The organism is Bradyrhizobium ivorense (genome assembly GCF_900696085.1).
GTDB lineage: Bacteria > Pseudomonadota > Alphaproteobacteria > Rhizobiales > Xanthobacteraceae > Bradyrhizobium > Bradyrhizobium ivorense.
Window position 1 is genome coordinate 1 of the sequence record NZ_CAADFC020000016.1, and the last position, 56,008, is coordinate 56,008.

The following is a 56,008-nucleotide window of genomic DNA, read 5'->3' on the forward strand; positions in this document are numbered from 1 at the left end:
TTCGATCCGATCACGACGCTCGCCAGCACCAGCGCGCTGTGCAGCCTCACGTCCGCCGATCCGCTGGCGCGGACGCCGTCGCAGTGCCTGCTGCGCGGCATGCCGGGCACCTACACCCGCCTGACGGCGGAGGCGCAGTGGCGCAAGTCGTTCACCGACCCGTTCGGCCAGATCTGGACGCCGTTCGCCAGCGTGCGCGCCGACGCCATCAACGCCGATATTTCGAATCAGCCGGGCGTTTCCAACTTCCTGCCGGTCGGCGACACCCAGACGGTGCGCTTCATGCCGACCGTCGGCCTCGAATACCGCTATCCCTTCATCAACGTGCAGCCGTGGGGCACGACCACCGTCGAGCCGATCGCCCAGGTCATCATCCGGCCCAACGAGCCCAACGCCGGCAGGCTGCCGAACGAGGACGCGCAGAGCCTGGTGTTCGACACCAGCAACCTGTTTGCGGTCGAGAAGTTCTCCGGCTACGACCGCGTCGAGGGCGGCAGCCGCGCCAATGTCGGCGTGCAGGCGACGACGCAGTTCGATCGCGGCGGCAGCATCAAGGCGATGTTCGGCCAGTCCTACCAGCTGTTCGGGCTGAACTCGTTCGCGGTTGCCGACGTCACCAACACCGGCGTCGACTCCGGCCTGCAGAACCCGCGCTCGGACTATGTCGCAAGTCTCGCCTATTCGCCCAACAGGACCTTCACGTTCAGCGTGCGCTCGCGCATGGATGAGGCGACCTGGAACGTCAACCGGTTCGAGGCTCAAGGGACCGCCAACTTCGATCGCTGGTCGGTCAGCATGATGTACGGCAACTATGCGGCCCAGCCGGAACTCGGATACCTGACGCGCCGCGAGGGCATTCTCACCAGCGGGTCGGTCAAGGTGGCGTCGAACTGGGTGCTCCAAGGCGCCGCGCGCTGGGACCTTGAAGCGAACAAGATCAACCAGTATGTGGTCGGCGCAGGCTACGTGGACGACTGTTTCGTGCTGGCTGCCAACTATGTCACGTCCTATACTTACGTGGCCGGGACCGCGCCGCCCACGCTTAGCCATGCTTTCATGTTCCAGATTGGCCTGCGGACCATCGCGCAGTCGTCGCTGACGAACAGCGCGACCGGCGTCCAGTAGCGCGGAGCCTGCGATGCCCGCGGCTCCGGGCTTGAATAGGGTTTAGACCGCTGAAATGATCATGACGACCGCTTGGCTGCCAACTCGCCGCACGTCGCTCCTGCCGAGTTCGCTGCTCGCCCTCGTCCTCCTGCTCGGAGGCGGCGTCCCGCTCTACGCCCAGACCATTGCCGTGATGGTCAACGGCGAACCGATCACCAATTTCGACATCGAGCAGCGCGTCAAGTTGAATACGCTCTCCGGCGCCAAGGCTCCGGATCGAAAAGCCATTCTCGACGAGCTGATCGACGAGAAGGTGAAGATCAAGGAAGCCAAGAAATTCGGCGTCGATCCCTCCGCCAGCGACGTCGATCAGTCGTTCAACGGAATGGCGCAGCGGATGCGGCTGTCGGGCGACCAGCTCACCAAGGTGCTGGAGAGCAAAGGCATCCGGCCGGACACGCTGAGGCAGCGCATCAAGGCCGACATGGTCTGGAGCAACCTGGTACGCGGCCGCTTCAAGGAGAGCCTGCAGGTCGGCGAGAAGGATGTCGCGGCCGCGGTCAAGGAGGCCGGCGGGTCCGCCGAAGCCGAAGCCTTCGAGTACCGGATGCAGCCGGTAGTCCTGATCGTGCCGCGCGGCGCGCCGCAGTCCGAATACGACGCACGGCGCAAGGAGGCCGAGAGCCTGCGCGAACGCGTGACCAGTTGCGAGGAAGCCAACTCCTACTTCAAGTCGATGCGCAACGCCGCGATCCGCGAAATCGTCGTCAAGACCTCGGCCGACCTGCCGCAGGCGCTGCGCGACATCCTCGACAAGACCGCGATCGGCCATCTCACCGCGCCCGAGGTCACCAAGCAGGGCGTCGAAATGGTCGCCCTGTGCGGCCGCAAGGCGACCACCGTGGACACGCCCAAGAAGCGTGAGGTGCGCGACAAGATGTACGTGCAGAAGTACGAGGCGAAGTCGAAGGCCTATCTGGCGGAAGTCCGCAAGGCCGCGATGATCGAATACCCAGGCGGGAAATAATCGACTATCGTTCCCGCATGGCAAGACCTCTCGCGCTGACATCCGGCGAGCCCGCAGGCATCGGACCCGACATCACCCTCGCCGCCTGGCTGCGCCGCAGCGAACTCGATCTGCCGCCGTTCTATCTACTCGGCGACCGCGCCGCGCTTGCCGAGCGCGCCAGGACGCTCGGGCTCGCGGTCGAGTTCGCCGATGTCGGCCCCGACGAGGCAGCCTCGGCGTTTTCGCGCGCCCTGCCCGTCGTTGCGACCGGCAAGGCGGCGACGGCGCGGCCGGGCGCGCCTGATGACACCAGCGCCGCCGCTGCGCTCGCCTCGATCCGCCAGGCGGTCGCCGACGTCAGGTCCGGCAGGGCCGCCGCCGTGGTCACCAATCCAATCGCCAAGAACGTGCTGTACCGCGCCGGCTTCCGCCATCCCGGTCACACCGAATTTCTCGCCGAGCTTGCGGCCTCAGGCGGAGCGACGCCGCAGCCGGTGATGATGCTGTGGTCGCCGGCGCTCGCGGTGGTGCCGGTGACGATCCATGTTTCGGTGCGCGAGGCGCTGGCGCAACTGTCGACCGATCTGATCGTGTCGACCGCGCGCATCGTGGTCGCGGACATGACGGCGCATTTCGGCCTCAAGGCGCCGCGGCTGGCGATCGCGGGCCTCAACCCGCATGCCGGCGAGGACGGCACGCTCGGCATGGAGGACATCGAGATCATCGCGCCGGCGGTCGAGATCCTGCGCCGCGACGGCGTCGACGCCAGAGGCCCGCTGCCGCCGGACACCATGTTCCACGCCGCCGCGCGCAAGACCTATGACTGCGCGATCTGTCCGCTTCACGACCAGGCGCTGATCCCGATCAAGACCGTGGCGTTCGAGGACGCGGTCAATGTCACGCTCGGGCTGCCCTTCATCCGGACCTCGCCGGATCATGGCACCGCGTTCGACATCGCCGGCACCGGCAAGGCCAATCCCTCGAGTCTCGTCGCCGCGCTGCGGCTCGCCGCGCGCATGGCATCGAGCTCATGATGCGATTGCAGGAAATCGCATCATGAGCTCGACTCTTCTCTTGAGCATGATCTTCTCGGAAAACCGGTTTCCACTTTTCCGGATCATGCTCTCGTGAGCGCGATCGACGATCTGCCGCCGCTGCGCGACATCATTCGCGAACATCAGCTGTCGGCGCGCAAGTCGCTCGGCCAGAATTTCCTGCTCGATCTCAACCTCACCGCGCGGATCGCCCGCGCCGCCGGCCCGCTCGAGGACGCGACCGTGATCGAGGTCGGCCCCGGCCCCGGCGGGTTGACGCGCGCGCTGCTGGCGCTCGGCGCCAAACGCGTGATTGCGATCGAGCGCGACGAGCGGGCGATTGCCGCGCTCGACTACATCGTGAAACGCTATCCCGGCCGCATCGAGATCGTGCATGGCGATGCGCAGCGTTTCGATCCTCACCCGTTGCTTGATGGCGGCAAGGCCAAGATCGTCGCCAATTTGCCCTACAACATCGCGACCCAGCTGCTGGTCGATTGGCTGTCGATCGAGCCGTGGCCGCCCTGGTACGACACGATGGTGCTGATGTTTCAGCGCGAGGTCGCCGAGCGCATCACGGCCCATGAGGACGAGGAGGCTTATGGCCGGCTCGCGGTGCTCGCCAATTGGCGGGCCGAGACCAAAATCCTGTTCGACATTTCGCCCGCGGCCTTCGTGCCGCCGCCGCAGGTCACCTCGTCGGTGGTGCGGCTGATCCCGCGCGCCGCGCCCGAGCCTTGTGACCGCCGCATGCTCGAGCAGGTCGCCGCGGCCGCGTTCGGCCAGCGCCGCAAGATGCTGCGCCAGAGCCTGAAATCGCTGTCCGCCGATCCTGCCAGGCTTGCCGCCGCCGCCCGGATCGATGCGACGCGGCGCGCCGAAACCATTCCGGTGACGGGCTTTGTTGCCATGGCCCGTGAATTGGCCGATATACGGTCGACAAAATAGAAAACACCAGGAGAAACGTAATGGCGCGCATGGTTCGCCAATCCCTCGTCAAGTTCGATGCGCCGCTGTGCGAGACCATCGTCGACACACCCAAACCGCAGGGCCGCGAGGTGCTCGTCCGCATCGAACGCTGCGGGCTGTGCCATTCCGATCTCCACATCCAGGACGGCTACGCCGATCTCGGCGGCGGCAATAAGCTCGACACCACCCGCGGCATGACCCTGCCCTTCACGCTCGGCCATGAGATCGCCGGCGTCGTCGACGAGGTCGGCCCCGATGCGCCGACGGGCCTGATCGGGACCAGGAAGGCCGTCTTCCCGTGGATCGGTTGCGGCCAGTGCCGCGACTGCCTCGCCGGCGATGAAAACCTCTGCGTCAAGCAGCGCTTCCTCGGTGTCTCCATTGACGGCGGCTTTGCCACCCACGTGCTGGTGCCCGACGTAAAATACCTGCTCGACTATGATCCGCTGCCGGTCAATCAGGCCGCGACGCTGATGTGCTCCGGCGTCACCGCCTATGGCGCGCTGAAGCGCCTGGTCGACCGTCCGCGCCAGCGCAATTTGCTGCTGATCGGCCTCGGCGGCGTCGGCATGATGGGCCTGTCGTTCGCGCAGGCGATGTTCAAGCAGAACATCGCGGTCGCCGATCTCAGCCCCGCGGCGCGCGAGACCGCGCTCAAGAACGGCGCCGCGGTCGCCTACGATCCGGCCGAGCCCGACGTGGTCAAGCGCATGCTGAAGGAGAGCGACGGCGGCTTTGACGGCGTGGTCGATTTTGCCGGCAATGAGAAGTCGATGGCGTTCGCGGTCTCGACGGTGGCGCGCGGCGGCAAGGTCGTGGTGTCCGGCCTGATGGGCGGCCAGTTCACGCTGCCGATGGTGCAGTGGGTCTACAAGCGCATGACCATCGAGGGCTTCATGGTCGGCACGCTGGCCGAGGGCCAGGAGTTGATGGCACTCGCACGCGCCGGCAAGATCAAGCCGACGCCGATGAAGGAAGAGCCGATGGCCGACGTCCAGAAATGGATCGATGAGTTGCGCGCCGGCAAGGTGGTCGGCCGCATCGTCCTGAAGAACTAGCCGCGGGTCACGTCGCACACACTGTGTGCGGCAGTGTGACGTGCGCAATTGGTCGCGCCTCCCGGCATCTGACACCTGCTTTTTTCTGCTCGGACTCGCTGGTATTCTACCGGCGAGGCTGAGAGGTACCGGGGCATGCGCGCTTCTGCGCAACGCAGGAGCCTGGCCGTGGCGGCGCTGCTTGCGCTGCTGTTGCCGGCGTTGATTGGCGCGGCTCACGCGGCCGCGGAAAAGCGCATTGCGCTGGTGATCGGCAACTCCGCCTACCAGAACGTCACCCGGCTCGATAATCCCCGCAACGACGCCGTCCTGATGGCCGAGACGCTGGCCGGCCTCGGCTTCACCCTGATCGGCGGACGCGCCCAGCTCGATCTCGACAAGCCGTCGATGGATATCGCGGTCCAGAGTTTTGGCCGCCAGGTCCAGGGCGCCGACGTCGCGCTGTTCTACTACGCCGGCCACGGCGTGCAGGTCGCCGGCTCGAACTACCTGGTGCCGATCGGCGCCAACGCCACCCGCGAGGCCGACGTCGATTTCCAGATGCTGGATGTCAACCTCGTGCTCAGGCAGATGCAGGGTGCCGGAACGCGGCTCAACATGGTGATCCTCGACGCCTGCCGCAACAACCCGTTCGGCGGCCGCGGACTGCGCGCCGCCGACGGCGGCCTCGCCCAGATGCGCGCGCCCGAGGGCACGCTGATCTCCTACGCGACGCAGCCGGGCAATGTCGCGCAGGACGGCACCGACGGTCACAGCCCCTACACAAAGGCGCTGGCGGCGACGATCAAGCAGGCCGGCCTCGACATCTTCCAGACCTTCAACCAGGTCGGGCTCGCGGTGAAACGCGCCACCGGCGGCTCGCAGCAGCCCTGGGTGTCGTCCTCGCCGATCGACGGTACCTTCTACTTCGTGCCGCCGAACGCACCGGCCGCGCCGCAGGTCGCCGTCGCGCCGCCGCCGGATCCGCAATTGCCGAGCACGCTGCGGCCCGATCCCGACCGCGTCCCGATCAACAACGCGGCGCTGCTGCGCGAGCTGAGCGACCGGCTCTACGAGCACAATTTCGATCCCGATCCGTCCGACAGCAAGAACGGCATGCGCGCCGCGATCAGCAAATTCCAGGAGAAGGTCGCGATGACGCCGACCGGCGAGGCCACCGAGGGCGTGCTGACGCGGCTGCGCAAGATGGAGGACCTCAGCCCCTGGGGCTCGATCGTCTACGGTCCCGACATCGACAAATTCGGCATCTCCTGGAAGCATTCGTCGCGCCGCGCCGCGGTCGAGGACGCGCGCAGCAAATGCGGCGGCGCCAAATGCACCCTCGAACTTTCCTTTTACGGCTCGCGCTGCGGCGCGTTCGCGGCCTCGAGCAAGTCCTGGTCGCTGATCCAGCGCGACACGCTCGATCGCGCCAAGACCGCCGCGCTTGACGAATGCGGCCGAGCCGGGAAATCCTGCCGCATTATCGATGCCGTCTGCGCCAACGGCTTTGGACATTGAATTTTGCTCGCGATAACATTGGACACAGCCAACAATGCAAAACATGGTTCGACACGGATTTAGGACTGCCCTGTTTTCCAGCCTGCTGCTTTCCGCCCTCGGTTCAACGGTCGCGCTGGCGCAATCCGGCAGCAGCGGCGGCAGCGTCGGCAATGACGAGAAATCGCTCTCCGGCTCGCGCGAGACGCCGCGCGCGATCGAATCCAGCCGCCCGGCGCGGCGCAGCCGGCACGAGGCGGAAGAGCCGCGTCGCGCCGCGCGCAAGAGCGGCGGCGGTGGCAGTGTCGACGGTGCCTGGGTCGTGACCTCGGTGGGCTGCGGCGGCACCTCCACCGGCGCGGTCGTGATCACCAGCGGCCGGATCATCGGCGAAGGCCTCACAGGATCCGTCAGCGCCAGTGGCGCGGCGCGGTCGGTGTTCCAGGCCAACGGCTTGACCTCGATCGGTTCGGGTCGCGTGTCCGGCCGCAGCGGCGCGGGAACGTTTCGCCGCTCCGACGGCTGCAGCGGAACCTGGTCTGCGATCAAGCAATAACGACAGCCAATTTTGGCCGCCGGCGTGCCGCAATTGCGGCGCGCCGCGAGCCCCAATTAAGCCCTATGCCTTCCGGATTTGCGGCGCATTGCGACCCAACTCTTTACCGAGATTGAGGTCACCAGCGTTTGCGTAAAGAAATTACCGGGGGACGCATATGTCACAACGTTCAGCAAAATTTGCTGCGGCGCTCGTCGCCAGCATCCTGGCCGGCGCCAATTTTACCGCCGTGGCGCAGAATGCCGCCAAGCCTTCCGACGCCAAGCCTTCCGACGCCAAGCCGACCGACATCAAGCCGGCAGCCGCCCAGACGGCCGACAATTGCCTTTCCGCGCCCAAGGGAAGCGCCCCTGCGGGCAGCCACTGGCGCTACCATCTCGACCGCAAGACCAAGAGCAAGTGCTGGTATCTCGGCGAGGCCAAGGATAGCGCCGCCAAGGATAGCGCAGCCAAGACCGCAACCGCGCAGCAGCAGCCCGCACCGGCGCCCACGCCGGACGCTGTGGCTGCCGATGCCGCGCCGCCGCAGGCTCAGCCGCAACCGCAGCCGGCAATGAGCAAGTCGATTGCCGATGCGCATGCCGAGTGGCCCTCGCCGCAGGCCACGACGGCCGTGCCGGCCCCCGCCGCCCCCAACGCGCAGACCAGTGGCCCGGCTGCCACCTCCGACGTGCCGGCGGCGCCCGGCGACGCCAACGGCCAGTCCTCGTCGGTCAACACGCGATGGCTGGATTCGTCGAGCATGGCTGGCAGCAATGGAACGCGCCGCTCGGCACCCCAGCCGCAGGTCGTCGCCCAATCCGACGCACAGCAGCAGCAGGCGGCCCCCGCACCGGCCGCCCCCGTGGCCGCCGAAGCGCCCCCGGAGAAAACCTCGTCATCCACGCAGATGCTGCTGATCGTGATGATCGGCGCACTGGCGCTGGCGGGGCTGGTGACCGCCCTGGTCTTCCGGCAGACCCGCACCCGCACGCCGCCCTACGACACCACCGACGAGTGGCGCGCCCCGTGGGATTCCACCGAGCCTGCGCCGCCGATGGGCATGACCTGGGAACGCCCCTTGCGCCTGTCGGAAATGCCGCCGCGCCGTGCCGAGCCGCCGATTGCCCGTCGCGAGACTCCGCGCGATCTGGACCGGACCTCGGACCGTGACCAGGACCAGACATTGGCGGACAGCCAGCAAATCGCCGCGATGCTGCAGCGGCTGGCGCGCAGCACCGCAACGAACTGAGGCGTTACGTCTCGAGCTGGCGCTGCAGGCCGCGCACAAACTCGGTGAGCCCGGTGCGGCGCTCGCGCTTGAGCCGCTCGGCCTTCAGGATCGACTGCACCTCGGCAAAGGCGTCGTCGACGTTCTGGTTGACGACGATGTAGTCGTACTCGGCCCAGTGGCTGAGCTCATGGGTGGCGCGATTCATCCGCCCGCGAATCACCTCCTCGGAATCCTGCGCGCGGGTGTGCAGCCGCTTCTCGAGGTCGGCCGCCGATGGCGGCAGGATGAAGACGCTGACCACGTCGGCGCGCGCCTTCTCGCGCAACTGCTGGGTGCCCTGCCAGTCGATGTCGAACAGCACGTCCTGCCCGGCCGCCAGCGCAGCCTCGACCGGCGCCCGCGGCGTGCCGTAGCGGTTGTCGAACACGGTTGCCCATTCCAACAGGTCGCCCTGCTTGGCCATCTGCTCGAACTTCGCCTTGGCGACGAAGAAGTAGTCGCGGCCCTCGACCTCGCCCGGCCGCTTCGCCCGCGTGGTCGCCGACACCGACATTTTCAGCCCCGGCATGCGGTCGATCAGCATGCGCGACAGCGTGGTCTTGCCGGCGCCCGAGGGCGACGACAGGACGAACATCAGTCCGCGCCGCTCAACGCCGTCAAAACCCTGCGCCGTCATGGTTCATTCACTCCAGGTTCTGAACCTGCTCGCGGAATTGCTCGACCACGTTCTTCATCGCGAGCCCGGTATTGGTCAGTTCGACGTCGTTGGATTTCGAGCAGCAGGTGTTGACCTCGCGGTTGAACTCCTGGGCGAGGAAGTCGAGCCGCCGCCCCACCGGGCCGCCCTTGCCGATCATCTCGCGCGCCTGCGCGATGTGCGAGGCGATGCGGTCGAGCTCCTCGCGGATGTCGGCCTTGGTGGCGATCAGGATCGCCTCCTGGCTGAGTCGGTCGGCATCGAAGCGGTCGGAGGTCTCGAGCAGCGCCGCGATCTGCTCGGCAAGCCGCGCCTTGATCGCCTCGGGCTTGCGGCCGGGTGCCGCCTCCGCGCGCCGGGCGAGCCCCTCGATCTCGTCCATCCGCTGCATCAGAATCTGGCCGAGCGCATCGCCCTCGCGGCGGCGCATCTCGACGAGACTGTCGAGCGCCTGTTCGAACGCCTTGGCCGCCGCCTCGCGCGCCGCCTTGTCCTCGTCCTCGTTGCTCTCGGGCTCGACCACTTCGATGACGCCCTTGATGCCGAGCAGGCCGTCGATGCTCGGCGCCACCGCGTCGATGCGCTGCGCGAGCGTGCCGGCGACCTTCACCACGGCGGCCAGGACGTCCTCGTTGATGCGGATGGTCTGCGCCGCATCGGCGCGCTTGACGCTGAGATTGGCGTAGACCGTGCCGCGCGAGAGCAGCTCGCCGGCGCGCTTCTTGGCGAACGCCTCCAGCTCGTCCCAGCCGGACGGCAGCCGCAACCGCAGGTCATAGCCCTTGGCATTGACCGATTTCAGCTCCCACTCGAACGTGTAGGGACCGCTCGCGCCATGGCTTCGGGCAAAGCCAGTCATGCTCGACAGCGCCATCGCGTAAAATTCTCCAGCAGAAGGATATGGACTCAACCGGGCCGACGGGACTCGTCCGGAGTCGCCTGCGACCTTAAAACGGATTCCGTGAAGGTGGAATTACGTTCCCACCCTCGCTGTTTGAGCATGATCTGTTCGGAAAACCGCTTCACACTTTTCCGGATCATGCTCTAGCGCTGCACCACCGGCGGCGAAGTGGTCTGCTGCGCCGCGCCCTGACGGCCGCCGCGCGGCGGCTTCTTCTGATTGGTCGGCTTCGGCGGCGTCGCCGCCGTAGGATTGGTGTCGGCCGATCCGGGCACTGCTGCCGCCGGCGGCGGATCATCCGCCGGCTCGACGGTGTCGTTCTGGATCTGCTTTTCCGACGCGCGCAGCTTGGCGACGTTCTTGGCGTGCTGATCGTAGGTTTCGGTGAAGGCGTGGCCGCCGGTTCCGTCGGCGACGAAGAACAGGTCGCGCGTGCGCGCCGGGTTGGCGGTCGCCTCCAGCGAGGCGCGGCCGGGATTGGCGATCGGCCCGGGCGGCAGGCCTTCAATCACATAGGTGTTGTAGGGCGAGGGCTGCGTGATCTCGCTGCGCTTGATCGGCCGTCCCAGCGTGCCCTTGCCGCCGACCAGGCCGTAGATGATCGTCGGATCCGACTGCAGCTTCATCTTCTGGCGCAGGCGGTTGACGAACACGGCGGCGACGCGGCTGCGCTCGTCGGCGCGGCCGGTTTCCTTCTCGACGATCGAGGCCAGCGTCACCAGCTGGTCCGGCGATCGCAGCGGCGTGTCCGGATTGCGGCGCTCCCAGATTTCGGCGAGCACGCGCTTCTGCGCCTGCTGCATGCGCTGGATCACCTGGTCGCGCGTGGTGCCGCGCGGGAATTTGTAGGTCTCCGGCAGCAGCGTTCCCTCGCGCGGGATCTCGCGCACCGAGCCGGAGAAGATGTCGTTGTCGGAAAGCCGCGTCACGATCTGCTCGGAGGTCAGGCCTTCCGGAATGGTGACGGCGTGCTGCACCACCTTGCCTTCGACCATCGTCGCGATGACGTCGCGCAGGCTCGCATTCTTCTGGAACGAATATTCGCCGGGCTTGAGATCCGAGCTGGCCTTCAGCGCGAACACGCTGCCGATGAAGACCCAGGGATTGACGTTGATGACGCCCTCGCGCGACAGCGCGTCGGCGATGTCGCGCTTGGTGGCGCGGGCCGGGATGTTGACGATCTTGTCTTCCTGGAGCGGCCCCGGCGCTTCCAACGTCTGCTTGCCGTAGTAATACACAGCTCCCGCGCCGATCATCAGGATGATCAGCAGCGTGAAGATGGCGTTGCCGACGATCACGAAAGGATTGCGGGCACGGTCCGAACGTTTCGGCGGCGGCGGAACCTGTTCAGGCTCCAGCGCGGCACGCGGGCTCCTCGGTGAAATGGGCGGCCTCTCACTCATCGATGCAAACCAATCCTGCCGGTTTCAATCGTGGCCGGACAAACCCCTGCCCTGCCAATAGCATACGCCCGCTCTTAGGAGTCGCCGCCGAATACGGCAAAACGGTGGACTAGGTCTAAAGCACTACTAATTGGTCACGCGCTGCACGATCACGGAGGCGTTGGTGCCCCCGAAACCGAACGAATTCGACAACGCCACATTCACATCGCGCTTGCGCGAGGTGTGCGGCACAAGATCGATTGCCGTTTGCACCGACGGGTTATCGAGATTGATGGTCGGCGGCACCACATTATCGCGAATCGCGAGAATCGCGAAGATCGCCTCGATCGCACCGGCCGCACCGAGCAGATGTCCGGTCGCCGACTTGGTCGACGACATCGACACCTTCGAGGCGGCGTTGCCGAGCAGACGCTCGACCGCGGCAAGCTCGATCTCGTCGCCGACCTGCGTCGAGGTGCCGTGTGCGTTGATGTAGTCGAGGTCGGAGGCGGTGAGGCCGGCGCGCTTCAGCGCCATGCTCATACTGCGGAAGCCGCCATTGCCGTCCGGCGGCGGCGAGGTGATGTGAAAGGCGTCGCCCGACAGGCCATAGCCGGTCACCTCGGCGTAGATCTTGGCGCCGCGCCGCTTGGCGTGCTCGTATTCCTCCAGCACGACGACGCCGGCGCCCTCGCCCATCACGAAGCCGTCGCGATCCTTGTCGTAGGGCCGCGAAGCCTTTTCCGGCGTGTCGTTGAAGCCGGTGGACAGCGCGCGCGCCGCACAGAAGCCGGCGATGCCGATCCGCGAGATCGGCGATTCGGCGCCGCCCGCCACCATCACTTCGGCATCGCCAAGCGCGATCAGCCGCGCGGCGTCGCCGACTGCATGCGCACCGGTGGAGCACGCCGTGACGACGGAATGATTGGGCCCCTTGAGGCCATGCTCGATCGAGACATAGCCGGACGCCAAGTTGATCAGGCGGCCCGGAATGAAGAACGGCGAGACCCGGCGCGGTCCGCGCTCCTTCAACAGGATCGCGGTTTCGGCGATGCCGGTAAGGCCGCCGATGCCGGAGCCGATCATCGTGCCGGTCGCAAACTGGTCATCATCGGACTGCGGATGCCAGTCGGCATCGTCGAGCGCCTGCTTGGCCGCGCACATCGCGAACAGGATGAACTCGTCGACCTTGCGCTGGTCCTTCGGCTCCATCCACTGATCGGGATTGAAGGTGCCGTTCGAGCCGTCGCCGCGCGGGATGAAGCAGGCGACCTGGCTCGGCAGGTCGGACACGTCGAACGTGTCGATCTTCTTGCCGCCGCTCTGTCCGGCGAGAATGCGCGTCCAAGTTGCGTCTACCCCGCAGCCGAGTGGCGTAACCATGCCCAGCCCCGTGACGACAACTCGCCTCATATCAAAGTCTCCGGCCCGCAGTCAGCGGGCAATAATAAGAAACCGGGGGACCGTTCGACCACAGTCCGTCCGGCTCCGTCAATTTGACGCGAATGGCGTCAGCTCTTCGCGTTCTTCTCGAGAAACTTGGTCGCGTCGCCGACGGTCAGAATCGTTTCCGCCGCATCGTCGGGAATCTCGCAACCGAACTCTTCTTCAAAAGCCATCACGAGCTCGACTGTGTCGAGGCTGTCGGCGCCGAGGTCATCGATGAAGCTGGCGCTATCGACCACCTTGTCGGGCTCGACACCAAGGTGTTCGACCACAATCTTCTTAACCCGCTCGCCAATCTCACTCATCGTTCAACCTCGTTGTTCCATTGGACCCGACCCCAAGACGATACGAGCCATCGTGGTCGTCTCGATTCCTCAATCGCGCATAGTCTTGATTCGGCCCGGTCGTAGCCGACTAAGCCCCGGCGAACGGCAGGCGTCGCCACGCCAATATACAGGGTTTCAAAATCCTGCAATGGCGTTCTTAAGCCCATCCGTGGGGGTTCAGCTATCATACTTCCAAAGCCTTGACTACACGCCTGAACTGGCTCCGGAAAACGGCTTTTCGCCGCATTGCAAGAGCCAGTAAGCAGCTCAGATCATGGCCATTCCGCCATTGACGTGAATCGTCTGTCCGGTGACGTACCCGGCCTCGTTGGAGGCCAGATAGACCGCCGCCGCCGCGATATCCTCGGGCGTTCCGAGCCGCGCCGCAGGAACCTTCGCCAGGATGGATTCGCGCTGCTTGTCGTTGAGCGCGTCGGTCATCGGCGTCTTGATGAAGCCCGGCGCGATGCAATTGGCGGTCACGCCCCGCTTGGCATATTCGGCGCCGAGCGTCTTGATCAGGCCGATGATGCCGGCCTTCGATGCGGTGTAGTTGCCCTGCCCCGGATTACCGGTGACGCCGACGATCGACGTGATGGCGATGATGCGGCCGAAGCGCTTGCGCATCATCAGCTTGGTCGCGGCGCGCGCGAGGCGGAACGTTGCGGTGAGGTTGACGGCGATGACGTCGTCCCAATCCTCGTCGCGCAGCTGCACGAACAGATTGTCGCGGGTGATGCCGGCATTGGCGACGAGAATGTCGACCTGCCCCATCGCCGCTTCCGCCGCGGGCACCAGCGCCTCGACGTCGTCCTTGCTGGAAAGATTGCACGGCAGCACATGCACGCGCTCGCCGAGCTTGGCGGCAAAGCCGTCCAGCACCTCGCGCCGCGTGCCCGAAATCGCCACCGTTGCACCTTGGGCATGCAGCGCCTGCGCGATCGCGCCGCCGATGCCTCCGGTCGCGCCGGTGACCAGCGCCGTCCTGCCTGTCAGATCAAACATCGAACTCTCCTTCCGGCTGCTTACGCCGAAGCGGCCAGCGCTTCCTTGGCCGCAGCAATATCGTTGGGGCCGCCGACCGACACGCCGACCGCGCCGTCCGCGATGCGCTTGACCAGCCCGCTCAGCACCTTGCCGGCGCCGATCTCGAAGAACCGGGTCACGCCCTGCCCTGCCATATAGGCAACCGACTCGCGCCAGCGAACGGTGCCGGTGACCTGCTCGATCAGACGGCGGCGGATCTCGTCGGGATCTGAGATAGCGGACGCCAGCACATTGGCGACCAGTGGCGACGCCGGCGCCTTGATGGTGACGCCGGACAGCGCCTCGGCCATCGCATCGGCCGCCGGCTGCATCAGCTTGCAGTGGAACGGCGCCGACACCGGCAGCAGCATCGCGCGCTTGGCGCCTTTGGCTTTCGCGATCTCGACGGCGCGATCGACCGCGGCCTTGTCGCCGGACACCACGACCTGCCCGCCGCCATTGTCGTTGGCGGCCTGGCACACCTCGCCCTGCGCCGCCTCGCTGGCGACCGCCACCGCGGTCTCGTAGTCGAGGCCGAGCAGCGCCGCCATCGCACCGGCGCCGACCGGCACGGCCTTCTGCATCGCACGGCCGCGGGTGCGCAGCAGCCGCGCCGCGTCGCTGACGCTCAGGCTGCCGGCCGCGGCCAGCGCCGAATACTCGCCGAGCGAGTGGCCGGCGACGAACGCCGCGTCACGGCCGGCCGAGAAGCCGGCCTCGCTCTCCAGCACGCGCATGGTCGCGATCGAGACCGCCATCAGGGCCGGCTGGGCATTTTCGGTGAGCTGCAGCGTCTCGCCCGGGCCGTCCCAGATGATCGCGGTCAGCTTCTCGCCGAGCGCCGCATCGACCTCGTCGAACACCGCCTTCGCCGCCGGAAAGGCCTCGGCCAGGGCCTTGCCCATGCCGACCGCCTGCGAGCCCTGCCCGGGAAACGTGAATGCTGCCGTCATCGGCGGCTCCCTACCTTGTTGAGCGTGATCTGCCCGCAAGCGCCGCGCGCTTGGCGGGAGGGGCAACGGTACCCGCCTCGCGCAGTCGCGCCCCCGGCGGATCCGGATCATGCCCTGGACCGGGGCCGTAAGACACTGATGAAGGCTATGTCAAGCCGCGCCGGCGGAACCCCTGGGGATGCCGGGCCGGGCCGGAGAGAGAACCTGGGCTAGAACCCGCCGGCATTCTGGTCGGCATTAACCTTGGCGCCGGCCCGGCTCCGGCGCGCACTGTTGACGAGTTGCCCCGGCCGGTCCTCGCGGTCCGGCCGCGCGGTGGCCAGCCGCAGCACGGCGGAATAGCCCGGCTGCACCTCCATCCGGTCGGCATAGCGGCTCCGGCTGAGGATGCGGTGGACGCGCGGCAGGTTGTAGCAGGGCACATAGAACAGCAAATGATGCTCGAGATGGTAGTTCACGTAATAGGGCGCGATGAACAGCCGCTCGAGGAAGTTGGCGCGCGTGGTGCGGGTGTTGCGCAGCGGATCGGACGAGTCCGGCACCACCGCATGTTCGGCGATGTTGCGGATGCGGGTGATCACCATCATCCAGGTCAGCAGCGGCACCAGCCACAACAGCGGATAGGCCCACCACACGCCGGCCGCTGCGAGGCCCGCGAACAGCACGGCGTTGGCCACGCATTGCGGTCCGAGCTTTGCCCAGAAATGTTCGGCGCGCCGCGACAGCGGCCATTCGCTCGGCCCGAGCGCGTTGAGCAGTTGCGCCCTGCGCTGCTGGTAGCCGGTCTGTCCGGTGATATCGCGGAAGAATTTGCGGCGATAGCTCAGCCGCGTGATCGGGAACGGTGCCGACAGCACGAGGTCGGGATCGTCCTCCTGCTGCGTCCGCGCATGATGCTGCAGATGATAGCGGCGATAGCTGCGGGTCTCGGCGAAGGTCGGATAGGCGCAGAACCACTGGCTCAGAAACAGGTTGGTCTTTTCGTCCGCCGACAGGCAGCCATGCGCGCCGTCATGCATCAGGATCGCCAGTCCGAGCTGGCGCGAGCCGATGATCGCGACCGCGAGCAGATAAGTCAGCGGATTGGGCCACCACGCCACCAGCGCGATCGCGCCCAGGATCAGCGCCCAGGCATGCGCAATCAGCGCGATGCCCTTCCAGGTCATGCGTTGGCGGACCGCAATCAGTTCATCGTCGGTGAGGAAATCGCGAGCACGCATGCGCAGTGCGGTCATGAGCCTGTCTCCCCGTCTGTGGCGGATGAAATGTTGCGATCAGCGACCACGCGCAGGCGCGTCGCGTCATTGGCCGCTGTTGCCGTTGCCTGCTCGCCAAGCGCGCGCAGCAACTCGCCGCACATTTCCCCGGCTGCGCGGCCCATCGCAAAACCTTCGACGATCACGCCGATCGCGACCGCCCAGAACCGCCGCGAGCTCTCCTCGGGCGCGCGCAGTGTGCGCCAGCCGTGGCGCTCGACCTGAGCGGCATAGGCGCGCGTGCCCTCGCCGTGCAGCCGCTCGATGGTGCGCTCGACCAGCGGTGCGAGATCCTGCCGGCGCCGCGTCAGCGTCAGCGCCTCGGCGAAGAACGCAACCGAATCCGTGGCCGTCACCGTCTCGGCCAGCGCATGCGTGTAGTCGCGCGGCGTGTGCGCCTTGAGCGCGGCCTGCTCGGTCGCGCGGGCGAGATAAAGCATGTCGCGGCAGGCGGCTTCGACGAACAGCGCCTCCTTGGTGCGGAAGTAATAGGTGATCTGGCTCGGGAAGGCGTCGGCAGCGGCGGCGATGTCGGAGATCGACGTGCCGGAGAGCCCGCGCTCCTTGAACAGCCGGCTTGCGGCGTCGAGCAGAAGAGAGCGCATCTTACGCCCCGCCGACCGCGTCGCGCGGACGGTGTGCTTTGGATCGGGCGCTGGCATCCCGGTTGCGGTCTCCGAACCCATGATCGTCCTCCCCTGATATTTGTATGATATACAAACAAAGAAATCAACCGCGAAATGCGCCAAGGTAACCGTCCGGCCCCATATCCTCGCGAAATAGCCAGGCCGAGAACCCTTGCCTTCGCAGCCAAAATCCGTATAACGCGCCCCATTCGTGGGCTCCGGCCGGGAGCTGAACGGACGGTCTCAGCAAATTCACCCGTTGATTTTGATGTGGCAGGGCCAGTCGGCCCGTCGTCCCGTGCTCCCGCCTTCTGAGCAGCTCGAGTCCTTTCCGAAGGTCTCGAAGGGCTTGTCGCCGGAAACCGCGCCAACACAGGAAAGGACACCCATGCCTCTTTACGAGCATGTCTTCCTCGCGCGTCAGGACGCGAGCACCCAGCAGGTGGAAGAACTGACCGCCCAGATGACGGGTATCGTCGAACAGGGCGGCGGCAAGGTCACCAAGACCGAGAATTGGGGCGTGCGCTCCCTCACCTACCGCATGAACAAGAACCGCAAGGCGCATTTCGTGCTGCTGAACATCGACGCGCCGTCGGCCGTCGTCAGCGAAATCGAGCGCCAGGAGCGGATCAACGAAGACGTCATCCGCTATCTGACCGTGCGCGTCGAAGAGCACGAGGAAGGCCCGTCGGCGATGATGCGCAAGGCCGACCGTGACCGCGAGCGTGACGACCGCGGCGGTGGCTTCCGCGGCGACCGCGAAGGCGGCTTCCGTGGCGACCGTGATCGCGATGGCGGCGGCTTCCGCGGCGATCGTGGCCCGCGCCGTCCGCGCGACGAAGACGCAGCGACCGAGGAGTAAAGAATCATGGCTGACGCTGGTGCCCGCCGTCCGTTTTTCCGTCGCCGCAAGTCCTGCCCGTTCACGGGCGCGAATGCGCCGAAGATCGACTACAAGGATTCCAAGCTGCTGATGCGTTACGTCTCCGAGCGCGGCAAGATCGTGCCGAGCCGCATCACGGCCGTGTCCGCCAAGAAGCAGCGTGAACTCGCCCGCGCCATCAAGCGCGCCCGGTTCCTCGGCCTCTTGCCCTACGTTATCCGGTAAGCTTTCTGCGGCCGGCGGCGCGCGTCGCCGGCCGTTCATCTTCATAAGGCTTCCGGGTCGTCCGGTTGCCGATGGTTGGGGTTCTCCTGGCAGATTCTTCTGGCAGAACCCCTAACCGCTCAAGGGGGCGGGACAGCTGATGATCGCGTTGCTCATGATTGCAGTTGCTGCCGGCGCCGCGTCGGCGCTGATGTTCGCCTCGATCATCTCGGGCGCGCTGGTCTCGCTGCTGTTGTTCTATCTCGCACCGCTGCCGCTGATGGTCACTGCGCTTGGCTGGGGACCGCTCGCCGCCGCCGTCGGCGGCATCGCCGCGTCCGCGACCCTTGGCGCGATCTTCGGAATTCCCTATTCGATCGCCTTCGCCGTGATGGTCGCCCTGCCCGGCTGGTGGCTCGGCCATCTCGCGCTGCTCGGACGGCCGGTCGACCCCATGCCTGCCGGCAACACCGCAGCGCAGGTGCCGCCGGCGATCGAATGGTATCCGGTCGGTCGCATCCTGGTCTGGATCGCGGTCTTCGCCTTCATCACCACCACCGGCGCGCTGCTGACGCTCGGCGCCGATGCCGAGACGATTACCGCCGCGCTGCGCCGCGGACTGATCAAGGTCCTCAGTGCCAGCTCACAGCCGATCGGCGATGTCGAGCGGTTCGCCGACATGCTGGTGATCGTCGCACCGATCGCGGCGACCATCATCGCGATGGTCACGCTGACGCTGAACCTGTGGCTCGCCGCCAAGGTCACGCTGACGTCGGGCCGGCTCAACCGGCCGTGGCCGGAGCTGCGCGCGACCGTGCTGCCGCCGATGACGCTGGTCGCGCTGCTGGTGGCGATCGCGCTCAGCTTCGTGGGCGGCATCGTCGCCATCCTGGCGCAGATCGTCACCACCGCGCTGATGATCGCCTACGCGCTGATCGGCTTCGCCGTCCTGCACACGCTAACGCTGTCGATGGCGAGCCGGGGCTTCTTGCTGGCCGGCGCCTACACCGTCGTCGCCGCGTTCGGCTGGCCGATCATCGCGATGGTCGCGCTCGGGATTGCCGACGCCCTGTTCGGACTGCGGCAGCGCTTCCTGCAAACCAGGCCGCCGCCGCTGCCGGCGTCCTGACATCAGATCAACCAGTGAAACTTGATACTTAGCATCTAAAGGAGAACGAAAATGGAAGTCATTCTGCTGGAGCGTGTCGCCAAGCTTGGCCAGATGGGCGAAGTGGTGCGCGTCCGTGACGGGTTCGCCCGCAATTTCCTCTTGAAGCGCGGCAAGGCGCTGCGCGCCACCGAAGCCAACCGCGCCAAGTATGACGGCATGAAAGCCGAGCTCGAGGCCAACAACATCAAGGCCAAGGGTGAGGCCGCCAAGGTCGCCGAGAAGATCGACGGCCGCGACATCGTCATCATCCGCCAGGCCTCCGAATCCGGCCAGCTGTTCGGCTCGGTGTCGGTGCGCGACATTGTCGCTGCGCTGGCCGCCGACGGCGTTACCGTCTCGCGCCCGCAGGTCTGGCTCGACACCCCGATCAAGGCGATCGGCCAGCAGAAGGTCACGATCGCCGTGCACCCCGAGGTCGAGGCCAACGTCACCGTGACGGTGGCGCGCTCCGCCGACGAGGCCGAGCGGATCAAGCGCGGCGAGGACATCTCGACCCGCCAGGAAGACCAGGACGCCGCCGCCGAGGCGCTGGCCGCCGCCGGCGAGTTCTTCGATCCGGAAGCCCAGCACGGCGACGAGGCCGAGCCGGCCCCGGCCGCCGAAGAGAAGTAAGCGCCTCTTCATCGCTCCAACTCAAGCCCGGCCGATCAGGCCGGGCGTTTGATTCGTGCCGCCTGCGTGTCGTCGAGCATCGCGATCGACGCCAGCGCGGTCGCCGTGTGCTTCTCCTTGCCATCGATCACGCAGAACACGTCGGCCGCGACCACCGCGACCTGACGTCCCGGCTTGATCACGCGCGCCCGGCAGATCAGGCGATCGCCCGATGCCGGCGACAGCAGGTTCAACTTGTATTCCGCGGTCAGCGCCGGCTGGCCGCGCGAGGTCGCCGCCGCAATCGTGGTGGCGTTGTCGACCAGGAACGCGGTCACCCCGCCGTGAAACAGGCCGTGCTGCTGCAACAGCTCGGGCCGCCGGTCGACCGCGAGCGTGCAGGCGCCGCGCGACAGCTCGGCCAATTCCGCGCCGACATGGCCCATGAACCCCTGGCGGCCGACATTGTCGCGGATCCGTGTCGCGATCGGCGCAAAGTCCGGATCGGTCTCGCTCATGAGGTCCCTCCTGCCTGGTCCTGCGCACCGGGTGCAACCACCGCGCGGATCGCGCAGGCGATCAGCGTCTCCATTTGCTCGCGCGGATCGCTGCGGTCGCGGCCCGACAGATAGGCGCGGCAGAAGATCTGCGCCGGCCCGATGATCTGGCTGAAGAACAAGACCGCGCTCATCGGCAGCAATTCGCCGCGGGCGAGCAGCGGCGCACGCCAGCGCTCGATGCCCTCGGCGAGCCGCGAGTTCTGGGCACGCTGCTCGCCGCGCACCTCCTCGCCCCACTCGCTACGCGAAATCTCGAACAGGAAGCGCGCCTCGCGCCTGAAGGTCACGACCCAATCGAGATGGGCGCGGATCAGCCGCGCCACGCCCTCGCGCGCGCCGCAGCCCTCGTCGACGGAGGTGATGATCGCGGCGTGGTAGCTCTGCAGGATTTCCAGGAACAGGGTGCCGGCAAGCTCCTTCTTCGAGGCGAAAAAGTGGAAGAAGCTGCCGTTGGAGGCGCGGGCGCGGGAGCGGATCTCAGCCACCGTCGCGCCCTCAAAGCCGTCGCGGTCGAACACCGCGAGCCCCGCTGCCAGCAGATCGTCCCGCGCTGTGGTCACTGGCCTCCTCCTGACTAGATGTCTACTCTAGAGTTTTGCTCTAGTATTGGTCAAGCGTCGGTGCCGGCTGAGATCGCTGGCCATTAGCGAGTTACCTCGAGGTCGGGGGCTGCGGCGGTCCGACCGGCCCGGTGACCGCCGGGGGCGGCGGAGGCGGCGGCGCGGTGGCGGTGACCGGCGGCGGCGACGGGGCCGCAGCCGGCTCAGGCGCCTGCGCGGCCGAAGGCGCCTGGGTGACCGGGGGAACCGGATCGGAGCGCAGCGGGGCCGACTCGCTGCCGACGCTCTCCTTGGGCGCATCGACCTTGGCGCTGTCGGACTGGTCGACGGGCTTCGCCGGCTTCTCGGCCTCGCGCTTGTCCTCGCCCTTGGCGGACGTGTTGGCGGTCTGGCTCTTCGAATCGTCCTTGTTCGATTCGCTCTTATTGGATTCGTTCTTATTGGAGTCGTTCTTGGGCGCCTCGCTCTTGGCGCCCTCGTTCTTGGCGCCCTCGTCGGCCTTCGGCTCCTCGCTGGGCTTGCCGCGACGCCCGAGCTTCTGGCGCGACGGCCTGCCCTCGCCCGCGGCCGGCGTCTCGGGGCTGGCACCCTCAGGGGACGCCTCGCTCGGGCGCGCCATGCGCTTGCCGCGGCGACCGGGATGCTCGCCCTGCTGCGGCGTCAATCCATCGGCATCGGGTCTTGCAGCTTCTTGCGGCGCAGCGCCCTGATGCTGCCGGCGGCTCGGACGCTCCACCGGCTGCTCCGGCGACTGGTTGGCCTCCTGGCGGCCATCCCGCGCCCCCTTGGCTCCCTTGGCAGAGTCCCTGGTGTGATCCTTGGCCTGGTAGCGCGGGTCATTGGCGCCGTTCGAGATCAGGAAGGACGCCAGCACGCCGGCCATGTCGCTCGACGTCGTGTAGTGCTGGCGCAGGAAACTCGGCAGCGAGCCGGCCGGCACCGACTTCAGGAGGCCGCGCGGGCTCTTGTGGCACACCGCGCAGGTGCCGGCGAAGATCTGGGACGGGCTTTTGCCGGCTTCGAGGTTTTGTGCATGCGCCGATCCGCCCATCAGGCCAATCAGAAGCGTCACCGTCGCCAGACTGAGGGCTCGGCTCAACATTCCCTTACGTCTCCAGATATCGGAAAAGTCGCCGCCCGCGCATAAGTCCGGCGGCGGCGGTGACCTTTTAGCTGATTGTGGCGCGAATGGAAGCGCATCCGTGACGCTTGCACTGAATTGTCACATTTCGGAATATCGGCTTTGACCCCAGCGCAATAGTGCATTCCAATTCCCTGCTTATGTTGCGTTTTGGGGACACATTGAAGCTCTCCAGCTTCGGTGGTGTCGGGTTGCAGCTTGCCGCTCCGTTGGTGTTTCGATGGACCGATTGTTGCGATACTTCCTTGGGCGCTTTATCCGTCGCGGTTCGATCACGTTCACGACCGCGAGCGGTGCGACATTTGCCTGCGGTGACGGCACCGGCATACCGGTTGCCGCGCGTTTCGCCACCAGGGCAGCCGAGGCCCGCATTCTGCTCGATCCCGAGCTCTACCTCGGCGAAGCCTTCATGGACGGAACGTTCGTGGTGGAACAGGGCAGCATCGCCGATGTGCTCGCGGTGCTGATGGGTCAGGGCCCGTTCTTGCCGGACTTCGCCAAATTGCAGGGATGGCTGCGCTTTCTTGGACGGCGCGCCCAGCAGCTCAACGTGCGCGGCCGTTCCAGGAGCAACGTCGCCCGCCACTACGATCTCGACGGTCGCCTCTACTCGCTGTTCCTCGACGCCGACAAGCAATACAGCTGCGCCTATTTCGAGACGCCGGATACCAGCCTGGACGATGCCCAGCTCGCCAAGAAGCGCCATCTCGCCGCAAAACTGCTGATCAAGCCCGGCCACCGCGTCCTCGACATCGGTTCCGGCTGGGGCGGACTTGGGCTCTACCTCGCCGAGATGACCGGCGCCGACGTCACCGGTGTGACCCTGTCGACCGAGCAGTTGCAGATTTCCAACGCCCGCGCCGCCGAGCGGAACCTGACGCGGTCGGCGCGCTTCCTGTTGCAGGATTACCGCGACATCCCCGGCCCGTTCGACCGCATCGTCTCGGTCGGGATGTTCGAGCATGTCGGGGTGGCGTTCTACGAAACCTTCTTCAAGCGCTGCGCCGAGCTGCTCAGCGACGATGGCGTCATGATGCTGCATTCGATCGGCCGCTCGACCGGCCCGGACGTCACCAGCCCCTGGATCAGGAAGTACATCTTTCCCGGCGGCTACATCCCGGCGCTGTCCGAGGTCATGCCGGCGATCGAGAAGGCCGGCCTCTTGATCTGCGACATGGAGATTCTGCGGCTGCACTACGCCGAGACGCTGAAGGCCTGGCGCGACCGCTTCATGGCGCGGCGCGAGGAGGCCGTCCGGCTCTACGACGAGGCCTTCGCCCGGATGTGGGAGTTCTATCTGGCGGCGTCGGAGATGTCGTTCCGGATGCAGAACATGATGAACTTCCAGCTGCAGCTCACCAAGCGCCAGGGTGTCGTGCCGATCACCCGCGACTATATCGGCGGTGAGGAAGCCCGGCTGCGGCGCAAGGAAGCCAACGCCGCCAAGCCCCGGCTCCAGCTCGCCGGCGAGTAATCCCGATCGATATCTGAACCTGGCTAGTTGCGCAGGTTGTAGGCCGACCCGCAATGGGCGAAGCTGGCTGCAGGACGCGCCAGATGGGCCGACGTAGCGGCGACCAGCCAGGGATCGCAGGGAATCTCGCGGACCTCGGGAGAGGCCGCCTGCTCCATGGCATCGATCAGGTCCACGAGCCAGCGCCGGTCGAGGCCACTGGCCCGGCCGAGCTGATATCGCGATGTCTGAAACTCTCCTGCCATCTGCGCCGTATCTTCCCTGAGCGGAGACAACCCGGAAACCGTCCGGTCGTTCCCGTGACCATGCCGCAAAGAAAATGCGGCGCGTGTGACCTGCTTCACAGAGGTCCGTTCCAGTCTGTCGTAGTGGTCCGGAATGACCCGAGAAACGCACCCGACGATGTTGGACCCACAACGCGATATCGCGACCGACTACGCCCTGATTGCAACCGGTGTGGTGGCTGCCCTCATCGCCCTTGCCTTCCTCATTCTGGTCTGAGGAACCGACGCCAACAACCGCCGCACCATTGGATGGGTCCACCGGCCCTGCAAAAGGTTCAGGCTGCGTCGAAGTTTTGCCAACGCCATCGCTGACCGGCCGACACCGCGCCGGATTTCGGACACAACCCGTCAAGCGGAATGCATCCGGCCGTCCCGGATTCACACACCGCGTTGTGTGAATCGTGCATAAGGCAGATCCGTCCTTTCGATTCGTGACGAGCTGGCGCTTGATCGCCGCCCCGCACCCGAAAATCGCAGTAACGACGAAATCAGAAGAATAAGCTCGTCCATGGCCTTGATTGATTCGAACGTCCACAAGCTCGCCCCCGACACCGGAAGCCCGGCCTATCGGAGCGCACCGCACAACATCGAAGCGGAGCAGAGCCTCCTGGGCGCGATCCTGGTCAATAATGACGCGTTCTACCGGGTCTCCGACTTCCTCGAGCCAAAGCACTTCTTCGAGACCATCCACCAAACGATCTACGAGACCGCGGCCTCGCTGATCCGGATGGGCAAGGTCGCCACCCCCGTGACATTGAAGACCTTCCTGCCGGCCGATACCGATCTCGGCGGCATGACGGTTGGCCAATACCTCGCGCGGCTCGCCGCCGAAGCGACCACCATCATCAACGCGCAGGATTACGGGCGCACCGTCTACGACCTCAGCCTGCGCCGCGACCTGATCCGGATCGGCGAAGACATCGTCAACGTCGCCTTCGACGCGCCGGTGGATTTTGCGCCGCGCGCGCAGATCGAGGATGCCGAGCGGCAGCTCTATTCGCTGGCCGAGACCGGCCGCTACGACGGCGGCTTCCAGCGCTTCGCGCAGGCGCTGACGATTGCGGTCGACATGGCGGCGAAGGCGTTCCAGCGCGACGGCAAGCTGTCGGGTATCTCGACCGGCCTGCGCGACCTCGACACCAAGATGGGCGGCCTGCAGCCGTCCGACCTCATCATCCTCGCCGGCCGTCCCGGCATGGGCAAGACCTCGCTCGCCACCAACATCGCCTACAACATCGCCAAGGCCTATGTGCCCGAGGTGCAGGCAGACGGCACCACCAAGGCGGTCAACGGCGGCGCGGTCGGCTTCTTCTCCTGCGAAATGAGCGGCGAACAGCTCGCCACCCGTATTCTCGCCGAACGCACCGGCATCCCCTCGAGCTCGATCCGCCGCGGCGGTATCTCGGAACTGGATTTCGAGAAAATCCGCGACTGCTCGATCGAGCTGCAATCGCTGCCGTTCTATGTCGACGAAACCGGTGGTCTCTCGATCTCGCAGCTCACCGCGCGCGCCCGCCGGCTGAAGCGCCAGAAGGGCCTCGATCTGATCGTGATCGACTACATCCAGCTCTTGCAGGGCTCCGGCAAGCGCGGCACCGACAACCGCGTCCAGGAAATCACCGAGATCACCACCAACCTGAAGGCGCTGGCCAAGGAGCTGAACGTTCCGATCATCGCCTTGTCGCAGCTGTCGCGTCAGGTCGAAAACCGCGACGACAAGCGGCCGCAGCTCTCGGACCTGCGCGAATCCGGTTCGATCGAGCAGGACGCCGACGTCGTGCTGTTCGTGTATCGCGAGGAATACTACCTCCAGAACAAGGAGCCGCGGCCTGGCACCCCCGAGCACGCGACCTGGCAGGCCGAAATGGAGCGGGCGCTCGGCAAGGCCGAAGTCATCATCGGCAAGCAGCGCCACGGCCCGACCGGCACCGTCGACCTGCACTTCGAAGCGAGCGTCACCCGGTTCGGCGATCTCGCGCCCGATGGTCAGGTTCCCGATCGCGGTTACTAATGAGGGGGCACGGTTGAACGGCGCAAGCGCGCCGCGTACAACTGCAGCATGGCTAACAACACCGACGTGAAATCGCAGCTGACGCCCGAGGCCAATCTGCTGGCGGCGCATCCGGGCGCCACCGGCATCTTGACCGTCGACCTCGACGCCATCATCGCCAACTGGCGCAAGCTGGAGAAGACCGCGGTACCGGCCGAATGCGCCGCCGTGGTCAAGGCCAACGCCTATGGCTGCGGCGCCGCCGAGGTTTCGCGGGCGCTCGCCAGAGCCGGCTGCAAGACCTTCTTCGTTGCCACCGTCGAGGAGGCCGCCGTGGTGCGCGCGGCGGTGCCGGAGGCGACGCTCTATTCGCTCGGCGGCTTCTTTCAGCAGACCGGTGAGTCCTACGCCAAGATCGACTGCAAGCCGGTGATCGGCGACCTCAACGAGCTCGCCGAATGGGACGTGTTCTGCCGCCGCTCCGGCTGGTCCGGCGGCGCCGCGATCCATATTGATACCGGCATGAACCGGCTTGGCCTGACCGTCAGCGAGGCGCAGGGCATCATCCCGCGCATCAATGCCGGCGACCACGGCATCACGCTGGTGATGAGCCACCTCGCCTCCGCCGAGCTGCTCAACAATCCCGCCAATGCAAGACAGCTGGCGGCCTTCCGCGAGATCGCGAGCCTGTTCACCGGCGTGCCGGCGTCGCTGGCCAATTCCTCCGGCGTCTTCCTCGGCGCCCAGTTCCAGTTCGAGATCGTGCGGCCGGGCGCTGCGCTCTACGGCGTCAATCCGACGCCGGAAGCCAGCAACCCGATGCAGCAGGTGGTCGACCTCAAGGCGCGCATCGTGCAGATCCGCAACATCGACCGTGGCGAGACGGTCGGCTATGGCGGCACCTGGACCGCGCGGCGGCCGACCCGGCTTGCGATCGTCGCCGCCGGATATGCCGACGGCTATTTCCGCGCCGCCAGCGCCAATGACGGTACCCGCGGCGCCGAGGTCGTGGTCGCCGGCAAGCGCTGCCCGATCGCAGGCCGCATCTCGATGGACCTGACCGCGGTCGACGTCACCGATCTCGACAAGAGCGCGGTGCGGCGCGGCCAGATGGTGACGCTGATCGGCGAAGGCATCACCGTCGACGAGGTCGCGCATCATTTCGGCACCATCGGCTACGAGGTGCTGACCAGCCTCGGCCGTCGCTTCGTGCGGATCTACAAGGGCGGCGAAGCCGTCGCCGCGAAGGACGAGCCGGCGAAGCCCGCCGAGCCGGTCGCGCCTCCGGCGGCGGCAGCCGCCGCGCCTGCGGTCCCTCCGGCCTTGCCTGAAGCACCCGCCATGCCGGCAACCCCGGCCGCGCCGCCGCCACTGCCGTCCAGCGCAGCAAGCTGAGCCAATGCACCTTCGCGATCGTGTGTTGGCATGAAGATCGCGACCTTCAACATCAACAACGTCAACCGCCGGCTGCCCAACCTGCTGCGTTGGCTGAAGGCGGCGAAGCCCGACGTCGTCAGCCTGCAGGAATTGAAGGCTTCCGACGCCGAGTTTCCCGCGGCCGCCTTCGAGCGGGCCGGCTACGGCGCGGTGTGGCAGGGCCAGAAAACCTGGAACGGGGTCGCCATCCTCGCTCGCAAGGCCGAGCCGGTCCTGATCCGCACCGCCCTGCCCGGCGACCGCGACGACCATGAGGCGCGCTACATCGAGGCCGCGGTGCGCGGCATCGTCGTCACCAGCCTTTATTTGCCGAACGGCAATCCGCAGCCCGGACCGAAATTCGACTACAAGCTCGCCTGGTTCAAGCGGCTGCGCGCGCATGCTGCGACACTGCTGAAGCAAGACGTCCCGGTCGTGCTCGCCGGCGACTACAATGTCGCCCCGACGCCGTTCGACATCTACCCGACGCGCTCCTGGGACAAGGACGCGCTGATCCAGCCGAAGAGCCGCGCCGCGTTCAAGGCGCTGGTCGATCAGGGCTGGTGCGATGCGATCCGCACGCTGCATCCGGATGATCCGATGTTCACCTTCTGGGACTACAAGCGCAACCGCTGGCCGCGCGACGCCGGTTTGCGGCTCGATCATCTGCTGCTCAGCCCCGCCGTGGCGGCGCGGCTCGCCAAAGCCGGCGTTGACCGCGCGATGCGCGGCGAAGACGGTGCAAGCGATCACGCGCCGGCCTGGGTGGTGCTGAAGTGATGCTGCACCCGTTGCGCCGGCCTCGAGGGATCGACGGCCCACCAGCTGGGCCGATTCATCCTTCGAGACGCGCGCAAGAGCGCGCTCCTCAGGATGACGGGGTTGGTGTTCGTCTGATTCAACTGTCAAACAGCTAGCTCGGTGTCATCACCCGCGAAAGCGGGTGATCCAGTATTCCAGAGTCGCCAGTGCTTGAATCGAGAGGTCCCGGCGTACTGGATCGCCCGGTCGAGCCGGGCGATGACGGTTGTGGGTGGGGACGCAGCTTCGCATTCTCGCGACATGATTTGTCCGAGCTTTGCTCTTTCGTTCCGCCCTCTCCTTGATCAGAGGGCGCAGGGAAAGCCGGGTGCCGATTGCACCCATGGGCCCGGTGCAACAAAAAAGCACCGGGGGTAGGACCACAGGTGTAACCGGAAACAACCCGGCTTTCCCTGCGCGATGGGTTACGGCTTATACGTGCTTACCCCGGCGAGACTGGGCTTTTTTGTCACCGCTTTCGCAAAAGCGCTTGCGCGTTTTGCGAGAGGACACCTGCCACTAGGGCGTCAGGCCTGCACGACTTCACCGTCCGCCTCGCATGCTGTCGTCACTGACATGCGAAACGTCCACCGCATCTCACCACGACGCTATGACGATGCGCAGCGCCCCTCGATCGGGTGAGACGGACGAACCATACATCTGACTTGCCCTTCCGAAAAAGCGAAATATTTTTGCCGTGGGGACTTGACCTACAGGTGGGGGCAAATCAACGCGCAGCGTGGGATGGGTAGCGCCAACGGAGCCGCGCTGCGCGGGACCGATGATAAACTCGGCGAAATCCATCGGCGGATCTGCGGCCCGAAATGATGGGTTTCGCTGCGTTCTGCCCACCCTACGGAATTGCGGCAGGTTGACGCGTCCGCCACGAGGTCCACACTCCTCGATCCCAAGGAATCAAGCCGGGAGCAGCTCGCGTTGGGCTATGTCTTCGTCCTGATTGTCGGCCTGTTCGCCGGCACCATCGCCGGCGTCGTCGGCACCGGCTCGTCGATCATGCTGATGCCGGTGCTGGTCTATCAGTTCGGACCGAAGCAGGCGGTGCCGATCATGGCGGTCGCCGCGGTGATGGCCAATCTCTCGCGCATCCTCGCCTGGTGGCGCGATGTCGACTGGCGCGCCTGCGCGGCCTACTCGGTCACCGGCATCCCTGCGGCTGCGCTCGGCGCGCGCACGCTGCTTGCGCTGCCCTCCCACGCCGTCGACGTCGCGATCGGCGTGTTCCTGATCGCGATGGTGCCGGTGCGGCACTGGCTGGCGCGGCACCAGCTCAAGGCCAATCTGTTGCACATGATGATCGGCGGCGCCGTGATCGGCTATCTCACCGGGATCGTGGCCTCGACCGGTCCGCTCAGCGTACCGCTGTTCCTGTTCTACGGCCTGACCAAGGGCGCCTTCCTCGCCACCGAAGCGGCGAGCTCGCTCGGGCTCTATCTGAGCAAGTCGGTGACCTTCGAGCGTTTCGGCGCGCTGACCGCGGACGTCGCCTTCAAAGGCCTGATCGCCGGCGCCTCGCTGATGGCGGGGGCCTTCATCGCAAAACGCTTCGTGCTGCATCTGAAGCCCGAAGCATTCCGCCTGATCATGGACGGCATCATGCTGGCGGCGGGCGTCGCGCTATTGTGGTCGGCAATGGCGTCGTAGGCACACAGGCATGTCGTAATTCTACGGGGGTTTTGCGCATCGAATGCTGTGTACCCCGAAAGAGCCGTGCTGAGCGCTCATCTCCCGTTGTTCCCCGGATTGCCTGCATCCGGCCGCTGCGCTTATGACAGCTTCATTACATGCACTCGATCGTTTGCGGACAAGAACTTTGCTCTAGCAGGCATCACAGGGTTGATCGACGACCCGGATGCGAATCCCGAGAGAAAGGCGACACAAGGTGCGCGATCGAGCGCGCATCTCAACGTCTGATGTCGGCCTGCCGGATTCGGGATCGCACGTCGAAGTATTGGGACCAGCGGGTTGTCGGAACCCGCGACAGGCGGGAAAGGCAGGCGCGCGATGCGCAAGATGATGATGACGATTGCGGCGATCGCGACATTCGCTGTTGCTGGTGCGGCCTCTTGGCCGACAGCAAAGCCCGATGTCGCGCAGTTCGGCGACAGCGTCTACGAGACGATCTGGGTCTGGCGCATTCCGGCCTACGCCGACAATCCGTCCTGGCGCGTTCGCTGGAGCTGGACCGATCCGCTGCGCGCGCAGGCAAGATGCTGCCGGGCTCTGCCGACGAATTTGGCGCCGCGCGAGGATTCGCCGCTGCTGCTGTCCGTGCGAGACATCCGCGTTTAGACGCTTCGGCCGCGACGCCAACCACACAGCATGTCCGACGGCGGCTCGAAAGCGCCGAACGCCCGAACAACGAGTTCCCGCGCACCGAAGCGCATTTGATTCAAATTCGCGCTGTAGTTGAACTTACTTTTTATCCTTAACCAGAAACCCGATCTTTAATTTACATCTGCAAGATGCGGTTTACCTTGTCTCCGCGAACGCAAGCGGATTCAGGGACAACAACAAGATGCGCCAGTTAAGCCTCACGCTGTCATTGGCCTTCTTTCTCACCGCACCAGCCTTGAGCGTCGCCGCAGACGATACGAAACCGGGCCAACCGGGTTCGGCCGTCGCCGCCAATCGCGTTGCGTGTTCCCTGCAACCGAAAGCTGAGGAACCGTCCGATCCATCGTCGACCTCGGCGATCCCGCGCGCTGAAAAGTTCATCGCGCGGGAACATTTCAAGGAAGACATCGCCTCGAGCGCTTCGGTGAAGATCTCCTGGCTGGGTGCGACCTTCGCGCAACGCTTCACAAACAAGGTTGAGGACGATATCGGCGGCGCATCGTTGCAGACCTACGTGCTGGGCGCGGCCTCGAGCGACAAGGAGATCCTGGCCAGACTGGGTGCGAGCCACGAGAGCAGATTGGCGGACGTCTGGTGCGCGTTGAAGCGGCAGCCCAACGGCAATAGCGGCCCGCTGGAGATCAACGCCAAGCCGAACGTGTTTTACGTCCGCGATCTCACGGGCGAGCTGGGGGCCGTCGATGTACTCTGGGGCGGCGTCGGATGGGAGATCGGCGCAAGCCCGGTCAGCGACAAGCCGCGATGGCCGGCCGGAACACGGGTGTTCTCCCGCTGATTGCCGTCCTTCGAGGGCTCGAAACATGAAGCTGCGTCGCCGACGAAGTCATTTGACCTGCGTCTCCGCCGCGATCAATGGCTTGCCGTCCGCGCTGCGGATCGTCAGCTGCACCGGCTCGCCACGGACCGCGGAGGCAAGCGGCGCAACGATGCGGTTTCCGTTGTTCGGGTCCGACATCACGGTCTCATTGAACAACACCGCATCGCCCCGTTTCAGCGTCACCAGAAGCGGTGCCTCCGCTACGATGCTGAAGAACTGCAGCCTGACGGCGGACCGATCGGCCGTAAGATTGATCAGGATGTTCTCGTTCGCCTGCGTCACGTCGCTCATGCCGACGGTCGGGCTGTAGGTCTCCGCGACGGAAACCTCGCCCGAAGCCGGCAAGCGCGCGGGATGGAAGAACTGGTCGGTGACGCCGGCCCACAACTCGACATAGGGCTGCGCTTCGGTCGGGGCCCTGCGCGGATCGCCTGCGTCGGTGAACGAGGGAAATCCCCATGTCCACATCTTCAAGCCGCGCGTGACCTGATTGTCGGCGATGCGGAAAATCCCTTCCTCGTTGTCGTGGTTGATCACGCCCCAGAAGTTGCCTCCCTGCATGTCGGGCGCGGCATAGGCGATGCCCATCGACGGCCAGTTCTTGAACCAGCGCAGCTGTTCGAAGCGGTAGCTGCCCGCCCCCGCGCGCGCATCGCCCGCGGCAATGTTCGCCGACCATGCCGGCGTGACATAGGCCGCGACCGGCGCGATGATCTCGGCGCCGGCCGTGGTCCGCGGATGGTCCGGATCGGATCCCGGCGCCAGCGTGGTGCAGGTCCAGTACTCATATTCGATCGATCTGGAGTGCGTGTTCCGCAGCACGAGGCGCGCATCGAGCGCGGCGCGATCGGCCTTCAGCGTGACGTAATACGTCGCCGCGATGCCGCTCTCGCCGGTGAATTTCTTCGGAGCCGCGGCATAGGCGAAATCGTCCCGGATCGACATCGCCACCGTCACTTCGGAAGATGTCTGCGTCACGACCCGAAAATCCCACGGTTTCAGCCAGGTGCGGCCGTGCTCGGGATCCGGAAAGGTCGGGAAGATGCCGCCATACACCATCATCCAGTCGTAATAGAAATTTCCGGCCTTCATGCCGTAGGGCACGCCAACCTCGGTGCGGTAGAGCTGCTCGTGACCGGTCGGCTTGTAGATGATGGACAGGATGCGTCCGCCGAATTCGGGCACCAGGGTGACCTTCAGATAGCGGTTCTCGAGCACCTGGGCGCGGAACGTGCGGTCGACGATGACGCTCTTGTCGAGCGAGCCATCGACAAAGCCGTCGTCGGCCGTGGTGGCGTATTTGACCGTGCTCCAGGAGATGGTCCGTTCGCTCAGCGACACCGGCTCCGGCGCATCGGCACGCGCGAGCGCCGAACTTGTGCAGATCGCCAAGGCCAGAGCGATTGCGAGGCGAAGGCGGGTCTTTGCGAAACCATCAGGTGCCATGAACGACGCTCTTCGCACGGGAGCGGCGATCCTAGTCGACCCCGAGCGCTACAGAAAGTCCCGGTCCCCGCGCGCGGCCGCGGCAGCGCGCTTCCAAGTTGAATTCGGCGTCTCGTGCCGCTATGTCATCGCGCGGAGGTTGTTATGCATCCCGCGCGACAAATACCATTCGAGGATCTATTTGACGGTCTGGAGCAGGCCTGTGTGGCCGGCATGGTCGGGCAGCGCGACTGTCCGGCGGGACGCCGGCTGTACATCTACACCAACCGCTGCGTTTACGAGAACGGATGGGACCAGTTCTCGCTGCTGGCGCGCGGCCTGATCCTGCATCCGGCGTCAAGGCGGGTGATCGCGACGCCGTTCCCAAAATTCTTCAACGCCGGCGAGCGCGGCCTGCCGATCCCGGCCCTGCCGTTCGAGGTGTTCGAGAAGGTCGACGGCTCGCTCGGCATCATCCACCATTTCGACGGCGCCTGGCGCGCCACGACCAAGGGCGCGTTCAATTCGCATCAGGCGCGCTGGATCGAAGACCGCCTCGCCGAGCGCGACCTGTCGGCGCTGGTGCCGGGCACCACCTATCTGGTGGAGGCGGTCTATCCGGAAAACCGCATCGTGGTGCGCTACGAGGCGGCCGAGTTGGTGCTGCTCGCCGCCTATCGTGAGGATGGCTCGGAGATGACCGTCGACGAGCTCGGCGAAGTTGCGGCCGCAGTCGGCTGGCGGCTCGCGCGCCGCCACGCCTTTACCTCCTTCGTCGACCTCGCCGCCTACGCCAAGGGGCTGCCGAAATCGGAGGAGGGCTTTGTCATTCGCTTCTGCGACGGCCTCCGGCTGAAGGTCAAGGGCGACGAGTATTCGCGCATTCATGCGCTGATCTCGCGCTGCACGCCGCTGGCGCTGTGGGAGATGATCTCGGCGGGCGACGATCTCGACGCCGTCAGGCGCGACATCCCCGAGGAGTTCTGGGGCGATTTCGACGCCATCCGCTCCGCACTGACCGGACGCATCGACGGCATCGTCGCCAAGGTGGCGGCGACCGCCGAGCGGTTCGCGTCCGCGACCGACAAGGACATCGGGTTGCAGCTGAGGTCGCTGGACCCGGACGTGCAGCCGCTGATCTTCAGCTGGCGCAAGGCCGGCAACAAGCTCGACGCGCGCGCGACGGCGAACCTGCACCGGATGATCCGGCCGACCAACAACGAGCTGCCGGGCTACGTGCCGTCCTATGCGATGCGACGGGTCGAAGAGGAAATGTCCTGAGTCGCGAAGGGACCAACTCGCCGGCTGTGCGAGACGCAAAGCCCCCGCATGGAGCTAGACGCGCGGCTGAAAATGTTCTACATTTGTTCTCATGAAGCCGCAGCGCGTTCGAGACCCCATTCACGGCCTCATCGTCTTTGATGACGATGGTTTGGTGGATGAGAGCGTCTGGGATTTGCTGGGCACATCGGAGGTGCAGCGGCTTCGCCGCATCAAGCAACTCGGCGTGTCTGACTACGTCTTCCCGTCTGCGAGTCATACGCGTTTGTCGCATTCGATCGGCGTGTATCACAACGCGCGCCGGCTGGTTGGGATTCTAAAGCGGGAGATCGAACTCAAGCGTGTCGAAGGCGACTTCAACGAAGCGCGCGCCAAGGTCGCGCTGTTCGCCGCCCTGCTGCATGACATCGGTCACGGCCCGTTCAGCCACGCCTTTGAAGAGGCGCGCAAGGCGTTGGCTGCGGAGCAATCAACTCCGGGCGCACCCAAGCTGAAGGTTCGAAACCACGAGGCCTTCACCGCGGACATGATCCGCAATTCCGATGGTGACATCTCGAAGATACTCGCCTCGTCAGGCGTGCGGGCGGACGACGTGGCCGATCTGGTCGCCGCCGAAACGCCGACGGACATGTATCATGCGGTCGTCTCGAGTTCGTTCGACGCCGATCGCCTGGATTACCTAGTCCGCGACCGGTACATGACGGGCACGGGCGCAGGAGCGATCGATCTGGACTGGCTGATGGATAATGTGCGCGTCGAGGAAATCGACTTTGCGCCAGCCGATTCAGATGGTGCCGATCCGATCTACGAGCACAGCTTTTGCCTCGAACACAAGGCGCGCGACGCGGCCGAGGATTTCCTGCTGGCGCGATACCGGCTCTACACGAATGTCTATCTGCACAAGACCACGCGCGGCATCGAACAGATGATGTCCGCATTCTTTCGATTTGTGGCGCGTGAGGCAAATGCCGGCGGCCGCATTACCGGACTGCCCGACGATCATCCGCTGGTTCGTTTCTTCTCTCCCGGCGGCGACCACATCGCAAATTACACCGCACTGGACGACACGGTCGCATGGGGCGCCATCCATGCTGTCGCGTTGAGTGGTCACGGTGCGGCCAAACAGATCGCGGGCCGGCTGCTCAGTCGACAGCGTCCGATTTGCCTCGACGTCCAACACGCTTTTCCGGAGGATGTGGAGAGACAACGACGCCTGAAGCACGCGCTGGACGCCAAATTCAAGGTCCAACTCGGCGAAGACGTCTTCCGCGACCAGGCAAAGCTCTCGATCTACGGCGAGATCGGCGCGGATGACGGGCGAGCACAGAAGCGGTTGATGATCCGACTGTCGGACAGGAATCTCAAGGAGATCACGGATTTCAAGGACGCGACGGTGGCCGGTTCCGATCGCCAGCGAGCGTTTGAAAGATACTACTTTCTTAATGATGCGGATTTCAGAATCGCGCAATCTGTCATCGATTCGGTCAGAGGGAGGCGCACATGACGATTGACGTACCGAGCCTCGTGATGGCTGCAGGTGGAGAAATTGTCGGGAAAATTCGGCTGCAGAAGGTCGTCTACCTGCTCGACCAGATGGGTCTGAATAGCGGCTTTTCGTACGAGTATTTTCACTATGGCCCCTACTCGGAAGATCTGGCGGAGAAGGTCGAGGACGACGTCGTGTTCGGCTATCTGCATGCAAGCCAGCGGCGCCGCCTGAGCGACGGCGTTCCCTATGTCGCTTACTCGGCAAAGACGTCGGGCGGTGATGACGGACCTGGGGCTTATTTGCCGATCGGCCGCATCCGAACCGCACTGGCTGAGATGCAGCGACAGTCGGCGACGGTGCTCGAGCTCGCTGCCACAATTCATTGGCTGGCTGTGATCGAGGGCATTGCCGACTGGAAGACCGAGCTGGTTCGACGTAAAGGCGCCAAGACAGGCAACGATCGAGATCGAAAGGCTTTTGAACTGTTGCGTACGCTTGGACTGCCGCCAGCAGTGACCAGCGTACAGAGTTGATTTGTCTCCTGCCCCCATGAGCGCGCCGGTACGCGTCGCACTGCAATGAACCGATATGGCCAAATCGACCCTCTCCTTTGTCTGCCAGAATTGCGGCGCGGCGTATAATCGCTGGCAGGGCAAGTGCGAGGCCTGCGGCGAGTGGAACACGCTGGCCGAGGAAGACACCACGGGCTCGGTGCCGGTCTCGATCCGCAGCAAGCGCAAGGGGCGGACGTTCGCGCTGGAGTCGCTGTCCGGCAAGACCCAGGATGCGCCACGGCTGTCGTCCGGCATGGCCGAGCTCGACCGCGTCACCGGCGGCGGGTTTGTGCGCGGCTCGGTACTTTTGGTCGGCGGCGATCCCGGCATCGGCAAGTCTACGCTGCTGACGCAAGCCACCAGCATGATGGCGCGCGCCGGGCATCGCGCGGTCTATATCTCGGGCGAAGAGGCGGTGGCGCAGGTGCGGCTGCGCGCCGAGCGGCTCGGGCTGGCCGATGCGCCGGTGCAGCTGGCCTCGGAAACCTCGGTCGAGGACATCGTCTCGACGCTCTCGGAAGGCGCGGTGCCCCGCCTGATCGTGATCGATTCGATCCAGACCATGTGGACCGACACCGTGGAGTCGGCGCCCGGGACGGTCACCCAGGTCCGCGCCTCGGCGCAGGCGCTGATCAGATTCGCCAAGAAGACCGGGGCTGCGATCATCCTGGTCGGGCACGTGACCAAGGACGGCCAGATCGCCGGGCCCCGCGTGGTCGAGCACATGGTCGATGCGGTGCTGTCGTTCGAAGGCGAAGGCTCGCAGCAGTTCCGCATCCTGCGCTCGGTGAAGAACCGCTTTGGCGCGACCGACGAGATCGGCGTGTTCGAGATGACCGGGCTTGGCCTGCGCGAGGTCACCAATCCCTCCGAGCTGTTCCTGTCCGAGCGCGACCTCGGCAGCCCGGGCACGGCCGTGTTCGCCGGCATCGAGGGCACCCGCCCGGTCCTGGTCGAGCTGCAAGCGCTGGTGGCGCCAACCTCGCTCGGCACCCCGCGCCGTGCCGTGGTCGGCTGGGACCCGAGCCGGCTGTCGATGGTGCTGGCGGTGCTCGAGGCGCATTGCGGCGTCAAATTGTCCGGACATGACGTCTATCTCAACGTTGCCGGCGGCCTGCGCATCCAGGAGCCGGCCGCCGACCTCGCCGCCGCCGCGGCGCTGGTGTCCTCGCTGGTCAATGCGCCGCTGCCGACGGACGCGGTGTATTTCGGCGAAATTTCGCTGTCGGGCGCGGTCCGCCCGGTGGCGCAGACCCCGGCGCGGCTGAAGGAGGCCAACAAGCTCGGCTTCGGCCGCGCCATTCTGCCCGAATCAGCCCGCGGCGAGCCGGGCGGCGATGCCGGGCTCGTCCTTAACAGCGTCGGCAACCTGACCACGCTGGTCGCCGAAATTGCGGCGCGCGGTACGCCAAGGGGCGACCGCGGCAACCGGGACCCGTCCCGCGGCGCTGATCCGGCTGAGAAAAATGCCACACCGGCCCGATTCCGTCGGGACAATGGCTAAACCGGGCGTGACGCGCCCTCCCCCCACAGCTATACATCCGCCGCGCGGGACAGGTGGCGCTCCGGCCTTGCCGGATGCCCCCGATGCGCCTCAATTTGGACGGCAGCGCCACGCCGATTCGCGAGAGTTCTGAACAGCGTACCGAAACGTACCAGCGGACCTGACCAGCCGATGCCGATAACGATTCTCGATCTCATCCTGCTCGGGGTGATGCTGATCTCGGGCCTGCTAGCGATGGTGCGCGGCTTCATGCGCGAGATCCTGTCGATCGCGGCCTGGGGCGCCGCGGCGCTGGTCACGCTCTATGCGTTCTCGAAACTGCTGCCGACCGCGAAGACCTATTTCAACAACGACACGGTCGCCGCCGTGGTGGTGGTCGCCGGCGTGTTCATCGGCACGCTGATCGTGGTCTCGATCGTGACGGTGCGGATCTCGGACATGATCCTGGATTCGCGGATCGGGGCGCTCGACCGCACCCTCGGCTTCCTGTTCGGCCTCGCCCGCGGCCTGCTGATCGTGGTCGTGGCGTTCATGTTCTTCACCTGGCTGGTTCCGGACAAGCAGCGGCCCGACTGGGTGACCGGAGCCAAGTCGCGGGTGGTGCTGCAGGGAACCGGGGATTGGCTGATGTCGCTCTTGCCTGACGACCCCGAGAACACCATCTTAAAGAAGTTCAAGAAGAATAAGCCCGACGACGATTCTGCCGCCGATACCAACGATCAGGCGACACCGGCGTCGGGCGATGGCTATAGCAAACCTGCGCGTGATGGCTTGAAAAAGCTGATCGAGAAACCCGCGGGCCGCTGACTTATTTGGGCCCTTACGAGAGGCGATGAACGAGATGCAAAGCCCTTCCGATCATGCCGACCAGATGGATCTCGACCTCGGCCCGATCGAACTGCAGCACCATCTCCGCGACAACGACCTCAGATACCACCCGGATATCGACGGCGACACGCTGCGCGAGGAATGCGGCGTGTTCGGCGTGTTCGGCCACAACGAGGCCGCCGCGATCACCGCGCTCGGCCTGCACGCCCTGCAGCATCGCGGCCAGGAGGCCGCCGGCATCGTCACCTTCGACGGCAGCCGCTTCCACAGTGAACGCCGCCTCGGCCTGGTCGGCGACGCCTTCTCCCGCCGCGAGGTGATCGACCGCCTGCCCGGCAACGCCGCGGTCGGCCATGTCCGCTACTCCACCACCGGCGGCACCATCCTGCGCAACGTGCAGCCGCTGTTCGCCGAGCTCAGCGCCGGCGGCTTTGCGGTCGGCCACAACGGCAACCTCACCAACGGCCTGACCCTGCGCCGCGAGCTGGTCAAGGGCGGCGCGATGATGCAGTCGACCACCGACACCGAGGTGATCCTGCATCTGGTCGCGCAATCCAAGCGGTCCCGCTTCATCGACCGTTTCATCGAGGCGCTGCGCACCATCGAGGGCGCCTATGCGCTGGTCGCCCTGACCAACAAGAAGCTGGTCGGCGCGCGCGATCCGCTCGGCATCCGCCCCCTGGTGCTCGGCGACCTCGACGGCCGCCCGATCCTGACCTCGGAGACCTGCGCGCTCGACATGATCGGCGCCAAATACGTCCGCGACATCGAGCCCGGCGAGATCATCGTGTTCGACGAAACCGGCGCGCACAGCCACAAGCCGTTCCCGCCGAAGCCGGCGCGGCCCTGCATCTTCGAATACATCTATTTCGCGCGGCCCGACTCCATCGTCGGCGGCCGTTCGGTCTACGACGTCCGCAAGGCGTTCGGCGCGCAGCTCGCGCGCGAGAGCCATCCCGAGGTCGACGTCGTGGTGCCGGTGCCGGACTCCGGCGTGCCCGCCGCGGTCGGCTACAGCCAGTATTCCGGCGTGCCGTTCGAGCTCGGCATTATCCGCAATCACTATGTCGGCCGCACCTTCATCCAGCCGACCCAGAGCGTGCGCGAGCTCGGCGTGCGCATGAAGCATTCGGCCAACCGCGCCGCGATCGAGGGCAAGCGCATCATCCTGATCGATGACAGCCTCGTGCGCGGCACCACCTCGAAGAAGATCGTGCGCATGATGCGCGACGCCGGCGCCCGCGAGGTGCACTTCCGCCTCGCCTCGCCGCCGATCCTCTATCCCGACTATTACGGCATCGACCTGCCCGACCGCGGCGGCCTGTTGGCCGCGACCCATTCGGTCGAGGAGATGCGCGACATCATCGGCGCCGACTCGCTCGCCTTCCTGTCGATCGACGGCATGTATCGCGCGATGGGCTATCCGGGGCGCGATCCCGCCAACCCGAAATTCGCCGACCACTGTTTTACCGGCGCCTACCCGACCCACCTCACCGACCAGAGCGACGTCGAGCCCGCCCCGCGCCAGCTCTCGCTGCTGGCCGAGGCGAGCTGACGCGCAGCGTCATCCCGGGGCGCGCGAAGTGCGAACCCGGGATTTCAATGTTGTTTTACGTCATGGCCGGGCTTGTCCCGGCCATCCACGTCTGTAATACCCGCCGCAAAGACGTGGATGCCCGGCACGTCCGGCGCGAAGACGCGCTTCGCGCTTTTGGCCGGGCATGACGAAGAGATCGGCTTATGACAAAACCCCTCGCCTCCCGTATCGCCCTCGTCACCGGCGCCTCGCGCGGCATCGGCTATGCGACATCAGTGGCGCTGGCAAAGGCCGGTGCGCATGTGGTGGCGGTGGCGCGCACGCAGGGCGGGCTGGAGGAGCTCGACGACGAGATCCGCAAGCACGGCGGGAGCGCCACCCTGGTGCCGCTCTCGCTCACCGACTATGAGGGCATCGCGCGGCTCGGCGCTGCGCTGCACGAGCGCCACGGCAAGCTCGATATCCTCATCGGCAATGCCGGGAGCGCCGGCCCGTCGTCGCCGCTCGGCCATATCGAGCTGAAGCCGTGGAACGACGTGATGGCAATCAACGTCACCGCCAACTTCCAGCTGATCCGCTGCATGGACCCGCTGCTGCGGCAGTCCGATGCCGGCCGCGCGGTGTTCGTGACGTCGGGCGTCGCCCACAAGGCCAACGCCTATCTCGGCCCCTACGCCGCCTCGAAAGCCGCGCTGGAGGCGCTGGTGCGCTCCTGGGCCAACGAGACCGCCAACACGGCGCTGCGCGTCAATTTGTTCAGCCCCGGCCCGATCCGCACCCGGATGCGCGCGCAGGTGTTTCCCGGCGAAGACCCGATGACGCTGGATACGCCCGACATGGCCGCCGAATTCATCGTGCCGATGTGCGGACCTGATTGGACCGAGACCGGCAAGCTCTACGACTACAAGGCCCGCACGCTGCGGAATTTCCAGCCGCCGGCGTGAGGCGCGGAGCGCGCGGCATCCTCGCTCGTCATCCCCGCGAAAGCGGGGATCCAGTACGCCGCGGCCCCTGCGATCGAATCGAGAGGCCGCGGCGTACTGGATCGCCCGGTCCATGTGCGCAATTGCGCACAGGCCGGGCGATGACGACCTTATTCGACGCGTCTGCCTTGGCCCACGCAATTGACTTCCCTCACTTCCCACGATTGACTGCGCTCCCAAGCGGGACAACCGCCAAGAACAATTTCGGGAGGCAATATGACGCCGACGTTCAATCGTGCGCGCTCCACCCTGTCCGGGTTGATTTTCTCCGCCCTTGCTCTCCTCGCCCCGATCACGCCGCATGCCGCCGCGCAGGCCGGTGAGATTCCGGCCTTCGCGGTCGACGCCTCCTGGCCAAAACCGCTGCCGAACAACTGGATCCTCGGCCAGGTCGGCGGCATCACGGTGGACTGGCAGGGCCATGTCTGGATCATCCATCGGCCGCGCTCGCTGACCGATGACGAGAAAGGCGCCGCGCTCAATCCGCCGCGCTCGAAATGCTGCATCTCGGCGCCGCCGGTGCTGGAGTTCGACGCCGACGGCAATCTGCTGCGCGCCTGGGGCGGCCCGGGCGAAGGCTATCAATGGGTCGGCCGCGAGCACGGCATCGAGGTCGACGAGCGCGGCTTTGTCTGGATCGGCGGCAATGCCGACAACGACAATGCGATCCTAAAATTCACCCTCGACGGAAAATTCGTCGCGCAGATCGGCTCGATCGCACCGAGCAAGGGCTCGAACGACACCACCCAGCTCGGCAAGCCGGCGGAGACCGCGCTCGACAAGGAGGCCAACGAGCTCTACATCGCCGACGGCTATGGCAATCGCCGCGTCATCGTGTTCGATGCCACCACGCTCGCCTACAAGCGACACTGGGGCGCCTATGGCAACAAGCCGAACGACGACCCGCAGCCGCCCTACGATCCGAAGGCACAGGTCGCGCAGCAATTCGCCAATCCCGTGCATTGCGTGAAGATTGCCTCGGACGGCCTGGTCTATGTCTGCGACCGCATCAACAACCGCATCCAGATGTTCAAAAAGGACGGCAGTTTTGTCAAGGAGTTCTTCTTCGAGAAGAACACGCTCGGCAACGGCGCGGTGTGGGACATCGCGCTGTGGCCCGATCCGAAGCAGACCTATTTGCTCAGCGCCGACGGCGAGAACAACGAAATCCGCATCATCAGGCGCGACGACGGTACCGTGGTCGGCAGCTTTGGCCGCAACGGCCGCAATGCCGGGCAGTTCCACTGGGTGCACGCGCTTGCGGTCGACGCCAAGGGCAACGTCTATACCGCCGAGGTCGACACCGGAAAGCGCATCCAGAAGTTCAAGCTGACCTCGGACGCGCTCAAATAACGGGCACACGGGATGACGCTTCGACGCAGTTTATCCGGCTTTAGGCGGATTGCCGCTGGCCCGAGGAAAGGCTAAGCGGGAACCGAGCGACCGGCAAAAAGGCTCCGCAAGAGGGCTGTCCGGGCTTTTGACAGTGGAGGAAATTTTCATGACAACGACGTTCGCGCGGCGCTGCGCCGCATTGCTTGCCTGTGCCGCCTTCGGCCTTTCGACGTCCGCCTTGGCGCAGGACAAGACCGTCAAGATCGGCGTGCTCAACGACATGTCGAGCCTCTATGCCGACATCGGCGGCCCGAATTCGGTGGTCGCGATCAAGATGGCGGTCGAGGATTCCGGCCTGCTCAAGAAGGGCTGGAAGATCGACGTGCTGAGCGGCGATCACCAGAACAAGCCCGACGTCGGCGTCAACCTCGCCCGGCAGTGGATCGACAACGAGAAGGTCGACGCGATTGCCGATACGCCCAATTCCGGCGTCGCGCTGGCGGTCAACAACCTCGCCAAGGAGAAGAACATCGTCCTGCTCAATTCGGGTGCCGCCACCGCCGACCTGACCGGCAAGGCCTGCACGCCGAACACGGTGTCCTACACCTACGACACCTACATGCTGGCCAACGGCACCGGCAAGGCGCTGACCAAGGCCGGCGGCGACACCTGGTTCTTCCTCACCGCTGACTACGCCTTCGGTCATGCGCTGGAGCGCGACACCTCGGCGGTGGTCACCGCCAATGGCGGCAAGGTGCTCGGCGGCGTCAAGCATCCGATCAATACCGCCGACTTCTCCTCGTTCCTGCTGCAGGCGCAGTCATCCAAGGCCAAGGTCGTCGGCCTTGCCAATGCCGGCGGCGACACCACCAATTCGATCAAGCAGGCCGCCGAGTTCGGCATCGTCTCCGGCGGCCAGAAGCTGGCGGCGCTGCTGCTGTTCATCAACGACGTGCACTCGCTCGGGCTGAAGACCGCGCAGGGCCTGACGTTCACGGAATCCTTCTACTGGGACCTCAACGACCAGACCCGCGCCTGGTCGAAGCGCTTCTCGGCGCTGGCCAGCAAGAACCCGATGCCGTCGATGACCCAGGCCGGCAACTACGCGATGGTGCTGCATTATCTGAAGGCGATGGAAGCGCTCGGCGGCAATCCGCATGACGGCGCCAAGGTCGTCGCCAAGATGAAGGAACTGCCGACCGACGATCCCCTGTTCGGCAAGGGCCCGCTGCGCGCCGACGGCCGCCGCCTGATCCCGGCCTATCTGTTCGAGGTGAAGAAGCCGGAAGAGTCGAAATATCCCTGGGACTATTACAAGCTGATCGCCACCATCGCACCGGAAGATGCCGCCAAGCCGCTCGAGGCCAGCGACTGTCCGCTGCTGAAGAAATAAGGCGAGATGCGTAGGGTGGGTTAGCCGAAGGCGTAACCCACCATTGTCTCCGCGGTCACGAAGTCGGTGGGTTACGCTTCGCTAACCCACCCTACAGGCCCTGCGCTTTGCGCGCCCTGCGCCTCAAAAAACTTTCTCTGCGTGTCGGATATGCGCCCTGCCCTTCGTCCTCGGGGAGCAAGCCAGCCTGCACGCGGAGCGAAACCATGACGCAGCACGAAGCTGAAACCGAAATCAGGGCACGGATCGAAGCCTGGACGGACGCGGTCCGCCGGCACGATTATGCGGGCGTTCTCGCCCATCATGACCGGAACATCGTGATGTTCGACGTCCCGCCGCCGTTTCAATCGCGCGGACTCGATGAATACAGGAAGACGTGGGACCTGTTCTTCCGCTATCACAAGCCATCACATGCGTTCGATATCGAGGAGATCGCGATCACCGCCGGCGATGACGTCGCCTTTGCCGTCGCGGTGATGCGGTGCGGTCCTCTGGACGCTGCGTTTCAGTTCAGGCTGACCATCGGGCTGCGCAGGATCGACGGCGAATGGCGCATCATGCATGAGCACCATTCGGTGCCGGCGGGCGAGTAGCTCGCGGGTGCCGTATCCTACAGTTTATGCGACGTTGCTCGCCAAGCGATTGCGAGCGCCAGCAGCAGCAGCGCGGCGGCCAGATAGAACGGCGCGCCGGGCATTTTCAGCGGCGCGCTGCCGCCGATGAAATACGCAAAGGTCAGCGTGAACAGGAACGGGCCGATCAGCTGCGAGACGCTCTGCACGCTGGTGGTGGCGCCCTGCAGCTGGCCCTGCTGATCGGCGGTGACCAGCCGGGTGGTCAGCGCCTGGGTCGCGGCGCCCGCGACACCCCACAGCGCCATCACGGGAATGCCGATCCAGAATGCCGGCCCGGTCGGCGCCGCACCGAAGATGAAGAAGCCGGCCGCGCCAAAGCCGAGCCCGAGGAACAGCGTGTTGCGCTCGCCGAACCGCGTGACGATCGGGCCGATCGCGGCGCCCTGCACGATCATGGCGCAGACGCCGACCAGCGCCAGCGTCGCGCCCACGGTGCCGGTGTCCCAGCCGTAACGATAGGTCGCATAGAGTACGAACACCGAGGGCAGCACGACATGCGCGAGCTGGGCGAAGAAATTCGCCAGCGACAGTCCGGCGAGCACCCGGTTCGAGCGCAGCAGATGCAGCGCGCCGATCGGATTGGCGCTGCGCCAGCGGAACCGCGCGCGGCGCGAAACGGGCAGCGATTCCGGCAGGATCAAGAGGCCGTAGAGGCCGTTGGCAAAGCTCAGGCCGGCCGCGACCCAGAACGGCAGCCGCGGATCGACCTGGCCGAGCAGGCCGCCCAGCGCCGGCCCGAAGATGAATCCCGCGCCGAAGGCGACGCCGATCCTGCCGAAGATCGCGGCGCGCTGCTCCGGCGCGGTGACATCGGTGATGTAGGCGAACGCGGTCGAGATGCTGGCCGAAGTGACGCCCGAGATCATCCGGCCGATGAACAGCCAGCTCAGCGTCGGCGCCAGCGCCATCACCACATAGTCGGCGGCAAGCCCGAAGTTCGACAGCAGCACCACCGGCCGGCGGCCGAACCGATCGGACAGCGCGCCCAGCACCGGCGAGAAGATGAACTGCATCAGCGCCCAGATCGTGCCGAACAGCCCGAAGATGCGCGCGGCGCTCGCGGTGTCGTTGTCGACAAAGCCCTCGATCAGCTTCGGCAGAATTGGGATGACCACGCCGAGCGCAAGCGTGTCGAGCAGGATGGTGACGAAGATGAAGATCACGGCGGCGCCGCGCGCCGGCGGCGCGTCGGTGATACCGCTCGCCCCGCTCACGACGGCCGCTTGCGCTTGTGGGCGAACGGATTGGCCTTCTCGCGCAGCGTAATGCGCACCGGCGTGCCCGGCAGCTCAAAGGTCTCGCGCAGGCTGTTGGTGAGGTAGCGCAGATAGGATTGTGGGATCGCATCGGCACGCGAGCAGAACAAGACAAAACTCGGCGGCCGCGCCTTCACCTGGGTGATGTAGTTCAGCTTGAGCCGGCGGCCCGAGACCGCCGGCGGCGGATTGGCCTGGATCGCCTGCTCGAACCAGCGGTTGAGCGCCGAGGTCGGCAAGCGCCGGTTCCAGATCGCATAGGCCTCCTGGATCGCGGTCATCAGGCGGTCGATGCCCTCGCCCATCAGGCCGGAGACGGCGACAACAGGCACGCCCTTGACCTGCGGCAGCCAGTGATCGGCATCGCTGCGCAGCGCCGAAATCTGGTTCGGCTTGCGCTCGACCAGGTCCCATTTGTTGACCGCGAGCACGATGGCGCGGCCCTCGCGCTCGATCAGATCGGCGATGCGCAGGTCCTGCTCCTCGAACTTGTTCTGCGCGTCCATCATCAGCACGACGACTTCGGCGAAGCGCACCGCGCGCAGCGCGTCGGCGACCGAGAGCTTTTCCAGCTTCTCCTCGATCCGCGAGCGGCGGCGCAGCCCTGCGGTGTCAAACACGCGGAAGGCACGGCCCTGCCAGGTGATCTCGACCGCGATGGAATCGCGGGTGGTGCCGGCTTCCGGGCTGGTCAGCAGCCGCTCCTCGCCGAGCAGATGGTTGATCAGCGTCGACTTGCCGGCATTGGGCCGGCCGACGATGGCGACCCGGATCGGGCGCAGCGCGGCCTCCTCCTCCGAAATGTCCGCGTCGTCCTCAACCTCGTCCTCGGCTTCCGGGGTCTCCGGCATCAGCGCGCTCAGCGCCTCGTGGAGGTCGCCCATGCCCTCGCCGTGCTCGGCCGAAATCTGCACGGGATCGCCGAGGCCGAGCGCGTAGGATTCCATCGCGCCGATCTCGCCATGCTTGCCCTCGGCCTTGTTGGCGATCAGCACCACCGGCTTGTTGGCCTTGCGGGCGAAGTCGGCGAAGGCGCGGTCGGTCGGCGTCAGCCCGACGCGGGCGTCGATCACGAACATCAGCGCGTCGGCGAGCGCGATCGCGGTCTCGGTCTGCTCCTGCATCCGCGCCGTCAGCGAGCCCTTGGCGCCCTCGTCGAGGCCCGCGGTGTCGATGATGGTGAAGTCGAGATCGTACAGCCTGGCCTGGCCCTCGCGGCGGTCGCGCGTCACCCCGGGCTCGTCGTCGACCAGCGCGAGCTTCTGGCCGACCAGCCGGTTGAACAGCGTCGACTTCCCGACATTGGGCCGGCCGATAATGGCGATGGTGAAAGACATGAATTATCCAAGGTGCGGTCGGCGACGGGCGGCTCACCGGGCTGCAACAAGACCTACAGCATGAGCAACGGCCGGTCGAAGCAAATGATCGGCCGTCTCTTCCTCTCCCCGCAAGCGGGGCGAGGTGGAATCCAGCTAGCGTGAGAAGCTGCCGCTCGGGAGCGGTGCCGGGAACGACCCGCCGGATTGCTGCGTGGTCTGGGCGGTTGCCGCCGGCTGCTGCGCCGGCGCGCTGTCGGGCGGCGGCGCGGTGGTGCGGCGGCGGACGATCTTCTTCGGCTTCGGCTCGGGCGGCAGCGCGGGGGATGCGCCCTCTTCCGCTGGCGCCTCGGGAGCGGCGGCCTGATCCGACGCCGGTTCGGTGCTGGCGGCGGCCGGAGCCGGCTTGGACTTGTGCTTCTTGGCGCCCTTCGGCGGTTCAGCCGGCGTCGCGGGCGCAGCGGCGGTGGCGGCGGTGGCGGGGTCCGGCGGCGGATTGAGCGAGTCCTGCTGGTTGCCCTTGTAGAGATCCTTCGGCACGCCCTGCTCGAGGCCGGGCACGCCTTCGGGAAAGACCGGCTTGCGGTCGCCCTGCAGCTTCTTCTTGGTGTCGAGGAAGTCGAGCAGATCGCTCGGGTCGAAATTGGCCATCCCGCCACCACCGCAGCCGGCCAGCACGCTGCATAGCGCGGCGACGATTGCGGCTGCGATCAGGCGTTGCGAGCGGCGCATGGTCGATCTCTCAGTCAAGTCAGGTTTCGCCGGTCAGCTTTTTGCGACCGGCGGCAGCAACGCCTGCAGCGCCTCGGCGCGCGAGCGCAGGCTCGGCGGCGTGTCGCCGTCATTGGCAATCTGGTCGAGCCACTGCCGCGCGGCGGTGGCATCGTTGGCGCGCCAGGCCGACAGCGCCAGCAGCTCGCGCGCGGTGTGGCGGAAGGTCGAGTCCTTCGCGGTCGCCGTCGCCTCCAGCCGCTGCAGCATGTTCGGATAGGTCGCGCTGTCCATCACGAGCTGTGCGGCGCGGATCCGCGCCAGGTCCTGCTCGGGCCCGCCGACGCTGCGGTCGGCCGCGATCTCGTCATATAGTTTTGCGGCCGCCGGCTGGTCGCGGGTCGCGACCTCGGCGGCCATCCGCAGCCGCGCCAGGTTGCGGTACCCGGACGGCGCCTTGGCGACGAGATCGGCGAATGCGGCCTCGGCATCGGCGTGCTTGTTCTGCTCGGACAGTTCGGCGGCGCGGTCGAACGCCGCACCGGCCTCGGCCGCCTTCTGGGCCTCGAGATACTCGTAGCCGCGCCAGCCGCCGACGCCCGCGACGATCAGGATCGCCAGCGCAATGATATGCAGCGAGTACTTGTCCCACAGCTTCTGGAGCCGTTCGCGACGGACTTCCTCGTCTACTTCATCAAATAATTCAGACACTTAAGGCTATCCCATCCCCTCGGGACCGCTGCTATCGGTGGAGCCCAGCCCCTGCCCGATCCCCACATCGCGGCGGCGTTACCCTAATGGTGTGGCGGTGGCAAGGCAAAGCGAGGCGGATCAAAGCGTTAACGGTGGAGGTTTGCCGCCGGCCACACCGAAACGGTGTCGGCTCCCTCTCCCGCTTACCGGGAGCGAGGCGGCGTTTGCGCGATTTCGGAATATTGGAAGGCTACAGGTGAGTTGCCCGACGTGTCAAGTCGCCCGCTACGGACAGTGGCCTAACTCGAACGCCGGCCGCCGCCTACTTTGCATGGGGTTGTTTTTCGGCATTTTGCCAGCGCGCCCCTGCGACGGCCGGCTATCGGCCACATCCCGCCCGTCATGCCGGGGCTTGGCCTGCAGCCAGCGTCTCCCTGAGCTGCCGCTTGACCACCTTGCCGTTGGCGTTGCGCGGCAATGGCGTCGTGGTCAGTGTCATCGTCTCCGGCACCTTGTAGTCCGACAGGCGCTCGGCGCACCAGGCGCGCAAGGCGTCCGCATCGACCTCGGCGCGGGTGACGATCACCGCATGCACGCGCTCGCCGAGCACCGGGCATGGTTTTGCGATGATCGCGCTCTCGATCACGGCGGGATGGCCGGCCAGCACCGACTCGACCTCGGCGGAATAGATTTTGAGGCCACCGCGGTTGATCATGTCCTTCTGGCGGTCGAACACGCGGACGAAATTTTCCGCATCGACCGAGCCGAGATCGCCGGAGTGCCAGAAGCCGTCGGTAAAGTTTTCCGCGGTCGCCTTCGGATTGTTCCAGTAGCCCTTGATGACCGAGGCGCTGCGGATCCAGAGCTCGCCGATCTCGCCGCGCGGCAGCTCGCGGCCGTCAGGCCCCATCACGATGATCTCGGCGCCGGGGCACGGCAGGCCGACGCTGTCGATATGCGCGGCGGTCAGTTCGCCCGGCATCAGGGTCGAGGGCGACGTGGTCTCGGTCGCGCCGTAGCAGTTGGCGAGCTTCAGCCCGGGAATCTTGGCGTCGAGCCGTTCGATGGTCGCGACCGGCATCGGCGCCCCGCCGAAACCGCCGATGCGCCAGCTCGACAGATCGTAGCTGTCGAAATCCGGCTGCAGCAGGCAGAGATTGTACATCGCCGGCACCATCACGGTGTAGCTGACGCGCTCGCGTGCGGCGACCTTGAGATACTCCGCCGCCTTGAACTCGGGCATGATGATCAGCGTGCCGGCACAGCGCACCATGGTGGTGATGTTGGCGACAGCGCCGGTGACATGCGCCAGCGGCACCGCGGCGATCGAGCGATCGGCCTGCGTCAGCTTCAGCGTCGAGGCGAACACCATCGAGGAGTGGATGATGTTGCAATGCGCGAGCATCGCGCCCTTCGGCCGTCCGGTGGTGCCCGAGGTGTAGAGGATCATCGCGGTGTCCTCTTCGCTCACCGCGGCGGGCGCAGGCGCCGGCGGATGGTCGAGCAACACGGCGAACTGCGAGGCGGCATCATCGCTGACAGCGATGCGATGCGCGAGGCCGGGGATATCGGCGGCATCGGGGATGCGCTCGGCCAGCGTCGCCTCGTGGACCAGCGCCCTGGCGCCGCAGTCGTTCAGCACATAGGCGATCTCGGGCTTCTGCTGGCGGGTCGACAGCAGCACCGTCACCAGCCCGGCATGGGCGGCGGCGAACATCGTCAGCACGAACTCGATGCGGTTGCCGAGCAGGATCGCGACGCGGTCGCCGGGGTTGAGGCCGAGCTTGGCAAAGCCCGCCGCGACCTTGGCGGCGCGCCGCGCGACCTCGTGCCAGCTGATCCTGATGTCGCCGCACACCAGCGCCTCGCCGCCGCCGTTCTGCGCGACCGCGTCTGCGATCATCGCCCACAGGCTGGCGGGCCGATCCACGAAGGCCGGCACGACACGGTCACCGAAGCGCGGCTCGAGCCGCATGGGCGGAATGGCGTGCTGCGACCAGTCCATGGCTCAGCTCTTCTTCATGTCGTAGACATGCTCTGGCCCGGGAAAGGCGCGGCTCTTGACGTCGCGCGCATAGCCCGCGATCGCCTCCTCGATCATCGGCCCGAGATTGCCGTAGCGCCGCACGAATTTCGGTGCACGCGGCGACAGGCCGAGCATGTCTTCCAGCACCAGCACCTGGCCGTCGCAGGCCGCGCTGGCGCCGATTCCGATGGTCGGCACTGCGATCGACTGCGTGATCTTGCGCGCCAGCGGTTCGGCGACGGCCTCGACCACGATCGAGAACGCGCCGGCCTCGGCGATCGCCCTGGCATCGGCTTCGATCGGCGCCCAGTTCGCCTCGTCGCGGCCCTGGGCGCGGAACGAGCCCAGCGTGTTGATCGATTGCGGGGTCAGCCCGATATGGCCCATCACGGGAATGCCGCGCCCGGACAGAAACGCCACCGTCTCCGCCATCCGCACCCCGCCCTCGAGCTTGACCGCGCCGCACAGCGTTTCCTTCATGATCCGCACCGCGGAGGCGAACGCCTGCTCCTTCGAGCCCTCATAGGAGCCGAACGGCATGTCGACCACCACCAGCGCCGCCTGCGAGCCGCGCATCACCGCGCGGCCCTGCAGGATCATCATGTCGAGCGTCACCGGCACCGTGGTCTCGAAGCCGTGCATGACGTTGCCGAGGGAGTCGCCGACCAGAATGGCGTCGCAGTGCTTGTCGACCAGCGCCGCGGTGTGGGCGTGGTAGGAGGTCAGCATCACGATCGGCTCGCCGTTCTTGCGGGCGCGCAGATCGGGCGCGGTCTTGCGCCGGATGTTGGATTGAACGGACATCGTCAGGCTCCCATCACAGGCACGCCGATCACGACCGGATGGAACGCAAACGCCAGCGCCAGATACGCGATGACCCCGACCGCGATCGCGATCAGGTCGTTGGTCGGCCCGCCCACCGGGATCGGCGGCGCACCGGCATCCGCGCGGTGCTTCAGCGAGATGCGGTCATAGACCGCCCAGGCGAGGAACGAGCCGAACAGGATGATCGAGCCGAGATCGCCGTTGGCGAGCAGATGCGCCGCGGCCCACAGTTTGACGCCGGCCAGCATCGGATGTTTCAGCGTGGTGTAGATGCGGCCGCGGATGTAGGAGGCGACGACAAGGATCACGGCCGGCAGCATCAGCGCCACCGCGATGTGCTTGAGCGCGGTCGGCGGCGTCCAGACGTTGATCCAGCCGGTCGAACGGTAATGTCCAAAACCCCAGATGATCAGGGCGAGCCCGGCGGCGGAGGCCAGCGAATAGACGATCTTGTAGCCGCCCTCGCCCATCGCCTTGACCAGACCAGCCCGCAGGTCGCGCAGCGAGGTCACGACGTGGACGCCGAGGAACAGCACGAGACCCAGGATCATGACGAGCAGTCCCACGAGGTTCCTCCCCTGAATTATTGCTGCCCTCGCGTATCACCTTCACCGGGCCGTGCGCAATGTGTCACGGCTTGCCGGGCGGCCCGTCCGCCGGCCTCTCCGCCGTCTTGGGCAGTTCGCGGTTGTCGACATAGCGGATCATGATCGGGCGGCCGGCCAGCGCGCCGCCGAGCCCGCTGGAGAATTTCAGCGGCAGGCATTGCTTGAGCGAGGCGTTGATGGCGTTGAGATAGGTGGTGCGGGTGTCGGGCGGCACGCCCTTGGTGGCGAAGGTCAGCCGCGGCGCGCCGATCATCTCGCCGGAGCGCTTGAAGCTGAAACGCACCGACATCTGCATGCCTTCGCGCGCATTGTCGGCCGGCGGCGGCGACCAGCACGTACGCAGCGCCGCGAACAGGTCGCCGATGGTATTGAGATCATGGTCCGGCTTGCGGTACTTCTCGGCCTGGTCTTGCGGCGGCACGGTCAAAATCGTGAGCTGCAGATTTTCGCCGTACGGATAATCGATCTCGGGCAGGCACGGCCCGTGGTTGAACACGCTGCAAGTGGACGGCGTGCAGGGTTCGTTGTCGAGCACGCTGCACGGCGTGTGCGCAAACGGCACCGGATTAACGCCCTGCTGGGCGTTCGTCGCCGTCGCGAGGCCGAGGGCCAGCACGGCAAGGCTGAGGCAGATAGCGATGCGTCGGAGCATGCGAGCGATCCTGAGTGCGCTCCGCAGAAAATGCTACCGCCGCCAAGGCACATCAAGCGGGGCGGCGTTCACGTCCTCGCGTGTGCCGCGGTGCAGCCCCTAACTCCGCTGTCATCGCCCGGTTAAACCGGGCGATCCAGTACTCCAGAGGCGGTGGTGATGAATCGAAAGGCCGCGGCGTACTGGGTCCCCCGGTCAAGCCGGGGGACGACAGCGAGTGTGCAGCGCGCGCACCGCTAATGCGGCGGCGTTTACGCCTTCTTCTTCACGTCCTTGACGTTCGAGAAGATGATGCCCTCGGCGCGCTCGCGGGTGTAGCCGAGATAGAACTCGTTCTTGGCCATGAACACCGGGTCGCCGTCGACGTCGTCGGCGATGCCGGAATTATTGGCGGCGATGAAGGCGTCGAGTTTCTTGCGGTCGTCGGAGGAAATCCAGCGCGCCAGCGAGAACTCGGAAATCTCGAACTCGACCGGCAGCGAATATTCCGCATCGAGCCGCGCCTTCAGCACGTCGAGCTGCAGCGGGCCGACCACGCCGACCAGCGCCGGCGCGCCGTCGCGCGGGCGGAACACCTGCACCACGCCCTCCTCCGACATCTGCTGCAGCGCTTCCTTCAGCTTCTTGGCCTTCATCGCGTCGGTCAGGCGGACGCGGCGGACGATTTCCGGCGCGAAGCTCGGCACGCCGACGAAGGTCAGATCCTCGCCCTCGGTCAGGGTGTCGCCGATCCGCAAAGTGCCGTGGTTGGGAATGCCGACGACGTCGCCGGCAAACGCCTCGTCCGCCACCGAGCGATCCTGAGCGAAGAAGAATTGCGGGCTCGACAGGCTCATGTTCTTGCCGGTGCGCACCAGCTTGGCCTTCATGCCGCGGCTGAGTTTTCCGGAGCACAGCCGCGCGAAGGCGATGCGGTCGCGGTGGTTCGGATCCATGTTGGCCTGGATCTTGAACACGAAGGCGCTCATCCGCGGTTCCGCCGCCTCGACCTTGCGCAGGTCGGAATCCTGCGCGCGCGGCGCCGGCGCGAACTTGCCGAGGCCTTCGAGCAGGTCGCCGACCCCGAAATTGCGCAGCGCGCTGCCGAAATAGACCGGCGTCAGATGGCCCTCGCGGAACGCGGCGAGCTCGAACGGCTTGCACGCCTCGGAGGCCAGCTCGAGCTCGTCCTTGACGGTGGCGACGTCGAGATTGGGATTGCGCGCGCCGAGCTCGGCGATGTCGATCTGCTCGGTGGCGCCGGTCTTGGCGCCGCCGCCCTCGAGCAGCCGCACGCCGCCATTGACGACGTCATAGGTGCCGAGGAAGTCGCGACCGCGGCCGACCGGCCAGGTCATCGGCGTGGTATCGAGCGCCAGCGTCTTCTCGATCTCGTCCAGCAGCTCGAAGGTGTCGCGGCTCTCGCGGTCCATCTTGTTGATGAAGGTGATGATCGGGATGTCGCGCAGGCGGCACACCTCGAACAGCTTGCGGGTGCGCGCCTCGATGCCCTTGGCGGCGTCGATCACCATCACGGCGGAATCGACCGCGGTCAGGGTGCGGTAGGTGTCTTCGGAAAAGTCCTCGTGGCCCGGCGTGTCCAAAAGGTTGAACACCAGATCGTTGAACTCGAAGGTCATCACCGAGGTGACGACCGAGATGCCGCGCTCGCGCTCGATCTTCATCCAGTCCGAACGGGTGTTGCGCCGCTCGCCCTTGGCCTTGACCTGGCCGGCCAAATTGATGGCGCCGCCGAACAGCAGCAGCTTTTCGGTCAGCGTGGTCTTGCCGGCGTCCGGGTGCGAGATGATCGCAAAGGTGCGGCGCCGCGCCACTTCCTCGGAAAGCGGCGTGCGGGTCGGCGATTCGGTTGTGACAGCGGTATCGGACATGGCGGGGCAGCGTTTGGCAGGGAAAACGGGCGCAATCAAGGGCGTTTTGTCACAATGCGGAACGGCCGCACCATCCCCATATAGGGGGCGGAAGGACGACCTTCTCCTCATCGCACCATCAGCGGGGACGACCCTGCCTTATCTGGAGGGTTCGTGATGGCTTGGGCCATTCTGTTTACCGCTGGCCTGCTCGAAATCGGCTGGGCGATCGGCCTGAAATATACCGAAGGGTTTTCGCGGCTGGTGCCGTCGGCGCTGACGCTGGCCGCCATGGCCGGCAGCGTCATCCTGCTCGGCGTCGCGCTCAAGACGCTGCCGATCGGAACCGCCTATGCGGTCTGGACCGGGATCGGCGCGGTCGGTACCGCGGCACTCGGCATCTTCCTGCTGGGCGAACCAGCGACCGCGCTGCGCCTCGCCAGCATCGGGCTGATCGTCGCCGGCATCGTCGGCCTGAAACTCGTGGGGTGATTACCTCAGGATCTGCACCGCCCAATAGGTCAGCGCAGCGACCGCCGCGGACGCGGGGATCGTGATCACCCAGGCATAGACGATCGAGCTTGCCACATTCCAGCGCACGGCGGAGAGCCGCCGTGCGGCACCGACGCCGACGATCGCGCCGGTGATGGTGTGGGTGGTGGATACGGGAACCCCGAGATAGGTCGCCATGAACAGCGTCACGGCGCCGCCGGTCTCGGCGCAAAAACCCTGCATCGGCGTCAGCTTGGTGATGCGCAGGCCCATGGTGCGCACGATCCGCCAGCCGCCCATCAGGGTGCCCAGCGCCATCGCGCTCTGGCAGGCCAGCACCACCCAGAACGGGATCTCGAAAGTCTCGCCGAGATGGCCCTGCGAGTAGAGCAGCACGGCGATGATGCCCATGGTCTTCTGCGCGTCGTTGCCGCCATGGCCGAGCGAATATAGCGAGGCCGAGGCGAATTGCAGGATGCGGAAGGCGCGATCGACCGCGAACGGCGTCGAGCGCACCGACAGCCAGGACACGATCCCGACCAGCAGCAGCGCCAGCAGGAAGCCGACCAGCGGCGACAGCACGATCGCGAGCAGCGTCTTCGAAAGCCCGCTCCACACCGCCGCCGAAATCCCCGCCTTCGCCATCCCCGCGCCGACCAGGCCGCCGATCAGCGCATGCGAGCTCGATGACGGGATGCCGAGCCCCCAGGTGATCAGGTTCCAGACGATCGCGCCGATCAGCGCCGCAAAGATCACCGTGGTGTCGACCACCGACGGCTCAATGATCCCGGTGCCGATCGTGTTGGCGACGTGCAGCCCGAATACCAGGAAGGCGATGAAATTAAAGAAGGCGGCCCAGAACACCGCATATTGCGGCCGCAGCACGCGGGTCGAGACGATGGTCGCGATCGAGTTCGCCGCGTCGTGCAGGCCGTTCAGGAAGTCGAACAGCAGCGCAACCGCGATCAGGATGACCAGGACAGGAAGGCCCAGCGTAGCGTCCACCTGACCCGCCCTATACCTGTTCGATCACGATCGAATTGATCTCGTTCGCGACGTCGTCAAAGCGGTCGGCCACCTTCTCGAGGTGATCGTAGATCTCCGCGCCGACGATGAAATCCATCGTGTTGGCGTCGCGATGCTTCAGGAACAATTCCTTCAGCCCGATGTCGTGGAGGTCGTCGACCCGGCCCTCGAGCTTGGTCAGTTCCTCGGTGATCTGGGTCAGCATCGCAACGTTCGGACCGATCGACTGCAGCAGCGGCAGCGCGCGGACGACTAGATTGGCGCATTCGGTGATCAGGCTGCC

At 66.0% G+C, this 56,008-nt stretch carries 56 protein-coding genes (1 of these 56 cut by a window edge); 31 read left to right on the forward strand and 25 right to left on the reverse strand.

Features of this window, described 5'->3' with window-relative positions; all coding sequences use genetic code 11:
- The 8 genes from CI41S_RS19790 to CI41S_RS19825 form a co-directional block, all read left to right on the forward strand.
- The coding region (locus CI41S_RS19790; protein ID WP_139861213.1) for an LPS-assembly protein LptD at positions 1-1,125 on the forward strand (1,125 nt) is incomplete at its 5' end.
- 61 nt (positions 1,126-1,186) lie between these two features.
- Positions 1,187-2,134 carry a SurA N-terminal domain-containing protein gene (locus CI41S_RS19795; RefSeq protein WP_139861214.1) on the forward strand — a complete coding sequence of 316 codons (948 nt, stop codon included), beginning with the start codon at positions 1,187-1,189 and terminating at the stop codon, positions 2,132-2,134.
- Positions 2,135-2,151: 17 nt separating this feature from the next.
- Positions 2,152-3,150 carry a 4-hydroxythreonine-4-phosphate dehydrogenase PdxA gene (gene pdxA / locus CI41S_RS19800; protein ID WP_139861215.1) on the forward strand — a complete coding sequence of 333 codons (999 nt, stop codon included), beginning with the start codon at positions 2,152-2,154 and terminating at the stop codon, positions 3,148-3,150.
- A 93-nt stretch (positions 3,151-3,243) separates the two neighbouring features.
- Positions 3,244-4,098 carry a 16S rRNA (adenine(1518)-N(6)/adenine(1519)-N(6))-dimethyltransferase RsmA gene (rsmA, locus tag CI41S_RS19805; protein WP_139861216.1) on the forward strand — a complete coding sequence of 285 codons (855 nt, stop codon included), beginning with the start codon at positions 3,244-3,246 and terminating at the stop codon, positions 4,096-4,098.
- Between the two features lie 20 nt (positions 4,099-4,118).
- Positions 4,119-5,177, forward strand: a complete 1,059-nt coding sequence (locus CI41S_RS19810; protein WP_139861217.1) for an alcohol dehydrogenase — start codon at positions 4,119-4,121, stop codon at positions 5,175-5,177.
- Between the two features lie 135 nt (positions 5,178-5,312).
- Positions 5,313-6,677 (forward strand): caspase family protein, encoded by a 1,365-nt coding sequence (locus CI41S_RS19815; RefSeq protein WP_139861218.1) that lies wholly within the window; start codon positions 5,313-5,315, stop codon positions 6,675-6,677.
- 34 nt (positions 6,678-6,711) lie between these two features.
- Positions 6,712-7,212: a hypothetical protein gene (locus tag CI41S_RS19820; protein ID WP_139861219.1), complete on the forward strand. Its 501-nt coding sequence runs from the start codon at positions 6,712-6,714 to the stop codon at positions 7,210-7,212.
- A 157-nt stretch (positions 7,213-7,369) separates the two neighbouring features.
- Positions 7,370-8,443 carry a hypothetical protein gene (locus tag CI41S_RS19825; protein ID WP_139861220.1) on the forward strand — a complete coding sequence of 358 codons (1,074 nt, stop codon included), beginning with the start codon at positions 7,370-7,372 and terminating at the stop codon, positions 8,441-8,443.
- 4 nt (positions 8,444-8,447) lie between these two features.
- On the opposite strand, the gene gmk is transcribed toward CI41S_RS19825, so the two are convergent.
- The 9 genes from gmk to CI41S_RS19870 form a co-directional block, all read right to left on the reverse strand.
- A complete protein-coding gene (gene gmk, locus CI41S_RS19830) occupies positions 8,448-9,101 on the reverse strand; it encodes a guanylate kinase (RefSeq protein ID WP_139861221.1) in 654 nt (217 codons plus the stop codon).
- A 7-nt stretch (positions 9,102-9,108) separates the two neighbouring features.
- A complete protein-coding gene (locus tag CI41S_RS19835; RefSeq protein WP_139861222.1) occupies positions 9,109-9,996 on the reverse strand; it encodes a YicC/YloC family endoribonuclease in 888 nt (295 codons plus the stop codon).
- 170 nt (positions 9,997-10,166) lie between these two features.
- Positions 10,167-11,426 carry an endolytic transglycosylase MltG gene (gene mltG / locus CI41S_RS19840; RefSeq protein ID WP_139482975.1) on the reverse strand — a complete coding sequence of 420 codons (1,260 nt, stop codon included), beginning with the start codon at positions 11,424-11,426 and terminating at the stop codon, positions 10,167-10,169.
- A gap of 126 nt (positions 11,427-11,552) precedes the next feature.
- The gene (gene fabF, locus CI41S_RS19845; protein ID WP_139861223.1) at positions 11,553-12,818 is read right to left on the reverse strand and encodes a beta-ketoacyl-ACP synthase II; all 1,266 of its coding nucleotides are present in this window, start codon (positions 12,816-12,818) and stop codon (positions 11,553-11,555) included.
- 98 nt (positions 12,819-12,916) lie between these two features.
- Positions 12,917-13,156, reverse strand: coding sequence for an acyl carrier protein (locus CI41S_RS19850; protein WP_139482977.1), 240 nt, complete (start codon positions 13,154-13,156; stop codon positions 12,917-12,919).
- 288 nt (positions 13,157-13,444) lie between these two features.
- On the reverse strand, positions 13,445-14,182 hold the full coding sequence (gene fabG, locus CI41S_RS19855) for a 3-oxoacyl-[acyl-carrier-protein] reductase (protein ID WP_139861224.1): 738 nt from the start codon (positions 14,180-14,182) through the stop codon (positions 13,445-13,447).
- A gap of 20 nt (positions 14,183-14,202) precedes the next feature.
- The gene (gene fabD / locus CI41S_RS19860; RefSeq protein ID WP_139861225.1) at positions 14,203-15,156 is read right to left on the reverse strand and encodes an ACP S-malonyltransferase; all 954 of its coding nucleotides are present in this window, start codon (positions 15,154-15,156) and stop codon (positions 14,203-14,205) included.
- A 209-nt stretch (positions 15,157-15,365) separates the two neighbouring features.
- A complete protein-coding gene (locus tag CI41S_RS19865; protein WP_139861226.1) occupies positions 15,366-16,391 on the reverse strand; it encodes a fatty acid desaturase family protein in 1,026 nt (341 codons plus the stop codon).
- The gene (locus CI41S_RS19870; RefSeq protein ID WP_139482981.1) at positions 16,388-17,098 is read right to left on the reverse strand and encodes a TetR/AcrR family transcriptional regulator C-terminal domain-containing protein; all 711 of its coding nucleotides are present in this window, start codon (positions 17,096-17,098) and stop codon (positions 16,388-16,390) included. The genes CI41S_RS19865 and CI41S_RS19870 overlap by 4 nt, the downstream gene beginning before the upstream one ends.
- 328 nt (positions 17,099-17,426) lie before the next feature.
- Between CI41S_RS19870 and rpsF the strand changes: the two genes are divergently transcribed.
- From rpsF to rplI, 4 genes are all read left to right on the forward strand, one after another.
- Positions 17,427-17,900, forward strand: a complete 474-nt coding sequence (rpsF, locus tag CI41S_RS19875) for a 30S ribosomal protein S6 (protein ID WP_139862068.1) — start codon at positions 17,427-17,429, stop codon at positions 17,898-17,900.
- Positions 17,901-17,906: 6 nt separating this feature from the next.
- Positions 17,907-18,146 (forward strand): 30S ribosomal protein S18, encoded by a 240-nt coding sequence (rpsR, locus tag CI41S_RS19880; protein WP_016844287.1) that lies wholly within the window; start codon positions 17,907-17,909, stop codon positions 18,144-18,146.
- Positions 18,147-18,285: 139 nt separating this feature from the next.
- A complete protein-coding gene (locus CI41S_RS19885) occupies positions 18,286-19,254 on the forward strand; it encodes a hypothetical protein (RefSeq protein ID WP_139861227.1) in 969 nt (322 codons plus the stop codon).
- A gap of 51 nt (positions 19,255-19,305) precedes the next feature.
- On the forward strand, positions 19,306-19,908 hold the full coding sequence (rplI, locus tag CI41S_RS19890) for a 50S ribosomal protein L9 (protein ID WP_139482983.1): 603 nt from the start codon (positions 19,306-19,308) through the stop codon (positions 19,906-19,908).
- A 35-nt stretch (positions 19,909-19,943) separates the two neighbouring features.
- Here rplI and CI41S_RS19895 read toward each other — a convergent pair whose 3' ends face one another.
- From CI41S_RS19895 to CI41S_RS19905, 3 genes are all read right to left on the reverse strand, one after another.
- Positions 19,944-20,405, reverse strand: a complete 462-nt coding sequence (locus CI41S_RS19895) for a PaaI family thioesterase (protein ID WP_139861228.1) — start codon at positions 20,403-20,405, stop codon at positions 19,944-19,946.
- Entirely contained in the window at positions 20,402-21,007 is a 606-nt protein-coding gene (locus tag CI41S_RS19900; protein WP_139861229.1) for a TetR/AcrR family transcriptional regulator, read from the reverse strand. The genes CI41S_RS19895 and CI41S_RS19900 overlap by 4 nt, the downstream gene beginning before the upstream one ends.
- A gap of 91 nt (positions 21,008-21,098) precedes the next feature.
- Entirely contained in the window at positions 21,099-22,109 is a 1,011-nt protein-coding gene (locus tag CI41S_RS19905; protein WP_139861230.1) for a prolipoprotein diacylglyceryl transferase, read from the reverse strand.
- A 259-nt stretch (positions 22,110-22,368) separates the two neighbouring features.
- Between CI41S_RS19905 and CI41S_RS19910 the strand changes: the two genes are divergently transcribed.
- A complete protein-coding gene (locus tag CI41S_RS19910; protein ID WP_139482987.1) occupies positions 22,369-23,622 on the forward strand; it encodes a cyclopropane fatty acid synthase in 1,254 nt (417 codons plus the stop codon).
- A gap of 23 nt (positions 23,623-23,645) precedes the next feature.
- Here CI41S_RS19910 and CI41S_RS19915 read toward each other — a convergent pair whose 3' ends face one another.
- Positions 23,646-23,966 (reverse strand): hypothetical protein, encoded by a 321-nt coding sequence (locus CI41S_RS19915; protein ID WP_244626607.1) that lies wholly within the window; start codon positions 23,964-23,966, stop codon positions 23,646-23,648.
- Between the two features lie 34 nt (positions 23,967-24,000).
- On the opposite strand from CI41S_RS19915, the gene CI41S_RS45015 reads away from it, so the two are divergent.
- From CI41S_RS45015 to CI41S_RS19945, 7 genes are all read left to right on the forward strand, one after another.
- Positions 24,001-24,123, forward strand: coding sequence for a hypothetical protein (locus tag CI41S_RS45015; protein WP_256436635.1), 123 nt, complete (start codon positions 24,001-24,003; stop codon positions 24,121-24,123).
- 291 nt (positions 24,124-24,414) lie between these two features.
- On the forward strand, positions 24,415-25,917 hold the full coding sequence (locus tag CI41S_RS19920) for a replicative DNA helicase (RefSeq protein WP_139861231.1): 1,503 nt from the start codon (positions 24,415-24,417) through the stop codon (positions 25,915-25,917).
- Between the two features lie 48 nt (positions 25,918-25,965).
- Entirely contained in the window at positions 25,966-27,291 is a 1,326-nt protein-coding gene (gene alr, locus CI41S_RS19925; protein WP_139861232.1) for an alanine racemase, read from the forward strand.
- Positions 27,292-27,321: 30 nt separating this feature from the next.
- On the forward strand, positions 27,322-28,092 hold the full coding sequence (locus CI41S_RS19930) for an exodeoxyribonuclease III (protein WP_139861233.1): 771 nt from the start codon (positions 27,322-27,324) through the stop codon (positions 28,090-28,092).
- Positions 28,093-29,049: 957 nt separating this feature from the next.
- The gene (locus CI41S_RS19935; RefSeq protein WP_139482991.1) at positions 29,050-29,775 is read left to right on the forward strand and encodes a sulfite exporter TauE/SafE family protein; all 726 of its coding nucleotides are present in this window, start codon (positions 29,050-29,052) and stop codon (positions 29,773-29,775) included.
- A 360-nt stretch (positions 29,776-30,135) separates the two neighbouring features.
- A complete protein-coding gene (locus CI41S_RS19940) occupies positions 30,136-30,423 on the forward strand; it encodes a hypothetical protein (RefSeq protein WP_139482992.1) in 288 nt (95 codons plus the stop codon).
- A 226-nt stretch (positions 30,424-30,649) separates the two neighbouring features.
- Complete coding sequence (locus CI41S_RS19945) at positions 30,650-31,264, forward strand: hypothetical protein (protein WP_139482993.1); 615 nt, start codon at positions 30,650-30,652, stop codon at positions 31,262-31,264.
- Between the two features lie 48 nt (positions 31,265-31,312).
- Here CI41S_RS19945 and CI41S_RS19950 read toward each other — a convergent pair whose 3' ends face one another.
- Positions 31,313-32,752: a DUF5107 domain-containing protein gene (locus tag CI41S_RS19950; RefSeq protein ID WP_139861234.1), complete on the reverse strand. Its 1,440-nt coding sequence runs from the start codon at positions 32,750-32,752 to the stop codon at positions 31,313-31,315.
- 144 nt (positions 32,753-32,896) lie between these two features.
- On the opposite strand from CI41S_RS19950, the gene CI41S_RS19955 reads away from it, so the two are divergent.
- From CI41S_RS19955 to CI41S_RS20000, 10 genes are all read left to right on the forward strand, one after another.
- Positions 32,897-34,012, forward strand: coding sequence for an RNA ligase (locus tag CI41S_RS19955; protein WP_139482995.1), 1,116 nt, complete (start codon positions 32,897-32,899; stop codon positions 34,010-34,012).
- A gap of 91 nt (positions 34,013-34,103) precedes the next feature.
- Complete coding sequence (locus CI41S_RS19960; RefSeq protein WP_139482996.1) at positions 34,104-35,516, forward strand: HD domain-containing protein; 1,413 nt, start codon at positions 34,104-34,106, stop codon at positions 35,514-35,516.
- Positions 35,513-36,034 (forward strand): hypothetical protein, encoded by a 522-nt coding sequence (locus CI41S_RS19965; protein ID WP_139482997.1) that lies wholly within the window; start codon positions 35,513-35,515, stop codon positions 36,032-36,034. The genes CI41S_RS19960 and CI41S_RS19965 overlap by 4 nt, the downstream gene beginning before the upstream one ends.
- Positions 36,035-36,089: 55 nt before the next feature.
- Complete coding sequence (gene radA / locus CI41S_RS19970; protein ID WP_139861235.1) at positions 36,090-37,559, forward strand: DNA repair protein RadA; 1,470 nt, start codon at positions 36,090-36,092, stop codon at positions 37,557-37,559.
- 171 nt (positions 37,560-37,730) lie between these two features.
- Positions 37,731-38,366 carry a CvpA family protein gene (locus tag CI41S_RS19975; RefSeq protein WP_139482999.1) on the forward strand — a complete coding sequence of 212 codons (636 nt, stop codon included), beginning with the start codon at positions 37,731-37,733 and terminating at the stop codon, positions 38,364-38,366.
- Positions 38,367-38,391: 25 nt separating this feature from the next.
- Positions 38,392-39,942, forward strand: a complete 1,551-nt coding sequence (gene purF, locus CI41S_RS19980) for an amidophosphoribosyltransferase (protein ID WP_371815087.1) — start codon at positions 38,392-38,394, stop codon at positions 39,940-39,942.
- 185 nt (positions 39,943-40,127) lie between these two features.
- On the forward strand, positions 40,128-40,868 hold the full coding sequence (locus tag CI41S_RS19985) for an SDR family NAD(P)-dependent oxidoreductase (protein WP_139861236.1): 741 nt from the start codon (positions 40,128-40,130) through the stop codon (positions 40,866-40,868).
- Between the two features lie 255 nt (positions 40,869-41,123).
- Entirely contained in the window at positions 41,124-42,260 is a 1,137-nt protein-coding gene (locus CI41S_RS19990) for an NHL repeat-containing protein (RefSeq protein WP_139861237.1), read from the forward strand.
- Positions 42,261-42,408: 148 nt separating this feature from the next.
- Complete coding sequence (locus CI41S_RS19995) at positions 42,409-43,635, forward strand: ABC transporter substrate-binding protein (protein ID WP_139861238.1); 1,227 nt, start codon at positions 42,409-42,411, stop codon at positions 43,633-43,635.
- Between the two features lie 107 nt (positions 43,636-43,742).
- Complete coding sequence (locus CI41S_RS20000; RefSeq protein ID WP_210242678.1) at positions 43,743-44,228, forward strand: YybH family protein; 486 nt, start codon at positions 43,743-43,745, stop codon at positions 44,226-44,228.
- A gap of 17 nt (positions 44,229-44,245) precedes the next feature.
- Here the strand turns inward: CI41S_RS20000 and CI41S_RS20005 are convergent, their stop codons facing one another.
- The 9 genes from CI41S_RS20005 to CI41S_RS20045 all read right to left on the reverse strand — a co-directional run bounded on the left by CI41S_RS20005 (position 44,246) and on the right by CI41S_RS20045 (position 54,228).
- Positions 44,246-45,484: a TCR/Tet family MFS transporter gene (locus tag CI41S_RS20005; RefSeq protein ID WP_139861239.1), complete on the reverse strand. Its 1,239-nt coding sequence runs from the start codon at positions 45,482-45,484 to the stop codon at positions 44,246-44,248.
- Positions 45,481-46,863, reverse strand: coding sequence for a ribosome biogenesis GTPase Der (der, locus tag CI41S_RS20010; RefSeq protein WP_139861240.1), 1,383 nt, complete (start codon positions 46,861-46,863; stop codon positions 45,481-45,483). The genes CI41S_RS20005 and der overlap by 4 nt, the downstream gene beginning before the upstream one ends.
- A 135-nt stretch (positions 46,864-46,998) precedes the next feature.
- A complete protein-coding gene (locus tag CI41S_RS20015; RefSeq protein WP_139861241.1) occupies positions 46,999-47,574 on the reverse strand; it encodes a hypothetical protein in 576 nt (191 codons plus the stop codon).
- Between the two features lie 33 nt (positions 47,575-47,607).
- Entirely contained in the window at positions 47,608-48,264 is a 657-nt protein-coding gene (locus CI41S_RS20020) for a tetratricopeptide repeat protein (RefSeq protein WP_139861242.1), read from the reverse strand.
- A 382-nt stretch (positions 48,265-48,646) separates the two neighbouring features.
- Positions 48,647-50,251: a class I adenylate-forming enzyme family protein gene (locus CI41S_RS20025; RefSeq protein WP_139861243.1), complete on the reverse strand. Its 1,605-nt coding sequence runs from the start codon at positions 50,249-50,251 to the stop codon at positions 48,647-48,649.
- A gap of 3 nt (positions 50,252-50,254) precedes the next feature.
- Complete coding sequence (panB, locus tag CI41S_RS20030; protein WP_139861244.1) at positions 50,255-51,076, reverse strand: 3-methyl-2-oxobutanoate hydroxymethyltransferase; 822 nt, start codon at positions 51,074-51,076, stop codon at positions 50,255-50,257.
- 2 nt (positions 51,077-51,078) lie between these two features.
- On the reverse strand, positions 51,079-51,663 hold the full coding sequence (locus CI41S_RS20035; protein ID WP_139861245.1) for an NnrU family protein: 585 nt from the start codon (positions 51,661-51,663) through the stop codon (positions 51,079-51,081).
- A gap of 64 nt (positions 51,664-51,727) precedes the next feature.
- Positions 51,728-52,357 (reverse strand): hypothetical protein, encoded by a 630-nt coding sequence (locus CI41S_RS20040; protein ID WP_139861246.1) that lies wholly within the window; start codon positions 52,355-52,357, stop codon positions 51,728-51,730.
- Between the two features lie 251 nt (positions 52,358-52,608).
- On the reverse strand, positions 52,609-54,228 hold the full coding sequence (locus CI41S_RS20045) for a peptide chain release factor 3 (protein ID WP_139861247.1): 1,620 nt from the start codon (positions 54,226-54,228) through the stop codon (positions 52,609-52,611).
- Positions 54,229-54,384: 156 nt separating this feature from the next.
- Between CI41S_RS20045 and sugE the strand changes: the two genes are divergently transcribed.
- Complete coding sequence (gene sugE, locus CI41S_RS20050) at positions 54,385-54,699, forward strand: quaternary ammonium compound efflux SMR transporter SugE (RefSeq protein WP_139861248.1); 315 nt, start codon at positions 54,385-54,387, stop codon at positions 54,697-54,699.
- On the opposite strand, the gene CI41S_RS20055 is transcribed toward sugE, so the two are convergent.
- Together CI41S_RS20055 and CI41S_RS20060 are read right to left on the reverse strand one after the other, a co-directional pair.
- Entirely contained in the window at positions 54,700-55,704 is a 1,005-nt protein-coding gene (locus CI41S_RS20055; protein ID WP_139861249.1) for an inorganic phosphate transporter, read from the reverse strand.
- A gap of 10 nt (positions 55,705-55,714) precedes the next feature.
- A protein-coding gene (locus CI41S_RS20060; RefSeq protein ID WP_139483014.1) for a DUF47 domain-containing protein crosses the window boundary here: on the reverse strand, positions 55,715-56,008 show its 3' portion. 351 nt of this gene lie beyond the right edge of the window; 294 of the gene's 645 nt are visible here — the last part of the coding sequence; the start codon falls outside the window, past its right edge — the gene reads right to left on this strand; its stop codon occupies positions 55,715-55,717.

Excerpts from the sequence above, each read along its gene's own strand:
- CI41S_RS19865 (WP_139861226.1), bottom strand. The coding sequence starts at position 16,391 with ATGACCGCACTGCGCATGCGTGCTCGCGATTTCCTCACCGACGATGAA.
- CI41S_RS19995 (WP_139861238.1), top strand. The coding sequence starts at position 42,409 with ATGACAACGACGTTCGCGCGGCGCTGCGCCGCATTGCTTGCCTGTGCC.
- alr (WP_139861232.1), top strand. The coding sequence starts at position 25,966 with ATGGCTAACAACACCGACGTGAAATCGCAGCTGACGCCCGAGGCCAAT.
- fabF (WP_139861223.1), bottom strand. The coding sequence starts at position 12,818 with ATGAGGCGAGTTGTCGTCACGGGGCTGGGCATGGTTACGCCACTCGGC.
- CI41S_RS20015 (WP_139861241.1), bottom strand. The coding sequence starts at position 47,574 with ATGCGCCGCTCGCAACGCCTGATCGCAGCCGCAATCGTCGCCGCGCTA.
- CI41S_RS19895 (WP_139861228.1), bottom strand. The coding sequence starts at position 20,405 with ATGAGCGAGACCGATCCGGACTTTGCGCCGATCGCGACACGGATCCGC.
- CI41S_RS19810 (WP_139861217.1), top strand. The coding sequence starts at position 4,119 with ATGGCGCGCATGGTTCGCCAATCCCTCGTCAAGTTCGATGCGCCGCTG.
- CI41S_RS19945 (WP_139482993.1), top strand. The coding sequence starts at position 30,650 with ATGCGCCAGTTAAGCCTCACGCTGTCATTGGCCTTCTTTCTCACCGCA.
- CI41S_RS19965 (WP_139482997.1), top strand. The coding sequence starts at position 35,513 with ATGACGATTGACGTACCGAGCCTCGTGATGGCTGCAGGTGGAGAAATT.
- CI41S_RS19885 (WP_139861227.1), top strand. The coding sequence starts at position 18,286 with ATGATCGCGTTGCTCATGATTGCAGTTGCTGCCGGCGCCGCGTCGGCG.
- rpsR (WP_016844287.1), top strand. The coding sequence starts at position 17,907 with ATGGCTGACGCTGGTGCCCGCCGTCCGTTTTTCCGTCGCCGCAAGTCC.
- CI41S_RS20040 (WP_139861246.1), bottom strand. The coding sequence starts at position 52,357 with ATGCTCCGACGCATCGCTATCTGCCTCAGCCTTGCCGTGCTGGCCCTC.
- CI41S_RS19990 (WP_139861237.1), top strand. The coding sequence starts at position 41,124 with ATGACGCCGACGTTCAATCGTGCGCGCTCCACCCTGTCCGGGTTGATT.
- CI41S_RS20045 (WP_139861247.1), bottom strand. The coding sequence starts at position 54,228 with ATGTCCGATACCGCTGTCACAACCGAATCGCCGACCCGCACGCCGCTT.
- radA (WP_139861235.1), top strand. The coding sequence starts at position 36,090 with ATGGCCAAATCGACCCTCTCCTTTGTCTGCCAGAATTGCGGCGCGGCG.
- CI41S_RS19950 (WP_139861234.1), bottom strand. The coding sequence starts at position 32,752 with ATGGCACCTGATGGTTTCGCAAAGACCCGCCTTCGCCTCGCAATCGCT.
- CI41S_RS19825 (WP_139861220.1), top strand. The coding sequence starts at position 7,370 with ATGTCACAACGTTCAGCAAAATTTGCTGCGGCGCTCGTCGCCAGCATC.
- CI41S_RS19930 (WP_139861233.1), top strand. The coding sequence starts at position 27,322 with ATGAAGATCGCGACCTTCAACATCAACAACGTCAACCGCCGGCTGCCC.
- fabG (WP_139861224.1), bottom strand. The coding sequence starts at position 14,182 with ATGTTTGATCTGACAGGCAGGACGGCGCTGGTCACCGGCGCGACCGGA.
- CI41S_RS19905 (WP_139861230.1), bottom strand. The coding sequence starts at position 22,109 with ATGTTGAGCCGAGCCCTCAGTCTGGCGACGGTGACGCTTCTGATTGGC.
- CI41S_RS19960 (WP_139482996.1), top strand. The coding sequence starts at position 34,104 with ATGAAGCCGCAGCGCGTTCGAGACCCCATTCACGGCCTCATCGTCTTT.
- der (WP_139861240.1), bottom strand. The coding sequence starts at position 46,863 with ATGTCTTTCACCATCGCCATTATCGGCCGGCCCAATGTCGGGAAGTCG.
- CI41S_RS20025 (WP_139861243.1), bottom strand. The coding sequence starts at position 50,251 with ATGGACTGGTCGCAGCACGCCATTCCGCCCATGCGGCTCGAGCCGCGC.
- pdxA (WP_139861215.1), top strand. The coding sequence starts at position 2,152 with ATGGCAAGACCTCTCGCGCTGACATCCGGCGAGCCCGCAGGCATCGGA.
- panB (WP_139861244.1), bottom strand. The coding sequence starts at position 51,076 with ATGTCCGTTCAATCCAACATCCGGCGCAAGACCGCGCCCGATCTGCGC.
- CI41S_RS19835 (WP_139861222.1), bottom strand. The coding sequence starts at position 9,996 with ATGGCGCTGTCGAGCATGACTGGCTTTGCCCGAAGCCATGGCGCGAGC.
- CI41S_RS19920 (WP_139861231.1), top strand. The coding sequence starts at position 24,415 with ATGGCCTTGATTGATTCGAACGTCCACAAGCTCGCCCCCGACACCGGA.
- CI41S_RS45015 (WP_256436635.1), top strand. The coding sequence starts at position 24,001 with ATGACCCGAGAAACGCACCCGACGATGTTGGACCCACAACGCGATATC.
- purF (WP_371815087.1), top strand. The coding sequence starts at position 38,392 with ATGAACGAGATGCAAAGCCCTTCCGATCATGCCGACCAGATGGATCTC.
- mltG (WP_139482975.1), bottom strand. The coding sequence starts at position 11,426 with ATGAGTGAGAGGCCGCCCATTTCACCGAGGAGCCCGCGTGCCGCGCTG.
- fabD (WP_139861225.1), bottom strand. The coding sequence starts at position 15,156 with ATGACGGCAGCATTCACGTTTCCCGGGCAGGGCTCGCAGGCGGTCGGC.
- CI41S_RS19975 (WP_139482999.1), top strand. The coding sequence starts at position 37,731 with ATGCCGATAACGATTCTCGATCTCATCCTGCTCGGGGTGATGCTGATC.
- CI41S_RS19850 (WP_139482977.1), bottom strand. The coding sequence starts at position 13,156 with ATGAGTGAGATTGGCGAGCGGGTTAAGAAGATTGTGGTCGAACACCTT.
- rplI (WP_139482983.1), top strand. The coding sequence starts at position 19,306 with ATGGAAGTCATTCTGCTGGAGCGTGTCGCCAAGCTTGGCCAGATGGGC.
- sugE (WP_139861248.1), top strand. The coding sequence starts at position 54,385 with ATGGCTTGGGCCATTCTGTTTACCGCTGGCCTGCTCGAAATCGGCTGG.
- CI41S_RS19955 (WP_139482995.1), top strand. The coding sequence starts at position 32,897 with ATGCATCCCGCGCGACAAATACCATTCGAGGATCTATTTGACGGTCTG.
- CI41S_RS19985 (WP_139861236.1), top strand. The coding sequence starts at position 40,128 with ATGACAAAACCCCTCGCCTCCCGTATCGCCCTCGTCACCGGCGCCTCG.
- CI41S_RS19820 (WP_139861219.1), top strand. The coding sequence starts at position 6,712 with ATGCAAAACATGGTTCGACACGGATTTAGGACTGCCCTGTTTTCCAGC.
- rpsF (WP_139862068.1), top strand. The coding sequence starts at position 17,427 with ATGCCTCTTTACGAGCATGTCTTCCTCGCGCGTCAGGACGCGAGCACC.
- CI41S_RS19795 (WP_139861214.1), top strand. The coding sequence starts at position 1,187 with ATGACGACCGCTTGGCTGCCAACTCGCCGCACGTCGCTCCTGCCGAGT.
- CI41S_RS19910 (WP_139482987.1), top strand. The coding sequence starts at position 22,369 with ATGGACCGATTGTTGCGATACTTCCTTGGGCGCTTTATCCGTCGCGGT.
- gmk (WP_139861221.1), bottom strand. The coding sequence starts at position 9,101 with ATGACGGCGCAGGGTTTTGACGGCGTTGAGCGGCGCGGACTGATGTTC.
- CI41S_RS19870 (WP_139482981.1), bottom strand. The coding sequence starts at position 17,098 with ATGGGTTCGGAGACCGCAACCGGGATGCCAGCGCCCGATCCAAAGCAC.
- CI41S_RS19940 (WP_139482992.1), top strand. The coding sequence starts at position 30,136 with ATGCGCAAGATGATGATGACGATTGCGGCGATCGCGACATTCGCTGTT.
- CI41S_RS19815 (WP_139861218.1), top strand. The coding sequence starts at position 5,313 with ATGCGCGCTTCTGCGCAACGCAGGAGCCTGGCCGTGGCGGCGCTGCTT.